Source organism: Kordiimonas sediminis (assembly GCF_014656395.1).
Classification (GTDB): domain Bacteria; phylum Pseudomonadota; class Alphaproteobacteria; order Sphingomonadales; family Kordiimonadaceae; genus Kordiimonas_A; species Kordiimonas_A sediminis.
Genome location: NZ_BNCI01000002.1, coordinates 173,015 through 230,685, shown reverse-complemented (window position 1 = coordinate 230,685; position 57,671 = coordinate 173,015). Strand labels below are relative to the sequence as shown.

Sequence of the window (57,671 nt, the reverse complement as noted above, 5' to 3'; positions counted from 1 at the left end):
TGATCAAAGAAGGGCACGCCGTTTATGCCGCCCTTTTGACGCCGCAGGGAAAGTTCTTCTACGACATGATCATTTTCAAAGACGGCGATGATCTTTTGCTGGATGTCGAGGCTGACAGCAAACAGGACTTTTATCGCCGCTTGATGCTATATAAATTGCGGGCAGACCTGACAATTACAGACATCAGCGACACACACCATGTCTTTGCCGCGACAGAGCAACCTTCCAGCGGTATTTTCGCACCAGACCCGCGCCATAGCGACCTTGGTTATCGCGGCATCACAGATCACAGGCCTGAAGGAACAGCCTTGTCTTTACCTGACTATGAAAACCTCCGCCTTAGATGTGGCGTACCTGACGGTAGCCGCGACATGGAGCGGGAGAAATACTTCTGGCTGGAAACTGATGCTGAACGATTAAACGGAGTCAGCTTTACCAAGGGATGCTACATCGGTCAGGAATTAACAGCGCGGATGAAACATAGAACTAATCTGAAAAAACGACTGGTGCCCGTGTCTTCGACGGATGAAAGCCTGGAAACTGGCGCTGATATTCTGACGGAAAGCGGCAAAAAAGCAGGCACACTGCGTACTGTCAGCGGCACACATGCCCTTGCCTATTTGCGCCTGGAATATATTGGCGACAATCTGTCACTTGAAAATGGTACCGCAATTAGCATTATAGACTAATAGTCGCGCTGCAGCGCCAATTACACCGTGGAACAAAACGATGAAATCTAAAAAAGACCGCACCCTTGCCGCCATGAGCAAACATGACAAAGTTCGCTTTGCAATTGTTGCCATCGTCTTCCTTGTGATTTTTATGGCAGTTTTTGGCTAAGATCACTTTTACTCAATCAAATGCTAACCGCTGGTGCAGATAGTCGGGCAAAATTGTCGGCCGCAAGCACAGCAAAGTATCATGCAAAAAGGGCGCGCCTGATAAGGCACGCCCCTGATTACTGATGGATTTCTGCGCTGATTACCGCAATGCAGCCTGTGCAGCAGCCAACCGGGCAATTGGCACACGGAATGGCGAACAGGACACATAATCCAGCCCAACATCATGACAGAACATGACAGATGCCGGGTCACCCCCATGCTCACCACAAATGCCAAGCTTTAGATCAGGCTTGGTGGAACGGCCTCGCTCAGTTCCTATTTTAACCAGTTCGCCCACACCTTCCTGATCAATAGAGACAAAGGGGTCTTGGGCAAAAATATCCAGTTTCACATATTCATCCAGGAACCGTGCAGCATCATCCCGGCTGATACCAATCGCTGTTTGTGTCAGGTCATTCGTTCCAAACGAGAAGAAGTCAGCAGACTGAGCAATTTTCGCGGCCTGCAATGCAGCACGCGGCAATTCAATCATGGTACCAACCATATATTCAACTGTGTGGCTTTGCTCCGTGAACACTTTTGCAGCTTCTGCCTCTACCCTTTGGCGCAGCATGGACAGTTCTTTTTCTGTCGCAACAAGCGGGATCATAACCTCTGGCACCACTGTTTCACCGGATTCTTTTTCCACTGCAACCGCAGCTTCAAAGATTGCCCGTGCCTGCATTTCATAAATTTCAGGATAGGAAATCCCCAAACGACATCCCCGGTGACCAAGCATCGGGTTGAATTCATGTAGCTCATTTGCTTGACGTTTCAGTTTCTCAACACTGATCCCCAATGCACCTGCAACCTGCTCAAACTCATCGTCTTCACGCGGCAGGAATTCATGTAGTGGTGGGTCAAGGAGGCGAATTGTAACCGGCAAACCGCGCATAATCTTGAAGATTTCAGTAAAGTCTGCGCGCTGCATCGGCAACAGCTTCGCCAGTGCCTCGCGGCGCCCTGCTTCTGTTTCAGACAGGATCATCTGACGAACAGCTACAATACGCTCGCCTTCAAAGAACATATGCTCGGTCCGGCACAGACCAATACCTTCGGCACCGAACTCCCGTGCGGTGGTTGTGTCGGCAGGCGTGTCCGCGTTTGTGCGTACCTTCAGTGTCCGGTAGGTGTCTGCCCACTCCATCAGTGTCGCAAAATCACCGGCCAGCTCTGGCTGCAGCGTTTTAACTTCACCAATCATGACTTCGCCCGACGCTCCATCAATAGTGATCAGGTCACCCTTCTTAATCTCACGCCCCATGCAGTGCATGATTTCGGCCTTGGCATCAATACGAATGGCACCAGCGCCTGATACACAGGGACGGCCCATACCACGGGCCACCACGGCTGCGTGACTAGTCATGCCGCCGCGCGCTGTCAGAATACCTTTCGCGGCATGCATACCGTGAATATCCTCTGGGCTGGTCTCGGTGCGGCACAGGATCACATCCTTGCCAGCCTTCGCCCACTCTTCTGCCTCATCAGCGGTAAACACAGCCGCACCGTGCGCAGCACCTGGGCTGGCAGGCAAGCCGCGCGTCAACACATCACGCGGGGCATCAGGGTCCAGAGTCGGATGCAGAAGCTGGTCAAGCGCCCCTGGCTCAACCCGCATGACAGCAGTTTTTTCGTCGATAAGGCCATCGGCTGCCAGTTCAACAGCAATTTTCAAGGCAGCTTTGGCAGTCCGCTTTCCACTACGGGTTTGCAGCATCCATAATTTACCGCGCTGAACAGTAAATTCGATATCCTGCATGTCTTTATAGTGCTTCTCCAGCTTCTCAAAAACGGACGCAAGCTGACCAAATACCTCTGGCATGCTTTCTTCCATGCTAAGGTCTTTGGCACCTGCCTTTTCACGAGCCGCTTTGGTCAAGTTCTGTGGTGTCCGGATACCAGCAACCACATCTTCACCCTGTGCATTAATCAGATATTCGCCATAATATTCATTCTCGCCGGTAGACGGATCACGGGTAAAGGCAACGCCTGTTGCCGACGTCTCCCCCATATTACCAAACACCATAGCCTGCACATTAACGGCTGTGCCCCATTCTTCGGGGATATTATTCAATTTACGGTACACCTTGGCACGTTCAATCCGCCAACTACCAAATACGGCACCTATAGCACCCCACAGCTGATCATGGACATCCTGTGGGAACGGTTCCCCCAAGGTTTCTTGTGTTTTCTTCTTGAAAGCAGCAACCAGGACTTTCCAGTCATCGGCAGTCAGGTCGGTATCCAGATCGACACCTTTTTCGTCCTTGTGCAGATCAATCAATTCTTCAAAGTGGTAATGGTCCACCCCCAGAACAACATCCGAATACATCTGAATGAAACGGCGGTAACTGTCCCACGCAAAACGCTCATTCTCGCTGTTTTTAGCAAGCCCTTCGACAGTTTGGTCATTCAAACCGAGGTTAAGAACCGTGTCCATCATGCCCGGCATGGATACCCGTGCACCTGAACGAACAGAAACCAGAAGCGGATTTTCCGGATCACCAAACGTGGCGCCGACACTCGTCTCAATCGCCTTGATCGCCTCTGCAACCTGATCCTTCAGCTCGGACGGATACTGTCGCTCATTATCATAATAATAGGTACAGACTTCGGTGGAAATGGTCAGGCCCGGTGGCACCGGCAGGCCAAGCGATGCCATTTCTGCAAGGTTCGCCCCCTTGCCGCCCAGAAGATTTTTCATATCTGCACGGCCTTCCGCCGCGCCGTCACCAAAACTGTAAACCCATTTGGTCATTATACTTAGTCCTGTTGCACTGCGGTTGTCCCAAACGCAGTTGGTCTAAACGGTGGGTGACCCTTATGTCTGGTATCTGGTGTTCACCCGTTTTTTGAGCTTATGCCCACAATAGTCAGCCTTCAATCTGACCAAAGTCAGCGACTGTATTCACAGCCGCACGAATTTTTGCAAGTAGCGCCAGTCGATTTGCCCGTAGCACCGCATCGTCCGCATTCACTGTTACCTTGTCGAAAAAGGCATCAATCGGAGCGCGTAGCGTTGACAAGGCCGTCATTGATGCCTCGAAATTCTCCTGCTCAAGCGCAACAAGTGCATCCGTCTCTGCGGCACCCAGCGCTTCGAACAGTGTAATTTCTTCTTCCTGAGACAGCAGAGCAGCGGAAACGTCCGCACCGTATTCAGTGCCGTCTTTCTTTTCTTCAATTTTCAGAATATTCGCCGCCCGTTTATAGCCAGCCAGCAGGTTCACACCGTCGTCGGTTCCAAGGAAAGAACCAAGTGCGTCAACCCGGCCCAGAATACGCACCAGATCATCATCGCCTTTTGCAAACACGGCATCAATCAAATCATGACGTACGCCCAGATCACGTTGCTGCACTTTCAGGCGGTCACCAAAGAATGCCAGCAGCCCGAAATCCTGACTGGTATCTTTCATGGCAACTGATTGTGCCGCAAAGGATGCAATACCCGCATTTACAGCATCCTGCAAAGATAGCCGGATGCCATTTTCCGTGATCAAACGAATAACAGCAAGGGCAGCGCGGCGCAGAGCATAAGGGTCTTTCGATCCAGTTGGTTTTTGATCAATACCGAAAAAGCCAACAAGCGTATCAAGCTTTTCAGCCAGCGCGACCGCCACGGATACAGGGGCTGTTGGGCATGTGTCTGACGGACCAGCCGGGGCATAATGATCACGAATTGCATCAGCAACGGCGTCCGTTTCGCCCTGCGCTTTTGCGTAGTAACGTCCCATCACACCCTGTACTTCCGGGAATTCATAGACCATCTGAGATACCAGATCAGCTTTCGCAAGCTCGGCCGCACGCTCTGCCTCAGTCGCATCACAGCCAGGAATAAAATCGGCCAGCTTGCGCGCCAATGATTTCATCCGCGCAACACGGTCAGATACTTTTCCAAGCTCAATGTGGAAAACAATATCGTCAAGCGCGGCAAGATTATCATCCAGCCGTCCTTTCAAATCCTGATCCCAGAAAAACTTCGCATCTGCCAGACGTGCAGACAGTACCCGTTCGTTCCCGTCACGAACCATAGCGCCACCGTCAACTGTTTCTGTATTGGCAACAGTTATGAAATACGGCGCGAGATCACCGGTTTCGGGGTTACGTGTCACAAAGTATTTCTGATCTTTCTTCATAGTCAGGATCAGAACTTCTTCCGGTACAGCCATAAATGCAGGATCAAACGACCCCATCAGCGGTACTGGCCATTCAACAAGGCCAGCTACTTCCCGAAGCAACCCCTTGTCTTCAACCCACTCAAGCCCCTTCTCCGAGGTCAGGGAACTGATGCCCGCCGCAATCGCGTCTGCACGCTTATCGGCATTTACAATGACTTTATGGTCCAGCAGCTTTTGCTCGTAGTCTGCAAAGTCTGTCACCTCAAACCATTCAGGCGCCATAAAGCGGTGACCGAATGTTTTATTATTGGCTGTGAAGCCGTCAACGGTCAGATCAACTGCGGCACCATCCAGAATGCACAAAATATTCCGCAGAGGGCGCACCCATTTCAGGCTGCTACTGCCCCAGCGCTGGGACTTTGGCCACGGAAAGTTCCTAATGGTTGCTTCCAGCACTTCTGCGACCACATCGCCCGTTGGTCGGCCGGGCTTTTCTATCTTCGCAAAAAAGAAAGTTCCCTTTTTCTCTTCGCGTTCTTCCAGTTGGTCACGGGTAACACCTGCACCGCGCATAAAGCCTTCCAGTGCTTTTTCCGGTGCATCGGTGCGTGGTCCGCGACGTTCTTCTGATATATCAGGGGTCTTGTCTGGCAAGCCGTTCACACACAAAGTTAACCGGCGCGGTGTTACAAAGGCAGGTGCCTCATCAAACGTTAAGCCAGCCTCTTTCAAACCATCGGTTACCAATTTCGAGAGATCACGGGCAGCCTGTGTTTGCATACGGGCCGGGATTTCCTCAGAAAACAGTTCAATCAGAAGATCAGCCATTATTCTTCTCCACCGATTTTCTTGAGATATGTTTCACAGCACCCTTTGGCCAAATCCCGAACACGCCCAATATAGGCCTGTCGTTCCGTAACCGAAATAACACCGCGAGCATCCAATAGATTAAATGTATGGCTTGCGCGGATACACTGCTCATACGCAGGCAGCGGCAATTCAGCGGCTAAAAGCTTGGCGCATTCTTCCTGCGCTTCCTTAAAGTCACGAAACAGCTTTTCCGTATTTGCATGTTCAAAATTGTAGGCAGACTGCTGGCGCTCGTTCTCCAGATATACGTCCCCGTACGATGCACCGGCCCCGTTAAAGTCCAGGTCATAGACATTATCAACACCCTGTACGAACATGGCCAGACGCTCCAAGCCGTAGGTTAGTTCCCCGGACACGGGCTTGCATTCAATGCCGCCTACCTGTTGGAAATAGGTATATTGGCTGACTTCCATGCCGTCACACCATACTTCCCAGCCAAGCCCCCATGCACCAAGGGTTGGGCTTTCCCAGTCGTCTTCTACAAAACGAAAATCATGGAGATTTTTATCAAGGCCAATTGCTTCAAGACTACCCAGATATAGTTCCTGCATATTCTCAGGACTTGGCTTCAAAATCACCTGAAACTGGTAATAGTGCTGCAACCGCATGGGGTTTTCACCGTACCGGCCATCCGTCGGGCGTCGGCAGGGCTGCACGTATGCTGCATTCCAGCTATCCGGCCCCAGCGCCCGCAGAGTTGTCGCAGGATGAAAAGTCCCCGCGCCCATTTCCATGTCATATGGCTGAAGAATTACACAGCCCTGATCTGCCCAGTAATCTTGCAGTGTCAGGATGATATTCTGGAACGGCATACCTTTAGTGGCAGAAACTGAAGCCATAAAATAATCTTCTCTGTCTAGACCGGGACGAATCCCCAATAAATTTATTGCGCTGCAACGTAACTGTCACACACGACTTGGTCAAGAACCAGTATGGCAGAAGCAGCACTTAAATTACCCTGAAACGATTATTGATACAGCCATCAGATAAAAAGGGCACAATCCGTGCCCTCCTCGATCAAGCTGTCAGGACGATTGGCGCCCCTTTGGTAACGATGAATGTATGCTCGAACTGTGCCCCGAAACCGCCTTTATCAAGCCTGAGCGTCCAGCCGTCTTCATCTTCGACATAGCCTTTACTTTTAGTAGCCAAAAACGGTTCAATTGTAAGGACCTGCCCTTCATGCAATTTTTCGCGGTCACTAGGATAGTAGGTGTTCGGTACCGTCGGCTCCTCGTGTATCCATTTACCAACGCCGTGACCATTCAATCCTTCGATAACAAGAAAACCATGCTTCTTCGCTTCTTTTTCCACAGCCTTTGCAATTGCATTCAAAGGCTGGCCTGCCCGTGCAGCGAACATTGCCTTACGCTGGGCATCTTTTGTTGCCTTCAATAACTTCTGCAACAAAGGATCTACTTCACCAACTGCAAAGCTGGCACCGTTATCGCCAAAATATCCATCTTTTTCTGCGCTGACGTCGATGTTAACCAGCTGGCCTTCGCGCAGCGGCTCATCAGACGGAATTCCGTGCGCAATCGCATCGCCAACAGAAATGCAGGTATATCCCGGGAAATCATACGCAAGACCAGGCGCAGACCGGGCACCCTTTTCCGTAAGCATTTTCCCAGCCAACTCATCCAGTTCCCGCGGGGTAACGCCAGGCGCGACCTTGTCGCCCATTGCCCGCAAAACATCACGGCAGATTATGCAAATCTCGCGCAGGCCATCCAGTGCTTCGGCACCATCAATTGTCATGCTTCACCTGCATCTCTGATCTGCTCATGGTGGCGGATCACTTCATCAATGATAAACTGAAGAAACTTCTCACTGAACTCGGGGTCAAGGTTTGCGCTCTGTGCCAGTTCCCGCAACCGCTTGATCTGTTCCTGCTCCCGATTGGGGTCAGCTGGCGGCAGATTATGCTCTTTCTTATAAAAGCCTACTTTTTGCGTAATTTTAAAACGCTCTGCCAACATAAAAACCAGAGACGCATCAATATTATCAATACTTTCTCGGTATTCGATCAGCTTTTTGCGGTGTTCTTCATTCATGTCACTATCCTGTTCTCACAGGTTTCCTATAGCGCAGGGGTAACGGTAAAACAACACCGCTTCTTCGGCCAGGGCCACCCCAATTAGTCAGAACTAAATTCTAGAGGCCAAATCTGTTCCAGATAAAGCGTTCTTCAACTGCGGAGAGCAATTCCTTACCCAGTCCGTCGATTGGACTTGCTGTTGACGTAAGTGACTGCGTCTTCGACAAGCCAAGTAATCCGGATAGACGCGACTTTTTCTCGCCAACGACTTTCAGCTTAACTTTCTTGCCAAACCGTTCCTGCATTTTAGAACGAATATCGCCAATACCGTCCGTTAGCCCCAGCTTGTGTGCTTCTACACCAGAGAATACATCACCAGAGAATATCTTGCCGCGCAGACCCTTCAGTCGTTTGCCGCGCCGGTCCCTGACCATGCCTTTGAAATATTCATGGATTTCACCATGAAGGGACTTAAGGCGTTCAACATCTTCCTCGTTTTCTTCCTTGAAGGGGTCCAGCATCGCCTTCTTGTCGCCAGCTGAATAAACCCGGCGCTCAACACCTATTTTCTCAATCGCATCCTTAAAGCCAAAACCAGCCGATATCACACCAATACTGCCGATTATCGAAGCTTCATGGGCGAATATCTCGTCCCCCGCCAACGCCAGCATATATCCACCCGACGCCGCAACATCTTCTGCAAAGGCAACAACAGGCACGTCCTTTTCTGCTGCCAGCGCCCGTATCCGGCTGGTAATCATTGCGCTTTGAACAGGCGACCCACCAGGGGAGTTAATCAGGAGCGCCACCGCTGATAGTCCTTTGGTTTCAAAGGCCTCATCAAGCGTCGGTGCAAGGTCTGCCATATTCAGCCCTTTTTGAAACCGGCCGCCAGAGGCAATCACACCGTACAGACGAATAACCGCTACGACTGGCTTGGGCTTTCCAAACAAGGCGGTACGCGCTGAAGATAAGAACTTTGAAACTGGGTTTGCCATAATTTTTTCCGTTACTGTGGGCTGGTATTACCGTGGTGGCCACGGCTAATGGTTACTGCATATAAATAAAGGGACGTCTTTTAGAATTACAAGTCTTCCCCCATCAAAGCTGCAAGCTTTTTCCTTTACGCAGAATTGCCTCTGCTTCTTCGGTATAGCGGTCCTGCTCGCCGTGCAAAGCCAATCCCGGTAACAGTTTTGATGCGCCGTGAATGCCCTTGCGTCCCTGAATGATGACACGCTTGGCAGGCGAACCCAACCGGGGCCATAAAGGCATAATTTTTAATTCCCCAACCCGGCGGTACAAATGTGCAATCACCTCATCCATTCTGTCCGCGCGGTAAATAATCGTAACCGTTCCGCGGTTTTTCACCTGATATATGCAAAACTTAATCCAATCCTTCAGATTGGCCGTCGAATCCATATGCGCCAGTCCCTTGGTCTCTGCTGGGGGGCGGATCGCTTTTCCAGCTGCCAGATACGGGGGGTTGATCATTACATGGTCATACGTCGCCTCAGGGCATGACAAATCCTTGATCGAGCCGTGCTCAACCGTCACTTGCTCAGACAGATTATTTTCCAGAATATTTTGCCGGGCATACGCCAGCATATGATCCTGCATATCAATGCCGTACACCTTTACGCCGGGCAAACGGTGCGCCAAACATAGTGCTGCCCCACCAGAACCAACACCGCCTTCCAGAACAGTTTCACCGGGTTTTGCCTGTACGGACGCCGCAAGCAGAACTGTATCCATGGAAATGCGGTAGCCATCCCGTGGCTGCCGTAGCCTTAAGGCACCACCAAGAAAGTCATCAATTGTAAAGGGTTCGACTTCTCCTGCCGCCGCAGTCGGAAGCTGATCACTTTTAATTTGGTTATCCACAGGCTGCTCCCGTACCGCCAATAGCTGCTGCAACTTAAGGATATACTGGGAAGCTGGATAAAGATCAATAAATAGCGAGGGCGCACGTCAATCCTTGAAATGCCGTTAATCTGCCTCTATGGTCGCGAAAATTTGTCCCGGCTGACCCCGGCATCAGATCAGAGGTACCCTATGTCAGAAAATGTTGTTCCTATCACAGGCAAACAAACTGCGTCCGTTATTGACGAATTGCAGGCTTTGGTCGCGGAAGATATGAAGCATGTCAATGCTACCATTCTTGAACGTATGCAAAGCCATGTTGCCTTGATCCCGCAACTTGCAGGCCATCTGATCGCCTCTGGCGGCAAGCGTTTACGGCCCATGCTTACACTCGCAAGTGCCCGTCTGATTGGCTATGAAGGATCACGTCAAAACAAACTGGCTGCCTGTGTGGAATTTATCCATACAGCAACACTGTTACATGACGATGTTGTTGATGAAAGCAAGATGCGCCGCGGCCAGGAAACAGCCAATGAAATCTGGGGCAATCAGGCAAGTGTTCTGGTCGGCGACTTTCTCTTCAGCCGCTCTTTCGAGCTGATGGTCGAAGATGGCTCTCTGAAAGTACTGAAAATTCTGTCCGCTGCCTCCAGCATTATTGCCGAAGGCGAAGTCCTGCAATTATCTGTAGCTGGCGACGTATCCACCAGCGAAGAAACCTACCTGAAGGTGATCGAATCCAAGACGGCGGCCTTGTTCGCTGCCGCGTGTGAGATCGCCGGTGTAGTTGCCGAGCAGGGAGAAGATGTTGAAGCTGCGCTGCGCGATTATGGTCGCTATCTGGGCATTGCATTTCAACTCGCTGACGATGCGCTTGATTATTCTGCAAAGCAGGCAACGCTTGGCAAAAAAATCGGTGATGATTTCCGTGAAGGCAAATTAACATTGCCCGTTATGCTGGCCTTTCGCCGGGGTGATGATACAGAAAAAGCTTTCTGGCGCCGGACTATGGAAGATCACGACCAGACAGAAGAAGACCTGACACAGGCACTGGCATATCTGACAAAACATGACACATTGGCTGATACGCTGAACCGGGCACGGCACTATGGCTCAATGGCCAAGGATGCACTAGCGATCTTCCCTGACAGCAAAGCCAAAACAATCATGTGCGGAATTGTGGATTTTTGCATCGACCGCGCATACTAGCGCAGCTTCCTGAAGTCTTTATTGCCACAAGGAAAACATAATCCAGACCTAAGGGAAAGTATCGCCTCGGTTACAGATCACCAGCAAGGGAACATGATGCGTATCATAGTGCAGATAGTCTCAGCATTAATTCTGTGCATGCTTTCGCTGACGGCTCCTGTATTGGCCGAGGATGAAGACCTTGCCCCTCGGGACCAATTGTCGATTTTTGCCGCAGCCAGTCTGGCCGACGTTTTACCAGACTTGATACACGCGTGGGATAGCTCCCATAAGCAAGATGCATCCCCTAAAATGATTTTCGGCCCCAGCGCAACTCTGGCTCGCCAGATCACTCTGGGCGCACCTGCTGATATTTTTCTTTCCGCAAATCCGCACTGGTCATCAGAAATTGCCAAGTCCCTTAAGACCACACAGGCCCCAGTAATGATCGCAGGCAATAGCCTTGTGCTTGTTGGCAATAAATCCATATATACAACCGCAACTGGCTCAGCCGACCTTGAAACGCTGATCGGTACTATTGCCAACGCACCCCGTCTTGCCATTGCAAACCCTGCGACGGCGCCCGCAGGTGAGTATGCACATAAGTTCCTGCATCGCACCGGACAGTGGGACGCCCTGCAAGGCAAATTGGCCCTGGGGAATAGTGTCCGACAAGCATTACTATATGCCGAACGCAGTAATATGCTGGCGATTGTGTACGCAACCGACGCGGTTGCAAGCAATCACGTTCATATCCTTGGCAATATCCCGAAAGATATGTCAGGGGTTATTACCTATAGCGCGACCAACGTTACCAACAGAATGAGCGGGCAGGATTTTATCGCCTTTCTGAAGAGTAGTGCTGCAGGTAAAATATGGGCTTCACACGGCTTTACTCTCCCGGAATAACCCTGTCCCAAATTGAAGCTGCCCCAAATTGGGACAATGGAGCTGTCTTATAATGACACATTTTTCAAAATAAAATGAAAGGGTGGAATGCACGCTCTGCGTATCATCAGAAAATCAGCCAGTTTTGCTTTCGTTCGGCTACCGGTTTTTCTGGCATATTGATTGCTACTTAAGGGGCAAGCTAGTTTATCAGGAGCCCCTGACCAGCTACCAACTTATCGGGTAGCTCCTGCTGAACAAGGCCTGCTGCGTGTGTATTGTTGCAGCAATAAGTTTTGTTTCGAGTACTGGCTGCATCCATTTTATGTTCTGAGTATCGGATGCGGCCAGATTCTCCCCACGATTAATCCACTCCCCACTTCCATTTTTCCTGAACTAAGCTATGACTTGTGGCTTGATTAGTTGTTGTCTTTACTTGATCGGGAAATTGATATGGCACTTGAATTCGTTCAGGATCTGGAACCTGTTTACGCTGAACCCGTCGCGCTTAGCCCGCTGATTGCGCGTGTTCTATGTGAAAACCCCGGCCCCTATACCTACACGGGCACAGGTACCTATATTGTTGGCCGCGATGAAGTCGCCGTTATTGATGCGGGCCCCCTCGATACCAAACATGGGGAAGCACTTTTGAAAGCCATCGGCGACCGCACAGTCACACATATCCTTGTCACCCATACCCATATTGATCATTCTCCCCTGTCCAAATGGCTGTCAGAAAAAACAGGGGCCCCCACTTACGGATTTGGCATTCATGCCGAAGGACGCAAAGGGGGCTTGGCGGGAGAGAAGGTTGAGGCAGGCGCCGACACGGAATTCACCCCCGATCATATCCTAAAAGACGGTGACAGCGTTCAGGGGACCGGCTGGACGCTTAAAGCAATCCACACACCGGGGCACACATCCAATCATCTTTGCTTTCATTTGGTAGAAGAAAATACTGTTTTCACAGGCGATCATATTATGGGATGGGCCACAACCGTGATTAGCCCACCAGACGGTGATATGCGCGATTATCTGAGAAGTGTTGAAAAACTAATTTCTATTGAAGCTGACAAACTGTTGCCCACACATGGGCCGGCTATTCATAAAGTTAAACCCTATTTGCGCGGCACCATCATCCACCGGCGCATGCGGGAAGGGCAGATTTTAGGCCTGCTTGAGGATGGTCCGATGACCATTCAGGATATGGTTGACCGCATGTATAAAGATGTTGACCCACGCCTGCACGGGGCGGCTGCGCGCTCTGTTCTTGGGCATATAATTGCCCTGAAGGATGAAGAAAGACTATCCTCGGATGGCCCAGTTTCTCTTGACGCAACATATTATCTAACCCGGACATAACGATAAGTTTATTGCCATGTCCTGGCTGGCTCGCTATGAAAGGCGCGAGCAAACGCGCATTTGCAGATATGTCTGACTATATAATGTGCATAATGCTGGCGTATGGAGACACGATATGAATATGCAGTCCACACCTTCTGTTGACCCGACACTTGATATTGTTGCAGAAATCAAGCGTCTGAAAAAAGAAAAGAATGCAGTTATTCTGGCCCATTATTATCAGGATGGCGAAATTCAGGATATAGCAGACTTTGTCGGCGACAGTCTTGACCTGTCTCGCAAGGCAGCTGCAACCGATGCTGATGTGATCGTTTTCTGTGGTGTGCGTTTCATGGCTGAGGTTGCTAAAATTCTTAGCCCTGGCAAAACCGTTGTCCTCCCTGATCTGGCAGCCGGCTGTAGCCTTGAAGACAGTTGCCCGCCTGATGAATTTGAAAAATTCACCAAAGCCCATCCCGACCATATGGTCCTGAGCTACATCAACTGTTCCGCCAAGGTAAAAGCGCTAAGCGACATTATTGTCACCAGCTCCAACGCTGAGCATATCCTCAATTCCCTGCCGGAAGATCAGAAAATTATTTTTGCCCCTGACAGACATCTTGGCGGTTTTCTGTCACGCAAGCTTGGCCGCGACATGCTGTTGTGGCCCGGCACCTGTATTGTTCACGAGCAATTCAGCGAAAAAGAACTGATCAAGTTAAAGGCAAAGCATCCGGATGCGCCTGTGCTCGCACACCCTGAATGCCCGAACCAGATTGTGCAGCATGCAGACCATGTGGGGTCTACCAGCTCTATTCTGAAGCGTGCGCTTGAAGACCCGGCAGAAACGATGATCATCGCAACGGAACCCGGCATTATCCACCAGATGGAAAAAGCAGCACCGCATAAAACATTCATTGGCGCACCTGGGGCGGACGGCAATTGCAGCTGCAACACTTGCCCCTTCATGGCCCTGAATACCATGGAAAAGCTATACACCTGTTTACGGGATCTGGGGCCGGAAATTAATCTGGACGAAGGAACCCGCGTGCAGGCAGAAATTCCTCTTCGTAAGATGCTGGATTTAAGTCCTGCGCAGGCACCTGCAAAAGATCTGGCCTGATCCATGACGCACTGCCCCCTTAGCGCGGCGGAAATCGACGCCTTTATCGACATTGCCTTTGCCGAGGATATTGGCACAGGCGACATAACCGCTGAAACTGTCATTCCGGCGGACGCAACCCTGTCTGCCGACATCAACGCCAGACAGGATATGGTCGTTGCCGGGCTGTTTCTGATGGAGCCAATCTTCAAGCGCCTTGACGCTGCTTGCCGTATTACCCTTGATATCAAGGACGGAGACTATGTGCAGGCAGGTACCCGCCTGGCCATTATAACCGGCCCTGCACGGGCGCTCCTGTCAGCAGAACGCACTGCCCTGAATATCCTGCAGCACCTAAGCGGGATAGCGACAATGACGAAAACTTATGTCGATAAAATTGAAGGCACCAAAGCCAAACTTCTAGACACCCGAAAAACCACTCCTGGCCTGCGTAAGCTTGAAAAATACGCAGTGGCCATGGGGGGCGGCACCAATCACCGCATGGGACTGTATGATGCCGTTATGATCAAGGATAATCATATCGCAGTTGCAGGATCGGTTGCCAAGGCCGTAGCAGGCTCAAAAGCAGCAGGTCGCACAGACATTCAAGTTGAATGCGACACATTGGATCAAGTGCAGGAAGCTGTGGATGCCGGCGCCAATAGTCTTCTTCTTGATAATATGCCGCCCGCAACGCTGATAGAGGCACTGCGAATCGTGCAGAATCGTCTGCCTTGCGAAGCGTCAGGCGGTGTTACCCTTGAAACAATTCGCGCGATTGCTGAAACCGGCGTCGACTATATTTCTGTTGGCCGATTGACCCAGAGTGCACCTGCCGTCGACATTGGTTTGGACTTTCACACCTAGAGTCCAAAAAACAGACTATAGGTATTCCCTGTAGTCTCGACCCTGAAGACTAACCAGTCACATCAAATCGGCCTGTCCCCATAGTTCGTCTATACCCCCCATCTGGCATCCTGAATTTTCAAAAAACGTGTCTTTCAGGCTGCAAAAACTTGCGCCAGATCACACCACTATCGCGCTGGATTTTCACAGAATCGATTCGTATATAATCGCCGTGTCTTATGGGGGACCCCATGTGGAAGATCAAAGAAACTATTCGCCCAGTCCCACGGAACGTAAAAGCGATGCTCGCCTTTCATCATCTCTGGCAGTTGCCTGTTTCTGCTTGGTCGTCGTAAAGGAAACGCCAGCAGGCAGATCAATCCCCAAGTCATCAAATATACGGCGATAGGCCACTTGCTCAGGATCAAAGGCAAAGTCTTCATAGTTAAAGACACCGTCAAATTGCTGCATACCGCTATGGGCTATTTCTTCCCAGGCAACAAGGCGCTGTAGTTCCTGTAAAATAGCAGCATTTGTAATAGCGGCCACCTTCTGATCATAATCTGCTGGCTTCCGGGTGCTGGAGCCCCACACATCGGTCGCACGCGCTTTGGCAAGCGATATGGCCTGTGCAATTTTATCCTCGCGACGCAGATAATAGATTTTGTCAAACTTGATACGCTTGAAAATATTGATCTTATTCTTCAGAAGAAACTGATGCTGGTCCACATGCAGGTTCAGGGCAAAAACGCCATTCTCTGTTGTTGTCTGCGGTATCAAGGTATCCAGATATTTTTGGAACTTGCCCTGCTGACCCGCCGTTTGTTTCCAGAACTCCCGAATATAGCGGATGTTCACCCATTCTTTTGGATCACCGGCCAAGCCTGTACTGGTCATCATATCGCAAAAAAGTTTGGATCCTGACCGAGGTGTGGACACAAGACAGTAAAATTTAGTCGGAGCATTCTCAGGCTGGCTCAGCATTGCCGACACTTTGTCAGCAATATTGCCCGCCGTTGTTTGAAGGGTCATGTAACTGCCTTATCTACGCGCTTTGCGGTACTCTGCCAGATAGACATCCATTTTAGCCTGCAGACGATCTATCCGCTTGTCATCTGACGGATGCGTTGAAAGAAATGTCGGCTGACCACCCTGGCCTTCCTTCATTTGTTTCATCTTCTGCCATACACGCACAGCAGCGCGTGGATCATATCCGGCCCGCGCCATATACAGTGTGCCAATATCATCCGCCTCCAGCTCCATACTTCTGCTATGGGGCATCTGTACGAAACCAGCTGCGGCAACACTGCCCAGAACCAGTGCCGCCTGGGCAATTTCAGGATCATCCGTTGTTGAGCCAACAATAACACCAAGCCCGGCTACCGCAATATTCTGCATCTGGCCGCGACTAACCTGCTCTGCCCCGTGGCGCAGGACTGCATGCGATACTTCGTGCCCGAGAATAGCAGCAAGCTCAGCCTCATCTTCGAACGCTTCCGCCATCTTTTTATAAACGGCAACCTTGCCGCCAGGTAGCGCCCATGCGTTCAGAACTGGCTCATCAATCAGCACAAATTCCCAATCAAGTTCAGGGCGGTCAGAGATTGCCGCAATACGGTCACCAATTCGTTTGATTTTCTCCGCTAGCGGACCCGTTTCCACAATGGGCGCGGTTTCCCGAACCTTAGTCATAGCCTCAAGCCCCAGCGCAGCATCCTGTGATGCAGGGATCATGATAAACTGATTGCGGCCTGTCACTTCATTCGTAGTCACACACGCCGCCGTGGCGAACAATAAAATACTGACCATTGAAAGTTTTAAAGCACGCATATTTTGCTCCTGCTGAAAAGGTTCCCCAAACTGGTAAATCTGTTTTGCAGCAAATCATACAATCTTGTCAAAACAAAGAAAAAGCCCGACAGATGATTCTGTCAGGCTTTAATAATTCAGCTATCAATAGTCGCAGGACTTAGTAGTCGCCTTTTGGCTCGATAACCTGCTTACCACGATACATACCTGTTTTCAGGTCAATGTGGTGGCGCAGCTTGTATTCGCCAGTGTGCGAGTCTTCTTGATAGTTAACGGCCTTCAGCGCGTCATGTGAACGACGCATTCCACGGCGGGAGCCCGTTACTTTTCTCTTAGGTACAGCCATTTTTCCAACCTTTTCACACGCCGGTCCGAGCTTGCGCAATCATCCGGCTTTTTCGTTACAGGCCTGCGCGAACGCAAACCCCTTGATTCGAGGCGCGCACCATAAGTCGGGTGGCGTCTAAAAGCAAGTGAAACAATCACTGTCTTTAAAATAAAAGACGTCTGGCCGTGGGATTAATTGATCTTGGAAGTTTTTTCAAGTAGCAATTTACCTACCAATTCAGAATCTTTAGGGGGCATACTTATATGTTTAAGTCAACGAAGCGGCTTTTTTTAGCTGCGGTCTTGACAGTAGTCACCGCCCTTGGTGTCACTGCAGACCAAAATCGCTATTGGCCAAATGCTGATTACGATCCATCCATCCCAACAGTTAAATCCGTCCTAGGATATAATAGTGGGGATAAAATCACCCTGCACGGCGACATGCAGTCCTACTTCAGCGCACTGGAAGCAGCGGCACCTAACCGGTTGAAAGTGTTTGAATATGGCACCAGCTGGGAAGGCCGGAAACTGATTTATGTTGCAATTTCCAGCCCGGAAAATCTCGCAAAACTGGACACATTTGAAGAAGGCATGCAGGCGCTTGCTGACCCGCGGAAAACGGATGCAGCTGCCGCAAAAGCACTGGTTGCGGACCTTCCTGCCTCCATCTGGCTTGCCTACAGCGTACACGGTAACGAGATTTCATCCACAGATGCCGCAATGCAGACTGCTTACCACCTACTGGCGTCACGCGGTGACAAACGGTCGGCAGAAATTTTATCCAATACCATTGTGTTTATTAACCCGCTTCAAAACCCTGATGGCCGTGACCGATTCATCACGCGCTTCCGCTCTACAATGGGGCTGGAAGCTGATAGCGACCGTATTTCAGCGGAACACAATGAGCCGTGGCCATCCGGACGGACAAACCATTATTTGTTCGACCTGAACCGTGACTGGATCACCCTGTCCCAGCCAGAGACGCAGGGACATGTAGCGGCACTTCAGAAATATTATCCACTTGTGTTTGTTGACGTGCATGAAATGGGCGGCGACAGCAGCTATTATTTTGCGCCAGAGGCCATTCCATTTAACCCGCATATTGCACAGCACCAGCGCGATAGCCTGTTCATTTTTGGTAAAAACAATGCCAAATGGTTCGATAAGTTCGGACTGGACTATTTTACCCGTGATGTTTTTGATGCTTTCTACCCTGGGTACGGCGCAAGCTGGCCTTCATATTATGGTGCGGTATCCATGACCTACGAGCAGGCTTCCTCTCGTGGCCTGAAGTATCGCCGGATGGACGGAACAGAGTTTGACTATTTCTCGACCGTCCGGAATCACTTCATTACCTCAATGGCTACGGCTGAAAGCGTGTCTCAGAACCGGGAGACATTCCTGAGCAACTTCTATGACTATCAAGTTACAGCCATCGAAGAAGGCCGCAAAGAAAAAGGCAAGCGTTCCTATATCTTCCCTGCGAAAACAGATACGGCAGATGCACGTAAACTGATGGGTATTCTGGCAGCACAGGGGGTAGAAATTACCCGTGCGAACGAAGGCTTCAAAGCGTGTGGTACAAACTATGACGCCGGCGCCTTCATTATCGACAGTGCACAGCCTCGCAAGCGCCTGCTGCGCAGCGTGCTTGACCCACAAGTTGATATGGAAGACTTCTTCCTGGAAGAAACAGAGCGTAAGCGCCGTAAAAACATCTCGCACGATATCTATGATGTTACGGCTTGGTCGCTGACCAAAATGTTCAATCTGGATGTTGCGATGTGCGGTAATAGTGTTGCCGTAAACGGAACACCTGTTTCGTCTGACCGCGTTGATCCGTTCACCGTGGAAAACACGAATGCTACAGTTGCCTATCTTGTGCCGTGGACAGACGGTGCATCAAGCCGCCTGATGGCGCAGGCCCTGCGTCGTGGTCTGACAGTGAAATCCAATGACCAGCAGTTCGTCCAGAATGGTCGCACTTTCGGTCGTGGTACGCTGATCTTTGATGTTGCGGACAATGCAGAAGATCTTGGCCAAACATTGGCTGCGCTGGCAAAGGAAACCGGTGCCGAAGTACTAGGCATCGACAGCAGCTGGATTGATAGCGGTATGGACTTTGGTAGCCGCGCAGTCTTCCCCGTTCTGGCACCCAAGGTTGCTATCGCGTGGGATGAGCCAACAAGCCAGCTAAGCGCCGGTAACACACGGTTTGTGATCGAACGCCAGATCGGCTATCCGGTTACTGCCATTCGTACACCAATGCTCGCCCGTGCTGACCTTAGCCGGTATGATGTTATCATTCTGCCATCTTCATGGGGTAACTATGCATCGGCTCTGGGCGACGCTAAAAACCTGTCTGACTGGGTTAAAAAGGGTGGCGTTCTTATCGCAAACGGCAGCGCTACGCGCTTCCTGACTGATGAGAAGGTCGGTCTACTCGCGCTAAAACGCGAAGCACAGATCAAGGAAGCAAAAGACCCTGTAAAAGCGGAAAACGGTCTGGTGCCGGGTCAGGCATTCACATCCCTTGAAGATATGAAGAAAGCAACGGAGCCAGCGAACGAACGTCCGGACAGCGTTCCGGGTGTCCTGACACATGCTGCGATTGATCAGGACCACTGGATCACGGCAGGTGTGAAAGACACGCTGAATGTTCTTTATGCTGGTCGGGATATTTATGCGCCGATCGAGCTGAACACAGGCACAAACGCCGTTTACTTCAAGGGCGCAGATGAGCTGTTTTCAAGCGGTTATCTGTGGGATGAGGTGAAAACACAGCTTGCCTACAAACCATTTACAGTGGTGCAACCTTCTGGTCGTGGTTTTGTGATCGCCTTTACAAGCGAACCCACTACCCGTGCTTACCTGGACGGTCTGAAGCTTCTTTATGCCAATGCTATCTTCCGCGGTGCAGCCCACGCGACACCAACGCGTTAACAGCTAACATAAAGAGTACCATTGAGGGCTGATAGCCCATAAAATGATTGCCGCAAAAGTCACAGCGCTTTTGCGGCATTTTCATTATTTGCTTCAAACCTGAGAGTATTCGTAGAAATCCGTCCGGAATTTCACGAACAAGACTAGGCGAAACCAACTTGTCTTGATATATGCTCCATAGGCCAATTTTACGGGACTAAGGGGGAAAGTGCCTCAACGCCTGTGAAGAAGATGATATACCATCAGGCTAAGCAAAAATGGGAACCACATTTCCGAGAAGAAGAGGGTGTAAAAATGACGCGTATTTTGTTTTTTTGTGAACGCGCAGAAGCCGCACAATGGGAAGAAGCATTCAAGAAAGCCGCACCAGAGCTTGAGTTCAGAAACTACCCTGACTGGGGCATCCCGGATGACGGAGATGCAATCGCCTTTGTTTGGCAGGCAACACCCGGCCTTCTGAAAAAATATACCAATATCCGCGCAATTTTCTCGCTTGGGGCCGGCATTGACCATCTGACAAGCGACCCTGACCTGCCAACACATCTGCCTATCATCCGCATGGGGGACGACGGCCTGAAAGAAGGCATGGCAGAATTTGCAGTATGGTCGGTTCTGACACTGCACCGCAGACTGCTGGAAGTGGTTGAAAACCAAAGAACCGCTAATTGGTTCCAGTTTTTTGCTGCGGCTGCTGCGGACAAGCGCGTGGGCATTATGGGCTATGGTGCGCTAGGTAAATCTGCTGCCAAAGCATTATTGCCATTTGGCTATCAGATTAATACCTGGTCACGGTCCCCAAAGGAAACAGAGGAAGGCATAACCCATTATACAGGTAAAGATAGTTTTGACGCGTTTCTCGCGAATACCGACTATTTTGTCTGCCTGATGCCAAACACACCCGAGACCACTGACCTCCTGAATAAAGAGACCTTTGCCAAAATGCCTAAAGGGGCTGGCATAATCAATGGAGGCCGCGGTAATCTGATCGTAGAACAGGATCTGATTGAAGCACTGGATAGCGGCCACCTGTCTGGTGCTGTTCTGGATGTCTTTAAAAAGGAACCTCTGACCGAGGACCACCCGTTCTGGGCGCACCCCAAAATCATGATTACACCGCATATTGCCGCGATAACCCGCGTGGACACAGCCGTCGAATATGTAATTCGTAATTTAAAACGTCTGAACGATGGCGAAAAGCCGGAAAACCTTTTGGATTTAAATCGCGGGTACTGACTTTCATTTCAGAACTTCACTCCCTATATAAAGCCGAAGTGCGCCTTCAGGGCGCGTAGTATATTAAACAGGAAGCAGTTTCCTATATGGCCTATATGCAGATTGTCCTCGGACTTGTTCTTTTAGTATTTGCTGGTGACTTTCTCGTGCGCGGTGCCGTTTCACTGGCGCAGCGGCTTGGTGTACCAACCCTGATTATCGGACTGACCATCATTGCTTTTGGCACGTCCGCACCAGAATTGGTCGTAGCCATAGATGCGGTTCTGTCTGATGCCCCGACCCTTGCCCTTGGTAATGTGGTGGGGTCAAACGTGGCCAACATCTTATTGGTAATCGGGTTGCCCGCGATCATTGCCCCTATCGCCTGTGACGCACCGCGTCTTGGTCGTAATCTGTTCATCATGATCGGTGTAACCCTTATCTTCATCGGCCTCGCCTACACTGGCGGTTTCGGCACCACGCAAGGGTTAATCCTGTTGGCTATTCTGGCTGCCTTTCTGTTTAGCTCGCTCTACCGGGCGAAATCACATCCGGAAGCCGTTGATCCGCTTGCTGAACTGGACGGTATTGAAGAGCACCACGACAGTATGGGGTTGTCGCTTTTGATGATACTGGGTGGTCTGATCGGCCTGGTGTTTGGTGCAGATCAACTGGTTGAGGGTTCTGTCACTGTTGCCCGCGCGCTTGGTGTATCCGAGGCAGTGATTGGCCTAACACTGGTTGCCCTTGGCACCAGCCTGCCAGAACTTGTGACCGCTGTTGTTGCCGCCATTCGTGGTCATGCTGACGTTGCGGTTGGTAGTGTGATTGGCTCCAACCTTTTTAACCTCCTGTGTATCATTGGCATTTCATCCCAATTTGGGTTTATAGACGTTCCAGCATCCTTCCTGGAATTTGACCTGTGGATCATGCTCCTGTGTTCGCTTATTCTAGTACCTTATTATTTACGCAAACGCATGATTGGACGATGGTCAGGCATGGCGATGATCATCGTTTACGGATCATACATGTATTATCTGGCAACGGCTGATAACGCGGCGGTTGCCGCAATGGGACTGTAATACTATGGCAGGTTCGGTTCAGAAACATACGGCGTTGGTTACTGGTGGTGCCCGCCGGATTGGCAAAGCAATTGCGCTGGACCTAGCCAAACATGGTCATAATGTCATTGTGCATTACCACGGCTCCAGCGCTGAGGCTGATGCGGTTGTTAAAGCCATTACATCTGAAGGCGGCAGGGCAACAAGCATTTCGGCGGACCTCGCAGACCCCAATGCCGTGGCATCGCTTATTGAAAAGGCAACATCCCTTGCCGGGCGGCCCATCACCGCGCTGATAAACAATGCGTCTCTGTTCGGGCACGACACGATTGACACATTTACCCATGAAAGCTGGACAGAACATATGACCGTGAACACATATGCACCGCTTGCGCTGTCACAGACTTTCTACAAGGCCCTGCCCCAGGATGCCAAAGGCGCGATCATCAATATGATAGATCAGCGCGTCTGGAAATTAACCCCGGACTTCATGACTTATACAGTCTCCAAAGCGGCATTGTGGACCCTGACCCAGACCTTGGCGCAGGCACTGGCCCCAGCCATCAGGGTGAATGCGATTGGTCCCGGCCCTGTATTACCAAGCATTCACCAGAAGTCTGGCGAATTTGAAGTAGAGTCAGCCAATGTCCCCCTGCAAAAAGGACCGGAACTGGCCGAAATTTGCAATACTGTGCGTTTTTTACTTGAGACTCCGTCAATGACAGGGCAAATGATTGCGCTGGATGGCGGTCAGCATCTGAACTGGCAGACCCCCGACATTTGTTAGCAGGACACCCATCATGGCAAAAGATACGACACCGGCAACTATTCTTCATACTCCTTATGCTGATGCTAGCCGGTCTGTGCGCCATGTATTTGTACGTGACTATGTAACCTTGGCACAAATCGGCGTGTGGGATCATGAAAAAGATACCACGCAACAAGTCAGAATCAGTGTTGATCTTTCCGTACAGGAAGACCGCCAGCACCACGGCGATCAACTGGATAATGTGGTGTGTTACAATCAGATTGTAGAAGGCATTGAACATATTCTGGCTGAGGGGCACATCAATCTGGTTGAAACGCTTGCAGAAAGAATCGCTGACTTTTCTTTGCAGAACAGGCAGGTCATTGCAGTACGGGTCAAAGTTGAAAAACTGGAAGCTGTAAAAGCAGCAGCAAGCGTTGGAGTTGAAATCGAACGCCACAGAATTTCTTAACCTGTTGGTAATGTTTAAGAAATTTTCCTGTCTTTTTTCCAGATAGCGCGAATAGTTGTGCACACCGACTCATTGCCTGCAATAACGCCCTTTCGATAGCAAGAAGACAAATTAAGAATCTTTAAAACTCAGTCGTTGACAGATTGAAAACTCAAATATTTCAATGGGTTACAAAATATGCCTAAAAAATAGGCAATCCGGTCAAACGCCAGTGTTACCGCCATGTTACAGTGGTTCACCCCAACTTACTCACACACTTATCCACAGGTTTCGTGGAAATCTTTTTTGGGAATCAGCCAATGCAAAACATCCGTTTGATTCTTCAACGAAAAATAGCCACCATGCACTTTCAGTGATTCAAACAGAACGTAAAGATTGTGACAGTAGACAGCCATATCCCTTCGCTTGATCACGGGATCAGCGTAATAAAAAGCTTTCTGAAAAATGCCCCTACGGCACCGGGGGTATATCGTATGCTCAATCATGTGGGCGATGTTCTGTATGTGGGCAAGGCAAAAAGCATCAAAAAAAGAATAGTGGCCTACACGCAAGAAAACAGGCTGACGAACCGCCTTTCGCGCATGGTGGCTGCCACCAAGTCTATGGTCTTTGTGACTACCCGCACAGAAGCAGAAGCCCTCTTGCTGGAAGCGTCGCTGATCAAAAAATACAAACCGCCCTTCAATGTTTTGCTGAAGGATGACAAGTCCTTTCCCTATATTCTCTTGCGCACCGATCATGCGTGGCCACAAATTACCAAGCACCGCGGCGCACGGCGCCATAAGGGGATGTATTTTGGACCGTTTGCTAGCGTCAGTTCCGTCAATAGAACGCTCAATACCCTCCAGAAAGTATTCCAGCTGCGGACCTGCACCGACGCAACACTTGAAAGTCGCTCTCGTCCCTGCCTGCTCCACCAGATAAAGCGATGCTCAGCACCGTGCATAGACAGGGTGACAGAGGATGAATATGCAGACATGGTTCAGGAAACGAAAAGCTTTCTGGAAGGCAAGACCACAAACATTCAAAAGAAGTTTGCCGATGCCATGCAAGAAGCTTCCCAAGCAATGGAGTTTGAAATTGCTGCCGTATTCAGGGACCGGTTGAAAGCGCTGACCAATATTCAAAGCCACCAAAGCATGGTCAACGCCATGGTTGACGAAGCCGATATAATTGCGGCCGCTGAAGTCGGCGGTAAAATCGGCATTCAGTTATTCTTTTTCCGGGCAGGACAAAATTGGGGGCACCGCGCCTATTTCCCCAGTCACGACAAAGAAGAAGGCATCACAGAAGTCCTGTCAGCTTTCATTGCTCAGTTCTATGATAACAAGCCAGCCCCCAAACTTATCCTGACAAGTCATACCCTAGATGACAAAGACCTTCTTGAAGAGGCTCTATCTGCGTCAAGCGAACGCAGGGTCAGCATCGCGACACCCTTACGCGGCAAAAAAGCTGATGCGGTCAAAGAAGCTGTCAGAAACGCTAAAGAGGCAGTAGAGCGCAAACTTGCCGAAACAGCCAGCCAAAGCAAAATCCTCTCTGGGATGGCAGATTTGTTCGGCCTGGACACCCCACCAGAACGTATTGAAGTTTATGATAATAGTCATATCCAGGGTAACAATGCCGTGGGCGGCATGATTGTTGCCGGACCCGAGGGGTTTATTAAAAACAGCTACCGTAAATTCAACATCAAGTCAGAAGACCTCAGCCCCGGCGATGATTTCGGCATGATGCGCGAAGTCATAAACCGCCGGTTTACCCGCTTAATGAAAGAAGATGCGGGCAGAGACCGCGGCATGTGGCCTGACCTATTGCTGATTGATGGCGGGCGTGGACAATTATCGGCAGTGATGGATACCCTCACAGAGTTAGGCGTCGAGGGTGTCTGTGTTGTTGCCATCTCCAAGGGGCCAGACAGAAATGCCGGCCGGGAGCAATTCCACATGCCTGACCGCAGCACCTTCACCCTGCCCGTCAGGGACCCTGTTTTATACTATCTGCAGCGCCTCAGGGATGAAGCACACAGGTTTGCAATTGGCAGTCACCGGGCCAGACGATCGGGGGATATCAAGAAATCTCCGCTTGATGGTGTTCCCGGTATTGGCCCCAAAAGAAAGAAGGCCCTTCTGCACCACTTTGGTTCAGCCAAGGAGGTTGCTGGCGCTGACGTGCGGGATCTTGCCAGCGTCGAAGGCATTTCAAAAGCAACTGCCCAACAAATCTACGACTATTTTCATGAGTGACACACTTGACGTGCCCTTGTAATCAGTTAAGGTCACGGCTTCAGCACACCGATGGAAATACCTATGTGGACTCTGCCAAACATTCTAACAATGTCACGTATCTTTGTGATCCCGGTTTTGATCCTGTCTTTCTACATGGATCAACCTCTTGGGAGCCATGTAGCGTTCGTGATTTTCGCAATGGCCGGATTTACAGATTTCTTCGATGGCTATCTGGCACGTAAAACGGGCAGTACGTCAAAAATTGGCGTCTTTCTTGATCCGATTGCAGACAAACTGATGGTAGCTGCGGTTATCATCATGGTCGTTTCTATCGGCTGGGTTAGCGGCTACCACGTTATTGCCGCTGTGATAATCATGTGCCGTGAATTACTCGTCTCTGGCCTACGTGAATTTCTCGCTGGGACAAATGTCAGTGTTCCAGTTACCTGGGCAGCAAAATGGAAAACAACGGTCCAGATGGTTGCGCTTGGTGCTCTCTGCTGGACCAAGGGTGCACCGGAATTTGGACTTCCGGCGCTTGAGGTTGGTCTGATTTGCCTTTGGATTGCGGCGGTACTGACAATATACACCGGGTATGATTATCTCAGATCCGGCTTGAAACATATGCTCTAGATTAGGCGAAAGGGTTCCCTAGGTGAAGATTCTATACTTTGCATGGATGCGCGAACGCATTGGAACCGGTGAAGAAACACTTACCAAACCAGAGACTGTTCACACCATACAGGACCTGATTACCTACCTTTCCACTCGCGGCGAAGGCTATGCGGCTGCCTTTGAAGTACATATGCTTATCCGTGCTGCCATAAATGAAGAACATGCGACGCTTGATAGTCCCGTTACCGATCAGGATGAAATTGCCTTCTTCCCGCCCGTAACGGGAGGATGAGCATGCTGACGGTGCGCGTTGAGATAGATGATTTTAACCAAGGGCAGGAAATAGCCGCCCTGCAAAAAAAACGTACTGACATCGGCGCCATTGTAACATTCACAGGTACCGTACGGGATATGACAGGCACGCTGACCAGCCTGACCCTGGAACATTATCCCGGCATGACAAAACGCGAACTGGAACGTATTGGCCAGGACGCAATCACTCGCTGGAACCTGCTTGGATGTACCATAATCCACCGGTATGGCACGCTGAAGCCTGGTGAAAACATTGTGCTTGTTATTACAACTGCCCCGCACCGTGGGGATGCGTTCAAAGCGGCAGAGTATATTATGGATTACCTGAAGACCTCTGCTCCGTTTTGGAAAAAAGAAACCACCAAGACTGACAGCACATGGGTTGACGCCAAAGACACTGATGATCAAGCCAAAGATCGCTGGTCATAACCTAATATAGTAACTCCACTCTTACGGACTGCACCAATGCAGTTGTCTACTATTCCAAACAACTACCCTAAAGAAAAGGGCCGCCCTAGGCGACCCAATTGAATACTCTGCACTTTTTTCTCAGCCGAAAGTGAACTGTTTATTCGATTAATTTTGCTGACGACGCAGGAAGCTTGGAATTTCCAACTGATCTTTATCCTGGCTTTGAACTGGCCGCTCACTTGCAGACACACCGCCAAGCTCCACTGTACCTGCCTTCGCATCATTAGATGCCGCATCACGCACTTCTGCTTCTGCTTCAACTTTTTCGACGGACGGACGTGCGCCACCTGTCATAAGCTGGAACAGGCTCCGCTTGATCTGCTGCGGCTTGCGTGCCAATAGCTCACGCTCCTGCCGGCCTTCGCTCTCGGCAGCCTGCTGTGCCCGTGTCTCTGCTTGTGGCTCTGGCTTCGGGTCAACCCGCGGTGTATCAGCCAATTCTGGCATCATTGCAGACTTTGGCATCACTGGTGCATCTGCAACAAACGCTGCCTGCCCCTGTGTTTGAAGTGCCAGATCCTCCAGACTTTGTTCCGGTTTCGAAACAGATTCTTGATCTTCAACCGTATCACCATACGGCAGATCAAGAAGGTCCCCGGAAATCAAAGCATCCTGAAATGCAGCTTCCGCTTCCCCTTCTGAGATTTCCTGTTGTGCTACAGCTTGTTCCTGCTTAGCAGGCTCTTCTGCAACGGGTGCAGGCGCAGCCTCTGGCTCAGCATTAACGTGCTGAACTGATTGCTCAGCTTCAACGACAGGTGCCTCAGCAACAGCAGCTTCCTGCGTAGACGTGTCTGCCACTGGCTTTTCGACAGGCGCTTCCGTACGGATAGTTGCAGGCTGGATTTCAATCTGCGTTCTGCGCTCTGGAATTGGGCGTGCATCCGCACCGCCCTCAATACCCGTTGCGACAACGGATACCCGCAACTTGCCTTCAAGGTCGTTATTGAAGGCCGAACCAAATACAATCAGAGCTTCCGGGTCAGCAAGTTCGCGCACCATGTTAACGGCTTCATCAACCTCAAACAGGGTCATGTCCATGCCGCCCGTTACGTTGATGATGACGCCTTTCGCGCCCTTCAGGCTAGCTTCTTCCAACAGCGGATTTGAGATTGCTGCAGCGGCCGCATCCTGCGCGCGCGTTTCCCCTGATGCTTCACCAGTACCCATCATTGCCTTGCCCATTTCAGACATAACAGTCCGCACATCAGCAAAATCAAGGTTAATCAAACCTGGCATCACCATCAGGTCAGTAATACCCCGTACGCCTGAATGCAGAACCTCATCCGCCATATTAAAGGCATCGGCAAAAGTGGTTTTCTCATTTGCGACGAGGAACAGGTTCTGGTTCGGAATAATGATCAGCGTGTCAACGTTGGCAGCCAGTTCCTGAATGCCAGCTTCTGCGATCTTCATCCGGCGTGCGCCCTCAAACTGGAACGGACGCGTAACAACACCAACTGTCAGAATACCTTTTTCACGAGCACGTCGCGCAATAACCGGCGCAGCACCTGTACCCGTTCCACCACCCATCCCAGCGGTGACAAACGCCATGTGTGCACCTTCAAGCGATTCATCGATCACTTCCAGCGCTTCTTCAGCAGCTGCCTGCCCCACTTTTGGCTGCGCGCCAGCGCCAAGACCCTGTGTGATTTGAACACCAAGTTGCAGACGATTATCCGCAAGGCTGTTTGCCAGCGCCTGCGCATCTGTGTTTGCTACAACAAAATCCACGCCCTGCAACTGTGCAGAGATCATGTTGTTCACCGCATTACACCCGGCACCGCCTACACCTACAACAGCGATCTTGGGAGTAAGCTCCGTTAGTTCAGTATTTTCGAAATCAATAGACATGCCCGTTTCCTCCGTTCTTTTCACTCTAACCTGTCTACGAGTCGCTGCCAAGAGCGAATCGAACGATTCGGTTAAAAATTGTCTTTTAGCCAGCCAATTACACGCAGAATCGGATTCGATGAGTCGGATCCAGAGTCCCTGCCCGGACTTTTCTTCTCTCGTGCGCTGTCTGATGGTGTTTTGGCGCCGTACAGCAATAATCCTATAGCACCGGCGAACGCAGGCGAATGCCCCGCCTGCGGCAACCCCACTAATATCTGTGGACGCCCCAGTCGCACCTGTCGGCCAAGCACCTCTGCCGCCAGGTCACGAATACCTTCTGTTTGTGCGACACCACCGGTCAAGACAACACGCTTACCGCTAACACCGGAGAAGCCAGAAGCATCCAGATGCTTTGCAATGGTCGCAAACAATATCTCTAATTCATTTTGGATAACACCGGTCAGGGCACTACGGGGTTTCCTGACCAGGCTTTCCTCACCACTGATTTCGCCTACCTGCGGCACTTCGATATCTGATCGGTCATCAGCTGCCACACGGATAGCCGCACCACTGAATGTTTTTAAGCGTTCTGCCTGCTCAAACGGCGTTAACAGCTCGCGGGCAATCTGATCTGTTACCTGACTACCGCCGATGGGGATCACATCTGCATGCACTAACGCCCCTTGGGCCATAATAGCAATATTCGTTGTCCCGGCACCAATATCAATACAGGCAGCGCCCATCTTTGCCTCATCTTCCACAAGGCTGGACAGCGCAGACGCATACGGCAGACTAACAACATGACTGACATCGAGGTGCGCCCTGCGAACACACGCTTCAAGGTTCATCCTTGGGCTGCTGTTAATGGTTATCACATGCTGGGCCAGACCCAGTTTTTTACCATACATACCCAGAGGTGCGATACTGCTGTAAGCCCCGTCAATCGAATAAGCAGCAGTGAAGGAATGCAGCACCTCTCTGTCGCCCGTATCCATCTGCTCTTCCACTTTGGCGATGGCGCGGTCAATATCAGACTGGGCCACAGAGTGCCCATCCACATCCACTTCAACTTCTATGATCGTGCTTTGCTGTTCCCCGCCTGCAAAGCCCAAAATAACCGTTGATATCGTCTCCCCGGCCATTTTCTCTGCCTGCTCCACCGAGGCACGAATAGCCTTTTCAGTCTCCAGCATATCCGTCACAACACCACCCGAGACACCGCGGCATGCACGATTGCCTACACCGCGAATATTCAGGTCGCCCGACGGCCCCAAATCCGCGATCACACAGGCGACTTTACTGCCACCTACATCAAGTGCTGCTATTACGCCCTGGTTTGCTGTACTCATTTCAACCCTGTCAATACTCTGCCCTTACGGGCTTAAAGCTTATGTCTTCGTCTCAAAACTGCGTTCCGTCCGACTAACTCCTGGCGGCAAACGCAGATACACCCGGTCCTTGACCCGCATATCAATAATGCTCACTTCTCGGGACAGAAGCGAATGCTCCTGCTCCAAACTTGCGAACAAAGACCAGGCATCATCAGCGCGGTAGCCGTTTTTGTCTTCCGGTAACTTCACACGCACACCATTTTCAAACACAACGTCCCACCGACGTTCTCCGACCCTGACAGCCGATTTAACACGCTGTGACAGGTCTGGCTGGGTATCCAATAGTGCCTGAAGGCTGGTTGCATGCAGATGCGCATTCGGCCCTACGAGTATCATCAAATCTGTGAAGTCCCCAAGGCCGCGACTGGTAATAGCAACACCATCAGGGTCTATCAACTGGACTTTTCCGTTATTCTGCCACAGCGCATACGGAACTCTTTCCGTGATGGTGATGTGAAGTCCACTTGGCAAATTACGCTTCAATTCTACTGACTTGATCCAGTTCAGTTTTTCCAGCTGTTCCTTAATACGTATCAAATCAATCGACAACAAAGGCACGCCGTCATCAATATCCAGTGCAGCCAAAATTTCTGAGCGACTGGTATGATTTGCGCCATCAATTTTCAAATCAGTCAAAACGAATCCGGCGTCCCGCGACCCTTCGACAACTGACTGCCAAGGGTCAAGCTGGGACTGTGCGATAAATACCGCCGCACTGGCACAGGCCAACAGACCACCGGCGAATAAGACCATACGGGACCGACTATTATCCAAATCTATCACTGTGCCGTTCCTTCCTGATTTAATGGTTCATCAGTATCGCCAACAATCCGAATTTCCCATTCAAGCTCAATCCCAGACGTTGCCTTGACTTTGTCGCGCACCATCTCACCCAGCGTTTCAATATCTTTCGCACTGGCAGCGCCGTGATTGATCAGGAAATTGCAATGCTTCTCCGACATCTCGGCATCTCCAACACGAAGCCCCCGACACCCGGCTGCATCAATCAATTCCCAGGCTTTCCTGCCATCAGGGTTTTTGAACGTGCTACCGCCGGTACGCGTTCCAATAGGTTGACTTTCTGCCCGTTCAGACATGATTGCATCCATTCTGGCCTGAATTTCTTCTGGGTCGCCCATACGGCCAGAAAAAGATGCATCAAGGAAAATCAAATCCGCCGGCAAGGTTGACTTTCGGTAACTAAAACCGAAATCGTCTTTATCTAGTTCATGAACATGACCAAAGAAATCAACCGCCCGCGCATGCATCAGAACATCCGCAATGTCTGAACCATACGCACCAGCATTCATTCTCAGTGCGCCGCCGATACTGCCTGGCACACCAACCATAAATTCCAGTCCAGCCACACCGGCCGTTGCAGCCTTACGTGCGACATGCACATCCATCGCGCCTGCACCTGCTTTGACCACAGTGCCCCGAATGCGAATATCAGAAAAAGTTCTGCCAAGCCGAATAACAACACCGCGTATACCACCATCCCGAACAAGCAGGTTGGACCCCACCCCGATCACGGTTATGGGCGTTCCAGACGGCAACTTTCTAAGGAACCGTATCAAATCAGCTTCATCTGCTGGTTCAAACAATACATCGGCTGTGCCGCCCGTCCGAAACCAGCTTAAGCGAGACAGATTTGCATCAAATGCAAGTCGCCCATGCACCTCCGGCAAATCAATTTTAATAGCTGTGCCTGATCCTACCGTCGTCATTTCAGCCCCCTGTTTCCACGTGCGCATTTACCTGCTCTGGGGCAGCCACAGCCCATTTAGTGATAGACCCAGCCCCAAGAAATACAACCACATCCCCCGCCTGCATGCGGGAAGCAATCAATTGTGGGATATCTTCTTCCGATGCAAAGGCAACAGCATCACGGTGCCCATGATCGCGAAGCCCTTCCGCAAGTGTATCACTATTGAAACCCTCTAGCGGCTCTTCTCCCGCTGCAAATACCGGAGAAACAAGAACGGTATCAGCGTCATTGAAGCAGGTGCAAAATTCTTCAAACAAGCTTTGTAGCCGGCTATAACGATGTGGCTGCACAACCGCGATTACCCTGCCTTCAAACGAAGAGCGTGCCGCTTTCAGGACCGATTCAATCTCAACTGGATGGTGACCGTAATCATCAATAAAGGTCACGCCATTTACGACACCCGTCTTGGTGAAACGACGCTTAACCCCGCCAAAGGCAGAAAATGCAGCGCGCAACACATCGTCGGATGCCCCCATTTCCAAACCGGCTGCAATCGCTGCGAGGGCGTTTTGGATATTGTGGTTTCCTGGCATTGGCAACTGTATGTCCGAGATTGTCCGACGGTCACCTGACTGGCGGTCCAGCAGGCGCACATCAAACGTTACTGACCCCCCACCAGAGCGCACATTAGTCGCCTGAATATCTGCCTGCGCTGACAGTCCGTACGAAACCACCTTACGGTCTTTCACTTCCGGAATCAGGGCTTGCACCTCGGGATGGTCGATACACATGATCGCGGCACCATAAAACGGAACACGCTCCAGAAACTGTTTGAAGGCTGCTTTCTCATTCTCAAAGGTGCCGTAAAAATCCAGATGTTCCGGGTCCATATTGGTAACAATGGCAATGGTGGCAGGCAGCTTGACAAAAGTTCCGTCACTTTCATCTGCTTCTACGACCATCCAGTTACCTTCACCCAAACGCGCATTTGTGCCGTAACTGTTGATAATGCCGCCATTGATCACAGTCGGGTCAATACCAGCATGTTCAAGGACCGTTGCCACCATAGATGTTGTCGTTGTTTTGCCGTGTGTGCCGGCAACAGAAACACACCATTTAAGGCGCATCAACTCAGCCAGCATCTCCGCCCGGCGAACAACAGGCAGCCCAAGTCTGCGTGCTTCAATCAGTTCCGGGTTATCAGCTTTGATCGCAGACGAGACAACGATCACTTTGCTGTCACCAATATTCTCTGGGCCCTGGCCTACCATTACAGGAATACCCAGCCCCATCAGGCGTTCAACATTTGCGCTTTTTGCAAGGTCCGATCCTTGCACCTTATACCCCAGATTATGCATAACCTCGGCAATGCCAGACATACCAATGCCGCCAATACCTATGAAATGCACAATACCGATATCAAAGGGAATATTCTTCACGCTGCTTTCTTCCTTATCTGCTTTAAAACACAATCAGCCAGTTTTTCTGCGGCCTTTGGGCGCGCGCAGCTATGCGCTGCCCGTGCTGCGTTTTTCAGGTACATTTCATCGCCTGTCACGTCTTCTAAAAGACCTGCAAGCACATCGACAGTAAACTGTGCCTCGGGTAACACCCACGCAGCCCCAACCTCCTTTAGCTGACGTGCGTTCGCCGACTGGTGATCATCTGCGGCAATTGCAAGCGGCACTAATATTGACGGCCTTCCCAGAACGGTTAGTTCTGACAGGGTTGACGCGCCCGACCGTGCAATCACAAGGTCCGCCGACATTAATTTGTCAGGGATGTCGGTAAAAAAGGGCTGTACAACTGCATCTATGCCCGCCTTTTCATAGACTTCCTGAACACGGTCAACGTCTTCTGCGCGTGCCTGATGCACAATCGAAACTGCCTTAGCGCCAGCGGCATATACCGCCACCGCATCCGGCACGATATCAGACAAAATCCGCGCCCCCTGAGACCCGCCAAGTATAAGAAGATTTAAGACACCTCCTTTTGCGTAACTATAGGGCGTGTCTTTCATACTTAGAATTTCTGACCGAACAGGATTACCAGTGAAAAGGGTTTTAACGCCCGCGGGAACCCGTGCTGTTGGGTCATAACTGAGCGCAACCACTAGTGCTTCCCGCGCCATCCAGCGGTTCACACGCCCCAGTACTGCATTTTGCTCATGCAGCACCACTGGAATTTTATGGGCACTGGCAGCCAAAATACCCGGCATGGACGGATACCCGCCAAATCCGACAACACAGTCAGGCTGCCATGTCCAAAATAGCCCTTTCACCTCTCTGGTGCTTTTCCAAATACTCCAGAGCGATTTGATCTTCCCCATCAATCCACCCGCCATATGGCTTTGTGTATGGAGCACATGTTTCGGCATATCAGCAAACGTATCAGTAAAACGATTACCCCGTTCATCGGTCACCAGACTGACACGGTGCCCCCGCGCCAGCAAGGCATCAGCCAGTGCACCGGCCGGGACCATATGCCCTCCGGTTCCGCCGGCTGCGACAACGATGTGAAACGTCTCGGTCATTCAGCAGCCTTCCAGCCAAGCGGGTCTTTCCCCGGATTGATAAACCTGTTTCTGCGGGTAAGTGCCAGTATCATGCCCACATTTATCGCAAGCGCCAACATGGATGATCCGCCATAAGATACAAACGGCAAGGTCATCCCCTTGGAGGGGAGAAGAGCAAGATTAACCCCGACATTGATCAGCGTCTGCAAACCAAACTGCATAATCAGCGCCGATGCCGCCAGCATTTTAAATGGATCTTCTTCTTTCAAAAGGTGCGCCAAACCACGCACGACAATACCCGCAAACAGTATCAGCAACATAACACAGGCAATGGCGCCAAACTCTTCGCCAATAACCGCGTAGATATAATCGGTGTGAGCATCAGGCAAATTCAGCTTAACAGTACCGCTACCCGGCCCCTGCCCCAGCAGGCCACCATTTTCCATAGCCTGCAGCGCTTTGTCTGTTTGGTAGGTATCGCCGGATTCAGGATTGATAAACCGGTCAATACGGTTCGTTACGTGCGGCAGAAACGCATAGCCAAGGCCAACACCAAACAACCCGACGGTACCTGCGAAGATTAACCACATCATCGGCAAGCCAGCCAGCGCCATTTGCGCCATCCAGACCGCGCTGATCAGGACCGTTTGACCAAAGTCAGGCTGCCGCACCAGCATAAAAGCACACAAAGCAAAAAGCCCAAATGCCACCTTTTTACCCGGGAAGGATTTGTCTGAAAATTCTACAGACAATAGCCACGCCACCGTCACAAAAAAGAAGGGCTTCAGGAACTCTGATGGTTGCAGCGTAAATGTGCCAATCTGCAACCAGCGCGTAGCGCCCTTAATTTCAGGACCAATAGTAAGCGTGGCCACCATCAGCACCAAAGACCCGACAAATCCAATCACCGCCAAACGCCTAACCAGCAACACGGGCATAACAGAGATAGATACAATCACCATCATCCCAAGTGTCAGGAACATGGCTTGACGCTTTGCGAAATGCATAAGGTCCAGATCAAGGCGGTCAGCCACAGCGGGACTTGCAGTCATAGTCAACCACATCCCGGCCACAATCAGAATAAACACAAAGCTGAGCATCCAGCGATCTACTGTCCACCACCAACGTGTCAGAAGCGAATTGTCCGTACGCCCAAAGCCAAATGCTGTCATAACTGTCCCCCTAAGCATTCGTGCACGAGCGAACGAAATCTGTCGCCGCGTACTTCAAAATTATCAAACTGGTCAAATGCAGCACAGGCTGGTGACAGAAGAACACAGTCCCCTTCAACCGCCGCTTGTCGCGCTGACGTCAGCGCACCTTCAAGTGTGCCAGCACTGACAACATTCACTTTGCCTACCAGTTCCTGTGCAAACTGCATCTGTGCTTCACCAATCAGGTACGCCGTTTTAACATTGCCGATATAGGACATCAGACCCTGCAAGCTTTTCTCCTTGGCGCGACCACCTGCAATCCAGTGAATATTCTTATACGTCGCAAGCGCCCGTGCAGCTGCATCCACATTGGTTGCCTTAGAATCGTTCACATAAGAAACACCGTCTTTGACGGCGATTAATTCCTGTCTATGCACAAGCCCGGGGAAACTACACAGTCCCTGGTATATTGCATCAGAGTGAAGCCCCACCAGTTTGCAGGCTGCATAGGCCGCAGCCGCATTCTGCGCGTTATGCACCCCTTGCAGGGCTGGTGCATTTACCAGATCACCGATGGGTACGCCATCCCCCTCAGAGGCATCAAACAAAACACCGCCATCAACATACACGCCGTCTTCAAGTGTATGATCCGCGGAAATCCGTATTACCGGCACAGAAATGGTTTCGGACAATGTTTTGCCGTAGGCATCGTCAACACCGATAACAGCACGTCCGTGCATGGACTGTTGCAGACCAAATAATCGGGCCTTGGCCTTGACGTACCCTTCCATGTCGCCGTGACGGTCCAGGTGGTCTGGCGAAATATTCAGCAATACACCCACATCTGCAGAAAAGCCTTGTATCAGATCAAGTTGATAGGAAGACATCTCAAAAACATACACTCCACCCGCAGCCAGCGGTTCAACCGACAAGACGCCCGTACCGATATTTCCGGCCATAACAGAAGGTACACCAGCAGTTTGAAGAATATGCGTAATCAGTGCCGTTGTAGTTGACTTGCCATTAGTTCCTGTAATGGCAATACACTGATGTGCAGGCAAGTCGGGACGTGCTGCCTCAAAAATATCGAAATCCGCGATGCAGGGAACGCCCGCTTCTTTTGCCTTGATAACAAGCGCATGAGGGTTGGGATGCGTCAACGGCACACCGGGCGCAAGCAAAAGCGCATCAAGTCCCTTAAAGTCTGCCTGATACAAATCAACGGCACAGGTGCCTACGCTGGCAACACGGTCTTGTGCATCATCCCACGCCCAAACGGTGGCACCAGCCGCACGCAGGCTTTCCACCGCAGCAATACCGGTCCGGGCAAGCCCAAAGACAGCGACCTTTTTATCACGATATGTATCCGCAACAATCACCCAACTACCTTAATTTTAGTGTTGCCAAACCAATCAGGGCCAAAATCACAGCAACAATCCAAAAACGGATGACAACTGTGGATTCTGCCCACCCTTTTTCTTCAAAATGGTGGTGAAGTGGCGCCATACGAAACACCCTTTTGCCCGTCAGCTTGAAGGATGCGACCTGTACGATCACCGAAACCGTTTCAAGCACAAAAAGCCCGCCAATGATGCCAAGGACAATCTCATGCTTGGTAACGACAGCCATTGACCCGATCATCCCGCCAAGTGCAAGTGAACCGGTATCGCCCATAAACACCATCGCAGGAGGTGCGTTAAACCAGAGAAATCCTAAACCAGCACCCAGAAGTGCGCCTGCCAAAACAGCCAGCTCCCCAGCTCCGCTTACATGTAAAATACCCAAATATTCACTGTAGACAGTATTACCGACCATATAGGCAATGAACCCAAATGCACCGGCGGCGATCATCACCGGCACGATCGCCAGTCCGTCCAGTCCGTCTGTTAAGTTGACCGAATTTGAAGCCCCCGCAATAATGAATATCACAAATGGAATGTAGAAAAGACCAAGATCGTAAGAGCCATTTTTAATCAGCGGCAAGCCAATCGACGTGCCGTTTAAGGTGGTCATCCAGTATGCGACTGCACCTGCAACAAGCAGTTCCGCAACGAGTTTTAGTTTCCCCGGAACCCCTTTTGGTGAAACTTTTGAGACTTTAAGATAATCATCCAGAAAACCAATGGTACCGTAGGATAAAGTCACCGCAATCACAGCCCAAACATACGGATTTGTTAAATCTGCCCATAGAAAAGTAGCCACCCCGAGTGAAAGCAAAATCATGAAGCCGCCCATCGTCGGCGTGCCTGCCTTGGCAATAATATGGCTTTCAGGTCCATCTTCCCGAATTGGCTGTCCCTTTTTCTGTTTGGTCCGTAGCCAGCGAATAATACCGGGTCCAATGACAAAACAAATGATCATAGCCGTCATAACCGCACCACCGGTACGGAATGTTAAATACCTGAAAAGGTTAAATATTCCTCCCTCGGCCGCCAAAGGTGTTAACAGGTAATACAGCATGATCGTTCCTTTTCTCTACTCAGCTGCTGCGGACAGTGCCATGCCGCTATGGCCAAACTCTGTTGAGACTGTGGCGGTTTCCAGAAGTGTCCGCACAACCCCTTCAAGACCTGCCTTATTTGCACCTTTGACAAGCAGCACATCATCCTGCCGAACATCGCTAAGAAGCTGTCTGGCAAGATCGGTCGTGTCATCAAACTCTTCAACGGCTAACCCTGCAGCGCGGGCTGCACCTGCCATACCCTGACCAATTGCAAACACTTTGGTCAGGCCGGCAGCACGCATCTTACCTGCCAATGCCTCATGTGCATCAGCGGTCAGATCACCCAGTTCCGCCATATCCGCAAATACGCCAACACGGCGGGCAGTGTGCCCAACCGGCAGGGCACCAATACGATCAAGTGCAGCTTCCATGCTAACGGGATTGGCATTGTAACTATCATCAATCAGCATGAAGCCCTGATCATCCCAGGTCAGATGATGCGTACGACCACGACCCCGTTCAGCAACAAGTGTCGCAAGACTAAGTGCTGCCCCGCCAAGGTCCGCGCCGGTTTCTTTCACGGCGGCAAGAACCATCAGACTATTCAGCAACCACGCCTTCCCCGGCTCCCCAATTCGGTATGTCACGATAGTACCGCCAACATCGGCAGTCAGACAGCTACAATCAAAACGCTCTGACGCATGAAGGGGGTAAACATCTGCCTCTTTGTTTTCGCATTCGGCGGATACTTTAATGACAGTGAGGCCTCGTGCCTCAGCAGCATGGATCATACGCTCGGCATACGGACCATCTGAGGCGATAATGGCTGTGCCCCCTGGGCGCATGCCATCAAAAATTCTCGCCTTTTCTTCAATAATCGCATCAATCGAGGCAAAGTTCCCAACATGCGCCGGTCCTAGCGTGGAGACTAAAACAACATCAGGCTGAATGACCCGTGCACGGTCAGACATTTCACCAGGTTCACTGATACCTACTTCAAAAATACCGTATCGTGCGCCACGCGGCATACGAGCCATGGAAACCGGTAGCCCGATATGATTATTATAACTACGCACACTAGTGTGGGTATCCCCACTATTAGCCAGCGCCTTTTTCAAAGCATGAACAATGCTTGTTTTCCCGACACTTCCCGTTACTGCTAGCGTGCAAACAGGGGCGCGCATAACTGCATAGGCCGCCATTTTCTCAAGGGCAGGCAATACATCCCCAACACGCACCAGGCGCGGCTCATCGTCCGCGATACCCTCAGGAACATCTGACACCAATACAGCTGCTGCCCCTTTACCCAGAGCTTCTTTTACGAAAGCATGGCCGTCGTAATTGTCCCCCTTCAAGGCAACGAACAAATCACCGGGCAGTACAAGCCGACTGTCCGTTTGCAGGCCATCGGCAAACCATGGCCGGGCGCTGTCTGCATTACAGGCGGTCGCCAGTTCGCTCGATGTCCAAAGCGGCTCATCAATATTCACAGTTATTTCTCCCCCGAGTGGGTACGCTGACCCAAAAGTAGTTTGACGACCTCAATGTCTGAGAAAGGCAGGACTGTATCGCCAACAGTCTGCCCCTCTTCGTGCCCCTTGCCGGCAACAATCAACATGTCGTTTTCTTCAAGCGCCTCAATTGCAGCTGCAATTGCCTGCGCCCTGTCCCCAATCTCAATTGCATCAGGGCAGGCTGCCAAAATTTCGCTACGGATAACCGAGGCTTCCTCTGACCTTGGATTATCGTCCGTGACATATACCCTGTCTGCCAAATCCGCAGCCAGCTTTCCCATTTGCGGACGTTTTCCTGCATCCCGGTCGCCGCCACATCCGAAAACAACGCTCAGCCCTGCTGGATTGTGCGCACGCGCAGATTCAAGAACATTTTTCAAACCGTCTGGAGTGTGGGCATAGTCCACATATACGGCGCCCCCCTTGGTCGTGCGCCCGATCAGCTCCATACGGCCTGGCACCCCGGTCAGATGAGACAACGTGGCCAGCACCTTATCAACATCGGCACCTGTCCCAATCGCAAGCCCTACCGCCAGCACAATATTTTCTGCCTGAAAAGCGCCAAACAAACGCACATCGACAGGGTAAACATGCCCCTGATACCCTATAGAAAAAGCCTGCCCATCAGGACGCCCTTCCTGATCCATCAAACGGAGAGCGGCATTTTCATCCCGCCCGACTGTCAGGGTATGAAGCCCCCGCCCCCAGGCCAGATCCTCGATCAGTTTACCGGCACGGCTATCAATATTGACGACTGCTGTGGATCCTGGTGCCAGCAATTCACCGAACAGGCGCGCCTTGGCAAAAAGATACCCCTGCTCCGTCTTGTGGTAATCCATGTGGTCCCGCGTCAGATTGGTGAACCCGGCAGCCTTCAGAGAAACACCGTCCAGCCGGTATTGATCCAAACCGTGGCTGGAGGCTTCCAGTGCACAGTGTGTTACCCCTACATCCGACAAAGCAGACAGGTTTTTATGCAGTGCCATAGGGTCCGGCGTTGTCAGCCCCCCCGGAGCATTATGATGCTGCGACCGCACACCCAGCGTTCCGACACTGGCAGCGTCATACCCAAGCCCACTCCATATCTGGCGCAGGAAGTCTGCCACCGACGTTTTGCCGTTGGTGCCCGTGATTGCAACCTGCACATCAGGATGGGAAGCATAAAAGCGTGCCGCCATATCGGCATAGCGACGACGTGGGTTATTATCCGCGATCAAAGGAACAGAAGGATCAGGCACAGGCGTACCAGGCAATGAAAGGATAGCACTTGCCCCAGCCTCAATCGCTGCTGGAATAAAATCGCGACCATCAACTTTGGTGCCCGGAATTGCCACAAACAAAGAGCCGGGCTGAACACGGCGACTGTCAGCCGTAATGCCAGTTATCAGAATAGTATCTGAACCGGCCGATGCCCCTAATAATTGTGACAAGGATACTGTCATCCTCTGTTTGCCCTTCGTTTGCCCTAGCCCGTGTTGCCAGCCATTCATCCCTTTCCTGAACTGGCGCCTTCTTTATCTCTTTTTGTCGTCATGAATCTTCATCGCGATTTGACGATACAAGCCTTCATCTTCTTCTTTCGGCGCGATGCCCAATATAGGAGAAGCGCGCAGAATAACATTCTTCACGACCGGCGCAGCGGTCCAGCCACCACCCCGGAACCCGTGCGTTTCCTTAATACCCTTTGGCTCATCCAACAGGGCAAAGACCACATACTGCGGATCGTCCATCGGAAATGCCCCAACAAAGGACGAAATCAACAGCTTCTCGTTATACCCGCCAGCCGCAGCTTTCTCGGCAGTACCCGTTTTCCCGCCAACACGGTATCCAATGGCTGATGCCTTTGAACCAGTCCCCTTCTTTACAACCATCCGAAGAAGCTGCCTGATCTGCCGGCTGGTGGAAGGCTTGATGACCTGCTTGCCTTCACGCACACCGTCTGTTTGGTGGATAAGTGTGGCCGGAATCAGACGACCGCCATTGACCATCGCAGAAATGCCGGTCGCAAGCTGCAGCGGGCTTACGGCAATGCCGTGTCCATAAGAAATGGTCATGGTAGAAACCTTACGCCAGTTCGTTGGATACATCGGTGCACCCACCTCAGTAATCTCAATCGGCGCAGGCTGCAGTAGCCCAATATTATTCAAAAACTCCTGCTGGCGCTCTGTCCCCAGGTCAAGCGCCATCTGCGCTGTCCCAATATTGGACGAATAGGTAAATATCTCAGGCACACTTAAATACCGCGCCTTTGGATGGTCATCCTGAATAAGGAAGCGCGAAATCCGCAACGGCTTGGTCGCGTCATAGCCATCATTCAGGGTGACTACACCTTCATCCAGTGCCGCCGCGAAAGTAAATGTTTTAAACGTGGAACCAAGCTCATAAACACCCTTGGTGGCACGGTTAAAAAGTGCCTCCTTGGAAATACCGCGTATGTCGTTCGGGTCGTAATCCGGCAGAGACACCATCGCGATGACTTCGCCTGACTTCACATCCATAACAAGACCAGCACCACCAACAGCACTGTGCGCCCGCATTGCCGCACTTAATTCATCAGCCAAAGCGAACTGAACGCGAATATCAAGAGATGTGCGAAGAGTACGGTCCCCAATGTCCACCTGTGACGAACCAGCCTTCATTTCGTCATCGAAATAATGCTCAAGCCCCGCAAGACCGTTTCCGTCCACATCAACATAACCTAGAACATGTGCTGCCAAACGGCCATGGGGGTAGATACGCTCTTCTTCGCGCTCAAACTTCAGCCCCACCTCACCAAGTGCGTTCACTTTCCATTTTTGAGCGGGGGATAGCTTGCGCTTCAACCAGACAAATTTCTTGCCTGAAGACAGCCGCTTCTCAAACGTGGCAAGCGGAACATCCGGAATAATTTCTGCAAGCTTGCGTGCTAACCCTTTTGGGTCCTTGATCATGGTCGCATCGACCGCAAGCGACGAAGTTTCCAGATTAGTCGCTAATATTTCACCATTGCGGTCAACAATGTCAGCACGAGCCATCTGAACAGGCGCAATAACAGTACGACCACTTTTAGTCGCAACTGTTTTACGAACTGCCCCCACAGGGTCAGCCAATCCAAGTTCAAGCGTACGGCCAATCAAGACCATAAATCCAAGCGAAAAGAGCGCAATTGCCCAAATCAGGCGCAACCGTGCGACATCCATCTTGGACACATTTTTGTCTACGGACTGAAACTGAAAAGACGTAATGTCGGTCATAACGCCTTCCCTTCCCTACTGGATTTATGTCTGCTTTTGCCTTTGGTCGCCTCTTCAATCTTTTTGCGAATACGCTCAGGCAGCAGAACATCAACATTACTGTCGACCTCTTCACCAGTTGGGCGAAGTGGCACCACAGCTGGCGTCAGAATAATCTGGTCCGGCTTCGGCGGCATCAGTGCTAGAAAACGCAACGACTTGTCCTGTAATTTAGAGGGCGACGTCTTATACGCCCATTCTGCTTCCAGAACCCGAATGGCTTCCTGATCCCTTTTGATCTGCACATGCAGCGCTTTCAGCTCCTGCTCTTTTTCGTGCACAGCCAACTTCAAAAGTAAAACAGCAACCCCGGCCGCTACGGCAATAAAGCTCGCCAGTATCACAAGACCTTTACGCATGCTGCCCCCCTTCTGCACCATCCCACGGCGCATCGGTTCTGACCGCCAGCCGCAGCCTGCTGGACCGGGCACGCGGATTACGCGCCTCTTCTTCCTTGGACGGCTTGACCGCACCCTTTTTCGGAAGATGAAACGCATATTCTTTCTGAACAACAGCCTGATGCGGCATGTGCCGACTACCTGTTGGCTCATTGCCGCTTTCACGCACCATGAAGGTTTTCACAATACGGTCTTCGAGCGAATGAAAACTAACAACAACCAGTCGCCCCCCAGGCCGCAAAATCTTTGCAGCACCAGCAAGTCCGCGCCGCAGCTCCCCAAGCTCGTCATTGACGAAAATTCTGAGCGCCTGAAAAGTCTTCGTCGCCGGATGGGTTTGCTTTTTGCCCTTTTTTATCCGCGGACGCCCGAGGACACTTTCAACCAATCGCGCAAGCTGCAGCGTTGTTGTAAATGGTTTTTCATCACGTGCAGAAACAATGGCATTGGCAATGCGTCTGCTGCGCGTTTCTTCACCCAACTCATAAAGAATATTGGCGATATTTTCCTCGGCGTATGTATTGACAACATCAGCCGCACTTTCCCCGGCCTTCGACATTCGCATATCAAGTGGCCCGTCAGACTGGAAAGAAAAACCGCGATCAGCTTCATCCAACTGGAACGACGACACACCGATATCAAGCACAACACCGTCAACCTGGGCTTCGCCTGCAGCAGGGATCAATTCAGCCATATCGCCGAAGCACCCGGAGACCATGGTAAAGCGGTCACCGTATGCCGTCATGGCAGACGAGCGCGTGATTGCGTCAGGGTCACGATCAATACCGAAAACCCGGCAATCTGCTGCATCCAATATAGCTCGGGAATAGCCACCATTACCAAAGGTGCCATCAACAAACACTTCACCCGGCGCTGGTTTCAGCGCCTGTAGTACTTCATCCAAAAGGACGGGGATATGTTTGCCGGTTTCATTTGCTGAAGTCATATGCGTGGTCATACCTGACCTCCGCCACCAAAAGGCTGCATGCCCGGTGCTTTTTCACTGGCGATTTTGAACTGCTCCTCCCGGTGCATTTCAAACTTATCAGGATCCCAAATCTGGAATTTGCGACCAATACCAACAAATGTTGCCTTGTCTTTAATCCCTGCAAATTCGCAAAGATCCTGCGGAATAACGACGCGCCCCTCTGGGTCAAATCCTAGCTGCTTGGCACCACCCAGGATCGTTGTGGCAATGGACATCTGGTCGGGGCTGAAAGGACCAAAATCCCCATAAAGTTTGTCAGAAAGTTGTACGAGGAACGCTTCATCTGCGCCTTCAAGGCACTCAAGATTCATTGGTTTGTAAAGGACAATACCGGCAGATCCACTTGCTGCAACGGTCGTACGAAAAGTCGAAGGAACAGACACCCGCCCCTTTTTGTCGATCTTATTCGTAAATGTGGACAGAAAAAATGCCACAGACCATCACCCCATAAATGCCATATCGACCCTTGTTGCCACGCAAAAGCAGATACTTCAGGAAATCCTGAACCCTATTGGGATATCATGGGCTGAATTGGGCGTCAATGGTATCAAATGGGAAAACATAGGTTAATTCTGGGAGGTCAATTTCCTTTCCATATTCAGTATTCCTATATTAATTCAGCACGTTATGCGATTTGTTCATTTTATGTTCACGCCCCTTAAGCCCATTCCCGATACTGAAATATATTGATATCGGTCAGCACCAAATGGGAATTTATGGGTACATGTGGGGAAAGCCATCATCACAGCCAGCGCGATCCAATGTACCGAGTCGCCTCTGGCATGTGCCTTGACCAGTAAACAAAAGAAAACCGCCCAACGCGATGTCGGGCGGCTTAAACTGGCAGCCAGGAGCTGCGGAAAATTTACGAAGGACCTGGTTTAATCCTCCAGACTTGTATCACAGTGCCAACAAGTCTCTGCAGCGCCTGCCGCCATTGCTGGCATGCCAATTGGACTACCTGGCGGGATCGTTGGATCTGACGGCAATTTCACCGCTGGCGTTTTTGCGCGGTCAAAGGCATCTTCAATCATCTCTGCCAACACCAAAGCCTGTGTGGCGGTAGGTCCAGAACGCTGCTTGCTTGCAGCCTGTGCAACTGCCTTCAGTGCCGTCTTCGCCTCTGCCCTTACAGAAATCTGTGTTGCCTCATCCTGCATCAAGCCTATCAAATGCATTGCATACCGCATCTGCACCTCACGGCGCAGATTCTGATCCCCAACACTTTCACCCCGCGGCATGTCCATGATTGCGTCTGTCATGGTATCCAATACGCCAGAGAGCCCCGTGTGACCTGGCACAGTCGCCCCCTGATCAACCAATCTGGCAACACGGGCCGGGTGTAAAAGTGCTGACAAAGTCAAATCAGCTGCCACACGGGCAGCACCTAAGCGGTCAAAGCCTGGACGTGTATTTTGCGAGAAGGATTCACGGCCAAACTGCGGATCCCCTGAAGACAGACCAAGTGGCGACAGGGCTGCGAACACGTCATCACTGATACGCAGTGCACCAGGACTGATAGTGGCCAGCAAGGCTTCCAGGGCCTGTTGTTGTTTTGACCAGGATGCCGCTACAGGCTTGGCGCGGCCATCCCCCTGATGGCGATATGCAAAGTCATAGCCTCCAACATACTTGGCCGCTGCCTGCAATTGATACCGGTGGTATAAGTATAGCGGCACAAATTTCGTTTGCAGCGCTTTGGCGTTTTCGCCGGGACGTAAGTTTTCGTCACCAAAGGTATCCAGAGCAATACGGCGCACTTCCATCAGCTCTGTGAGAGTATCGACTGCATCTGTGCCATTGTCCCACAAACTGCCGTAAATATTGCCAGAACCAAGAGGACGCGAATCCGGATCAGACACAAATCTTAGACCAGCCTCATCCGCAGCCTTAATCATAGCCGCCTGCGCAGTGCGGTCATCCTGATCGCCATAATCACCATATAGGAACTTAACCGTCCACATATCCCATGCGCCCATGCCAGTACCGTATGTGTTACTAAAGTCCAGACCGCCGTTCCCATCAGGCCGTACGTCAGGCGCAGGGTAATCCATTACGCTTTCACGGTCGCCGTAACTGCTGCCTGCCATGTTGTGTGCAAAACCAAGCGCGTGCCCAATTTCATGCGCCGATAGCTGACGAATTCTGTGTAGAGCCAATTGAACAGGGTCATCAGCTGCACCAGTCCCGGTTTTATCCGCGCCGGCGAGCGCTTCAAAAATCTTGATGTCCTGACGCACACGCAAACTCCCAAGCAACACCACACCGCGCAAAACTTCTCCTGTGCGCGGATCATGCAGCGCAGCACCATACGACCAACCACGTGTTGCCCGGTGTACCCAGTTCACGACATTATACCGTGCATCAAGTGGATGTACCCCTTCTGGCAACACTTCTACGCGGTAACCACCGGGGAAACCCGCGGCTTCAAAAGCCTCGGCCCACCAGTTACCCCCTTCAACGAGCGCGCTGCGAATGGGCTCAGGTGCGCCATTATCCACATAAAAGATGATAGGATTTATAACCTTGCCGTTTTCATCTTTCTGCAAGCGGAAACGACGGGCCAGCTTTACAACTGTGTCACCTTCAAGCGCTGATGACATATCCACATAGGTGTTTTCAATTATTGCTGCACGTTCGTCCGACAGACGCACCTCATAACCATCATCCGGAAGGCGCAGGAAACTATTGTGTGCAATCAGTGTAACCGAACCAGGAACAGGTGTTGTTGCCCGAACTTCTTTACCTGGCTCAGTACTTTCGAACGTGACGTACGAGTCAAATTCAAGATTTTCTGGAAAGACAAATGCCGCATCCGTTTTCACGAAAGACTTATCTGCAGCCAGTCTGAAGTTGCCTTGACCAGTTTGTTTCAGCCGGGCAGCCACCCCAACCGGGTCACGCTTCAGAAACCCTGATAGGTCGATCAAGATACGACCCGTGCCTTCTTCCACCTCCAGTATGCTCGTTGACCAGATAATAGACTGGGCAAAGCTGGTCTCCACTGCTTTTTGCTCTGCCTTATTATTTGCCGTTGCCCGAAAGTCTGTATTTTCGACCATTACAGCAACTTTGTCCCCCATTTTACGGAAGGACAGAATTTGACTGCCACCCGGTACACTGCGGTCAAGCCCCACAGGATTTGATCCCAGGCCCGCTGTTAAATATCCGGCATGAATATACCGACCAAGCACCCCGTCTTCATTCGGTGCATCCAGTGCGACCAACACCTGCCCTGTACCTGACTGCACATACGTCTCTATCAGACCTTCATGTCTGGTAGCGCCGTCCACCGCCTCTCCAAAATCAGCCATTGCCACTGCGGATAGTGCAAACACGGATGCTGTTAAGCCCAAAATCTTTTTCATAAAATCCCCCTGATATTTTTAACTTATACAAATTCACGGGGATGATAATCAGTCCCCCATAACGTTCAAAGAACTATTTTTGAAAAGTTATTCGCAAAATTTTAATAATTTTCTTTTGTTTTTTTATTTCTAGAACGATCGGTCTATGATATGGGAGTGCACCGACAGAAATTGCCTTTGATGAGGCACCTGTCACATCGGGCGGATGGTAAAGTGTATTGCAGGATCAGCTTAGGCCCCTGATCAGGTAATTGGGGAGTATTCCATGACCGAAGAAGATGCCGAAAAAAAGGACCTAACTGTAGACAGCACCCTGCTGGAACTTACAGAGAAAAAGCTAGAGAAAGCTCAGGCGGAAGAAGAAAGCTATGCTAATCTTATGCATAACAATGCAGAGATGGGCGAACTTGCTGCCCGCTTCTGCTATGCTGCGGCGGGCCTACCAACGCCAATCATTGAAGAGATTTTAGAGCTGTTTGAGACGATCAGTGACAACCATCGCTCGGGAAAATATCAAGACAGGCGCCCCTGCTAGAAGACAGTAGCCCTTAGCCCCAAACGTAGAAACTGCCGATTATCCGATACAGAAAAGTAATTGGCAGATGGCCTGTAAGCCGGGTTCTGTCCTGCCCGAAGGCATGGATGACCATTCATCTAGACAGCCTGTTGCCAGACTGTTCATGCAACCACCCGGATACGACGCGGAAATTCGCCAGTTCAACTGAATGAACTCTCATCCCTATTGGTTTTGCTCCCGGTGGGGTTTACCATGCCGCTGCTGTTACCAGCCGCGCGGTGCGCTCTTACCGCACCCTTTCACCCTTACCAGCCCAAAGACTGGCGGTCTGCTCTCTGTGGCACTTTCCCTAAGGTCGCCCTCGCCGGTCGTTAACCGGCACCGTATTTCCGTGGAGCCCGGACTTTCCTCCTCCCGCTCAGCGGGCGGCGGCCATCCAGCCATCTGCCAGCATTCTCATTGCACTCCAATCCCTTTTCGTCAAGCCAGATTTCTGCCAAAATCCACCATTAGGATTGCATTGGATGGCCATTTAAGGCAAAGTCGCGAAAATTTTTCGAAAAGGACCTGTAACAGATGAATAAAATCCTTGCGCTTTCCCTGCTTCTTGGTTTGGCAGCATGCGGTGATAAAGCGGACGAAATTATCTTTGACACCCGTCTTGGTCCAGAAACAAAATCTCAGATTGCCCCTCTGCCATCCGGGCTAGTTGGTGACAAAGACAACGCCCGTCATATGTCCCAGGAAAAGAAGGGCAAAAACCTGGAATCCACGGACGGAACGGGTACAGCCTGATTATACGGCAACTATAAACTTCTGGAAATTCAAAAGGCTGGAGAGCTACCTCTCCAGCCTTTCTTTTATCTGCGTATAGTATCCAGCTGACACCTAGTAAGGATCAATCTTTTTTATAGATACGCCCGTCTTTCATCACAAAAGATACCTTGCGAATATCCTTGATGTCAGCCAGTGGATCACCATCAATAGCGATAATATCAGCCAGCTTACCAGCTTCAACTGTACCAAGCTCGTCTGACTTACCCAGAAGGTCTGCACCATTGACGGTAGCCATCTTCAAGACATCGGACGTTGTCACACCAAGATCAACAAGCCATTCCAGCTCCCGGTAGTTTTCGCCGTGCGGCGCAACGCCAGCATCACTACCCGTCGCCAAGGGAACGCCAAGACTATAAGCTTCTTTAACTGTCTCCGGGGCAGCTTTGATAAAGTGGTCGTTATGCAGACGGACCTTCTCTGTGGTGCTGTCTTTTTTCTGCATGTCCGCCAGGAAGTCCTGAACCGCCAAAGTAGGGATATAATAAACACCCTTTTTCTTCATCAGCTTGAGCGCTTTTGTATCCATGAAAGTACCATGCTCAATCGACTTCACGTCATTTTCAAGCACATAGAGGGCGCTATCACGAGGATGAGAGTGCGCTGCTACCGGAATACGGTATTTTTCAGCTACTGCAAAAATCGCCTTGATTTCATCATCAAAGAATACCGTTGGGAAATCTTCCTCTGAACACATCTGGAAACCAGAACATGAAGAATAGATTTTAAGCCATTCCGCACCTGCACGAATATTATCACGGGCAAATTTGCGGCAGCTTTCTACACCGTTACAGTTATTATCACCGGACCGGCCACCCACGCCAATAGTCTGCCCAGAGGAGAAAATGCGCGGCCCCGGAATATCACCTTTATCCATACGCTTGCGGAGTTTGAAGATAGTTCCGTCACGCGCCCCTAGATCGCGTACGGTCGTAAACCCAGCCATCAGGGTTTTCGAAGAATTGACCACGCCTGCAATTGCATAATCACCGGCATTCGGGTTGGAGACACCTCGCTCCCCCATCAGATGGACATGCATGTCCATCATACCGGGCATAACAAACTTCGTAGTCATGTCAGCGACTGTAGCATCCGCGTGCCCCGCATCTTCAGCCGAGACATAGCCGTCCACCACCTTAGTAATCTTGTTACCCTCTACGATGATGGATTTTTCCGTCAGCACATCTTCACCAGGTGCAGCCAACAGCCGCCCCGCATGAATAACGGTGACAGATTTTTTCTTTTCTTTTTTCTCCGCCTTGTCAGTACTTTCAGTTTTCTCAACCGCAGCTTCATCCTTGGCTGCCTTATCTTTTTCGGCATCCTGCGCATGCAGACCAAAAAGCCCAGCGCTTAGCATGCTGATAAACACAAAAAATTTCAGGAATATGGATCGCATAAAAGTCCCCCTTGTAAGCAACAAACATCTATAGACAAATATTTATACCGCGCTTTCCTACCCTACAGACAGCGCCTGTGAACCCTGCTAACTACCTTTGCATGAAGCTAGTTACCCAGTACAGAAACATACTATGCTGGTTGTTTGCGATATACCATCAAAAAGCCAATGGCACATTCTTCAGCGTGTGCGCGAACGGCGGCTTCATCGACCGTATCAACAAGGCCGATTGCCAGTTGAAAATGCAATTCCCCCTTCAGAAGAGCCAGCAAATGCTTGGCCGCGGCTTCCAGATCATCAATTTCAAGCTCACCCGCTTCAACCCATCGTGCCAGAAAATGCACCAGCTTTTCTACCATCAACCGAGGGCCCGCTTCCCAGAAAATTTTTGCAAGTTCTGACCCTTTTGGCGCTTCTGCGACCAATACGCGGTACACGCTCATGGCATCATCGCTGACAAGAAGCTGCGCAAACTGATTACAAATCTCGACTGTGTCGGCTTCCAGTGAGTGATCAGCGTCATCATCCTCAGTCTCGTCCGGAAAATGTTCGCCGATCCTGCGGCGCACACTTTCACTGAATAACTGCTCCTTTGAAGAAAAATGGCTATACACAGTTTGCTTGGAAACGCCTGCATGCTTTGCCACGGCATCCATGCTGGTCCCAGCGAAGCCATTCTCCAGAAAAAGCTCGCTTGCCGTTTCAATGATTGCAGAATTTTTTTCACGGTCACGAGGCCTGCCCCTACCCTGTCGTTCTGTTCCTTCAGGCATTAGGTTTCTTACGGCATTTGATGTCACTGTTAACCTCTATGTTGTTTTTCTGTCATACTTACACAAAGTTATTCATAATTGAAACGGCAGGTATGCAATTACTTAACAGACTATTCAGTCTAGTTTATTGTATAAAGCTTAATAGCAGGATAATTAACCTAGCCCGAAAACGACAGCAGCGGAACAAATTAATGCAAATATCACGGAAACATCTAATCGGTGGCGCGATAACCCTGTGCCTCGGCATACTGATTACAGTACGTTTGGGTGCCAGCCCACAGACCGAGGAGACAGCCCCCAAGCCCCTTCCTGTGAAGACCGTTACTGCACATTTGCAGGACACGTATCAGGTGCGGCGCTCTTTTACCGGACGTGCGATCGCACGCCGCGAAAGCCATCTATCCTTTGAGCTTGGCGGCACCCTGAAGTCTGTTGCAGTTGATTTTGGCAGTACAGTACAAAAAGGGGATGTACTGGCATCGCTCGACACATCACGTCTGGAAGCACAGCTAAATCAAATGCTGGCGGAACAGGAAGAAATTGCTGCAACGCTTCGTTTGGCCGAAAGAACATTAAGCCGCACACAAGAAACTTTTAAACGCGGCCACACATCGGCGCAGCGGCTGGACGAAGCAGAAGCCAATATGATTTCTCTTCAGGCGCAGGAGCGCAGACTGGCCGCCGCAGTCAATGCTGTGCGCATTGATCTTGGAAAACATACACTGACAGCCCCCTATGACGGCGTGATAACTTCCCGCACCGCAGATGAAGGGTCTGTATTGGCCGCTGGCACACCCTTGCTGCAGATCGTTGAAGCAAGCGTGATCGAAGCCCACATCGGCATGCCAGCTGATTTTGCATCTGCCAGTGCACTTGCTGATCAGGTAAAGCTCTATACTGCCAGCAGACAGCAAATAACGGACTTCAAGATTAAATCCGTGGTGCCGACGCTTAGTGGCCAAACACGTACCATGTTGGTAACTTTCGAGTTGCCTGCAGGCGCTGCTAAACACGGGGAGCTTATTCACGCAGTTATTGACGATACCCTGCAATCAACGGGGGCATGGCTTCCACTGCGTGCGGTTTCCTCTGATGTGCGCGGACTTTGGCGTGTCTATAAGGTGTTCGAAGATGAGAAAGGCCATTATGTCCGCTTTGAAAACATCCAGATCATCTACACGGACAAAGAGCGTGTCTTTGTAACGGGTACTATCTCTGACGGGGATATAATCATCTCCAACGGGATGGACCGGCTGGCCCCTCGTCAACGGGTGAGAATTGTTTCCTCAGACCCGTCACCACAGGACTAAGGGGAGAATACCGTCATGAAGGGGTCCCTTTATAATCATCCACGTGTTGTCTGGCTGTTGCTGTTGCTTATTCTTTTTGCCGGACTGAATGCCTTTAACACCATGCCGCGTCTTGAAGACCCGCACATGGAAAGCCGGATTGTACAGGTTTCAACGCTCTACCCCGGCGCTGATGCCGAGCGGGTAGAAGCAGAAATTACAGAGAAGCTGGAACGCAAACTGCGCGAGGTTCCGGAAGTAAAAGAAGTTACAAGCGTTTCGCGTCCGAATATCAGTTTCATCACTGTGCAACTGAAAGATATGGTCACAGACGCAAAGCCCATCACAGCACGTCTGCGGGATAAAGTTGCTGAGGTAACAGACCTGCCAGAAGGGGCGACGGACCCCGAATTTCGCGACACGGCAATGTATGCGCACTCTGCGATCATTGCGCTGACATGGGAAGCTGATAGCCCGATTAATTATACAATATTGGGCCGACATGCGCGCGAGTTTGAAAATAAACTCCGCAACCTTTCCGGTACAGACTTTGTGGATGTTCTCGGGCTTCCAAAGGAAGAAATCCGCATTGAGGTCGACGACGCCAAACTGGCGGCACACGGCCTGACTGTTGCAGATGTTGCCCGTAAAATTCAGGGTTCCGATGCCCGGGGCACAGCGGGCGTTGTCTCCAGCCCAAAAAATGAAATGGTTGTGCAGGTTGCTGGCGCACTTGACAGTCTAAACCGCATTCGCATGATCCCTCTTGCCTTTGATGAGAAAGGGGCAAGCCTGCGTATTTCAGACATCGCGACGGTAACGCGTTCTTTTGAAGATCCGCCAAAACGTTTGGCATACCTGAATGGATCATACGGGGTGGTGATCGCTGCTCGTATGTATCAGGATAACCGGATTGATTACTGGTCTGACAATATTGCCGCCATCCTGGAAGAAGAAGCTGCGACCTTGCCCGCATCCATCAAAATGGAGCGTATCTTTGACGAAAGGGATTATGCGGACGAACGCCTGAGCGGACTGATGGGCAATCTGGAAATCGGGGCGATTGTCGTACTGACAGTTTTGTTTGTATCCCTTGGGTGGCGCGCGTCGCTAATTGCTGCATCTATATTGCCGCTGACGCTATTGGCGTCCCTTGCTATCCTTGATCTTCTTGGCATGCGTATTCAGCAAGTTGTTGTAACGGGCCTGATCGTCGCCTTGGGCATAATGGTGGATAATGCCATTGTCATCACCGATGAAATTCAACAGCGCCGGCTGAAGGGGGAGCGCCGATCAGTCGCTGTTGCAAAAACTGTCCGCAAACTCTGGCAACCACTGGCGGGGTCCACGCTCACAACAATCATTGCCTTTATGCCCCTGATACTGCTGCCGGGTAATGCCGGTGAATTTATGCTTGGCGTGCCTGCAGCCGTTATCGCCTCCCTGATTGCAAGCTACATCATTGCTTTCACCATTATTTCCGCCGTTGCGGGACGCATTGTGGAAGGCAAATCAAATGACAGTGCGGAACATCACCGTGTTTGGTGGCGAGACGGTATCAAAGGCGGCATAATTGCTGACCTGTTTGAACGTAGCCTGCGCTGGTCGGTACACAAACCCCTGCGGTCTATCGCAGTTTCCATGGCAGTGCCCCTTATCGGGTTTGTCCTAGCAGGCCAGCTAACCGAGCAATTCTTCCCGATCAGTGATCGCAACCAGTTCACAGTGCAGCTTAAAATGCCTGCACAGGCTTCAATCGAGGAAACCCGTGCAACAGCCGAGAAAATGCAGAAGCTGATTGCAGCAAAAGACGGTGTCCTAAATAATCATTGGTTCATTGGCTCCAAACCTGCCAAATTCTACTATGCCATGATTACATCGAATGACGGTGTGGCAAGCATCGCCGAGGGCCTTGTCACCGTGGATGGTTTTGAGCGCGTGACCACGCTGGTCCCCGAGCTACAGGCAGAACTGACAGAAATGGCCCCTGAGGCCGCGGTCATTGTACGGGAATTCAGCTCAGGCCCCCCACTTATGGCGCCGGTCGAAGTCCGTATTCTGGGACCAGACCTGGCTGAGCTTGAGCGTATTGGCGATGAAGTCCGTGCAATCATTGCCGAATTGCCGCATATCACCAACACACAAACATCCCTGAAAGCCGGTCGTCCGATGGTAGAGGTCGCCGCACGGGAAGAAGATGCGTCTGTCACCGGATTATCGCTGTCGGATATTGAAACACAGCTTCAGACGCTTACAAATGGACTGACAGCGACCTATCTGATCGAAGAAACGGAACAGGTGCCTGTTCGATTGATTGTTGATAAGGGCAACCGCGAAGACCTGAATTCGATTGCAAACATGAATCTGATCGCACCCCGGAGTGGGCTGGAACAGGACAATAGTTATGCTGATATTCCCGTTGCCGCAATCGCTGATATTCGGCTGACAACAAAGGTCGGCACAATCAACCACTTCAACGGCGAACGTATGAACAAGGTGACTGCCTATCTGGAGTTTGGTGTCTTACCGCAAACAATTCTGGACAAGCTTCAGGCACGTCTGGCCGAAAGCCCAATAACAATACCGTCCGGTTACAAATTGGAGTTTGGCGGTGAAAGCGAGGAACGAGACGAAGTTGTTGGCAAGCTGTTTGGAACCGTTGGTATTCTTGTTGTCATGATGCTTCTAACTATTGTTCTGACCTTCAACAGTTTTCGTATGGCCTATATCACCTTTGCGGCGGCTGTACAGGCTGGTGGGCTTGGGATGCTGTCGATGTGGGTATTTGATTACCCGCTGAATTTCGTCGTAATTATTGGCGTTATGGGGCTGATTGGGCTCGCGATCAACGCAGCCATTGTCATCCTGTCTGAACTGCGCGGCATCCCTGACGCACGCGCCGGCAATGAAGATGCCGTTGTCCACGGCGTGATGAAAACCGGGCGTCATATTATCTCGACCACCCTGACAACAGTTGGTGGCTTCATGCCGCTGATCATGGCAGGTGGGCTGTTCTGGCCACCCTTTGCCGTAGCAATTGCAGGCGGCGCGCTGCTGTCCATGATTGTCAGCTTCTACTTTGCGCCGGCAGCATTTCTCTATCTGACCCGCATGCGGCCAGTCACCGGCCCCGGCGGCGATTTTGAAGCGGCCGTTATTCGGCGTCCCGACACCTGTTCAGAGTAACTCCCATAGGCCCGTACCCAAACGGTCTATACGTTAACTCTCCAAACAAAAGGGCGGCCTGATCATTATGACAGGCCGCCCCTGATGAATGCGTTAGATCGCAATTAAAACCGTAATGTATATCCAACTTTTAGTGACACTTCCCTGTCCGTTGAGACAAAATTATCGGTTTCCTCATCCACCTCAAACCCCTGATTGACAACAAAATACAGATCCCTGCCAGGCTGTGGGTTATAGCGCAATCTTGAGTTTACCCCGCCTTCATCGCTGACATTGTCATACTGTACCTTTGTGATCCAGGACCATTCGCTATTGAAGGCAACATCAGTGCGCAGTGACATAATTCTGGTTATGAAGTCACCTTCAATCAGCGTGATGTCATTTTGTGCATAGCGGCCAGAAATTTTAAAATATTTGATTGGCTGGTAATTAACCGTCATCGCCATCCGTGTTTTTTCACCGCTGTAGAAATCACCTTTGGAAAGCTGGGCTTCAACCGAAACCGGACGGAACTCTGCCGTTTCCAGATTCAGGGACCAATAATTATATTTATAGTCACCGATTGGGATAATGACCCCGTCTACAATCTCAAATTCTTCATCCAGATTGTCTTTCTCACTGCTAACGTCGAACCAGATCTCATCCCCCGCACGGGTCACAAGCTTCAAAGGACGAAATTCTACTTTTTGCTTACTGGTGCCGCCGTCTATCCGTGAATCCAGATCAAATACAAATTCGGTATTTATCCGTTCGAACATGCCGCCATCAGGCCGGTAATTATAGCCAAGCTTGGTGAAAAAGATATTCAGACCGGGATCACGGACCCACCCAAGCGCAGGATCAAAATTTTCTTCAATCCGCTTGGCGATTGCCATACCAAAGGCGCCGTCTCTGCTAGGCAGGTCCAGCTTAATGCCCAGCGCCTTGTTTTTACCAGTAATTCCTGGACGGTGTGTTTTCTGTCCCCATCCAGATACCTGCACCGTACGGCCTGAAAGCAAATCATTGTTCCGGTACATAAAGTCCGCACCGACAGTATAGGCCCCCTGGCCGGTAAGAGGGTCACCGTAGGTAACGATACCGCCTACCGATGTCCGGTCAGAATAGTCATAGGTAAATCGACCCACTGCCAGATTGGCATTTCCTTCTTCCCCAATGCCGCCTTTTTCCTGAATGATATCCAGAAAACCGATATTCCACTTCCCAATTCTGCCGGTGATTTTACCGCCGACCAGAATATCAATAGGCATATTATCGTCATCCAGGCCAATTCGGCGGGAGAAAAACGGGGTGCCGTTATTATAGATATCCCCAAACTGGAAAATATCATTATCCTGCAGGAAGAAGTCGCGTTTTTCCGGTAAAAACAGGGAAAAACGGCTCAGGTTAACAACCTGATCATCCACCTCGGTCGCAGAAAAGTCTGTATTCGCAGTGATTACCGCCGTCATAGAGGGCGAGATTTTATAAAATACATCAAGGCTTGGTTCAATTTTGAACGAGCTTTTGCCCGTATCGTGATCTTTAACGTTTTTGAACGTCAACCCAGGCACCAGATCTAGCCCCATGCCCTGATCAACGCCTGAAACACCGGTCCATTCACCAAAGCTTTCCGGATCAGTCCGGCGGTCAAAGCTGGTCCATGCGATGCGTTCGTTATTGCGTTTGATATCGCGTCCAAAGGAGACACCCCAATTAGGGTTTGACGGATCAAAGTTCAGTGACTTGAACGGTATAGCAATTTCGACAACCCAAC

At 50.9% G+C, this 57,671-nt stretch carries 48 protein-coding genes and 1 other RNA gene (2 of these 49 running past the window's edge); 19 read left to right on the top strand and 30 right to left on the bottom strand.

What is annotated here, in order from left to right; genetic code table 11:
* Positions 1 to 689, top strand: partial view of a CAF17-like 4Fe-4S cluster assembly/insertion protein YgfZ gene (gene ygfZ, locus IE181_RS08620; RefSeq protein WP_191252012.1) — the 3' portion only. The gene continues 97 nt to the left of window position 1, outside the view; 689 of the gene's 786 nt are visible here — the last part of the coding sequence; the start codon falls outside the window, past its left edge; it ends in the stop codon at positions 687 to 689.
* Positions 690 to 981: 292 nt separating this feature from the next.
* Here ygfZ and ppdK read toward each other — a convergent pair whose 3' ends face one another.
* From ppdK to IE181_RS08585, 7 genes are all read right to left on the bottom strand, one after another.
* Entirely contained in the window at positions 982 to 3,639 is a 2,658-nt protein-coding gene (ppdK, locus tag IE181_RS08615; RefSeq protein WP_191252010.1) for a pyruvate, phosphate dikinase, read from the bottom strand.
* 115 nt (positions 3,640 to 3,754) lie between these two features.
* Positions 3,755 to 5,827, bottom strand: a complete 2,073-nt coding sequence (glyS, locus tag IE181_RS08610; protein ID WP_191252008.1) for a glycine--tRNA ligase subunit beta — start codon at positions 5,825 to 5,827, stop codon at positions 3,755 to 3,757.
* Positions 5,827 to 6,708, bottom strand: a complete 882-nt coding sequence (locus IE181_RS08605) for a glycine--tRNA ligase subunit alpha (RefSeq protein ID WP_191252006.1) — start codon at positions 6,706 to 6,708, stop codon at positions 5,827 to 5,829. Before IE181_RS08605 ends, glyS begins: the two co-directional genes overlap by 1 nt.
* 178 nt (positions 6,709 to 6,886) lie before the next feature.
* A complete protein-coding gene (gene map, locus IE181_RS08600) occupies positions 6,887 to 7,627 on the bottom strand; it encodes a type I methionyl aminopeptidase (protein WP_191252004.1) in 741 nt (246 codons plus the stop codon).
* Positions 7,624 to 7,923: a chorismate mutase gene (locus IE181_RS08595; RefSeq protein WP_191252001.1), complete on the bottom strand. Its 300-nt coding sequence runs from the start codon at positions 7,921 to 7,923 to the stop codon at positions 7,624 to 7,626. Before IE181_RS08595 ends, map begins: the two co-directional genes overlap by 4 nt.
* A gap of 100 nt (positions 7,924 to 8,023) precedes the next feature.
* Positions 8,024 to 8,905 (bottom strand): S49 family peptidase, encoded by an 882-nt coding sequence (locus IE181_RS08590; protein WP_191251999.1) that lies wholly within the window; start codon positions 8,903 to 8,905, stop codon positions 8,024 to 8,026.
* A gap of 103 nt (positions 8,906 to 9,008) precedes the next feature.
* Complete coding sequence (locus tag IE181_RS08585; protein WP_191251997.1) at positions 9,009 to 9,791, bottom strand: tRNA1(Val) (adenine(37)-N6)-methyltransferase; 783 nt, start codon at positions 9,789 to 9,791, stop codon at positions 9,009 to 9,011.
* 171 nt (positions 9,792 to 9,962) lie between these two features.
* Between IE181_RS08585 and IE181_RS08580 the strand changes: the two genes are divergently transcribed.
* The 5 genes from IE181_RS08580 to nadC all read left to right on the top strand — a co-directional run bounded on the left by IE181_RS08580 (position 9,963) and on the right by nadC (position 15,156).
* On the top strand, positions 9,963 to 10,979 hold the full coding sequence (locus IE181_RS08580; protein WP_191251995.1) for a polyprenyl synthetase family protein: 1,017 nt from the start codon (positions 9,963 to 9,965) through the stop codon (positions 10,977 to 10,979).
* 93 nt (positions 10,980 to 11,072) lie between these two features.
* Positions 11,073 to 11,867 (top strand): molybdate ABC transporter substrate-binding protein, encoded by a 795-nt coding sequence (gene modA / locus IE181_RS08575; protein ID WP_191251993.1) that lies wholly within the window; start codon positions 11,073 to 11,075, stop codon positions 11,865 to 11,867.
* Positions 11,868 to 12,299: 432 nt separating this feature from the next.
* The gene (locus IE181_RS08570; RefSeq protein WP_191251991.1) at positions 12,300 to 13,208 is read left to right on the top strand and encodes an MBL fold metallo-hydrolase; all 909 of its coding nucleotides are present in this window, start codon (positions 12,300 to 12,302) and stop codon (positions 13,206 to 13,208) included.
* Positions 13,209 to 13,329: 121 nt separating this feature from the next.
* The gene (gene nadA / locus IE181_RS08565; RefSeq protein ID WP_373308373.1) at positions 13,330 to 14,310 is read left to right on the top strand and encodes a quinolinate synthase NadA; all 981 of its coding nucleotides are present in this window, start codon (positions 13,330 to 13,332) and stop codon (positions 14,308 to 14,310) included.
* Between the two features lie 3 nt (positions 14,311 to 14,313).
* Positions 14,314 to 15,156: a carboxylating nicotinate-nucleotide diphosphorylase gene (nadC, locus tag IE181_RS08560; protein WP_191251987.1), complete on the top strand. Its 843-nt coding sequence runs from the start codon at positions 14,314 to 14,316 to the stop codon at positions 15,154 to 15,156.
* Positions 15,157 to 15,405: 249 nt separating this feature from the next.
* Here the strand turns inward: nadC and IE181_RS08555 are convergent, their stop codons facing one another.
* The 3 genes from IE181_RS08555 to rpmF all read right to left on the bottom strand — a co-directional run bounded on the left by IE181_RS08555 (position 15,406) and on the right by rpmF (position 17,290).
* The gene (locus IE181_RS08555) at positions 15,406 to 16,167 is read right to left on the bottom strand and encodes a Stf0 family sulfotransferase (RefSeq protein WP_191251985.1); all 762 of its coding nucleotides are present in this window, start codon (positions 16,165 to 16,167) and stop codon (positions 15,406 to 15,408) included.
* A gap of 9 nt (positions 16,168 to 16,176) precedes the next feature.
* Entirely contained in the window at positions 16,177 to 16,965 is a 789-nt protein-coding gene (locus IE181_RS08550) for a M48 family metallopeptidase (protein ID WP_191251983.1), read from the bottom strand.
* A 139-nt stretch (positions 16,966 to 17,104) separates the two neighbouring features.
* On the bottom strand, positions 17,105 to 17,290 hold the full coding sequence (gene rpmF / locus IE181_RS08545) for a 50S ribosomal protein L32 (protein WP_191251981.1): 186 nt from the start codon (positions 17,288 to 17,290) through the stop codon (positions 17,105 to 17,107).
* Positions 17,291 to 17,535: 245 nt separating this feature from the next.
* On the opposite strand from rpmF, the gene IE181_RS08540 reads away from it, so the two are divergent.
* The 9 genes from IE181_RS08540 to IE181_RS08500 all read left to right on the top strand — a co-directional run bounded on the left by IE181_RS08540 (position 17,536) and on the right by IE181_RS08500 (position 27,288).
* Positions 17,536 to 20,214: a M14 family metallopeptidase gene (locus IE181_RS08540; RefSeq protein WP_191251979.1), complete on the top strand. Its 2,679-nt coding sequence runs from the start codon at positions 17,536 to 17,538 to the stop codon at positions 20,212 to 20,214.
* Between the two features lie 294 nt (positions 20,215 to 20,508).
* A complete protein-coding gene (locus tag IE181_RS08535; protein WP_191251976.1) occupies positions 20,509 to 21,447 on the top strand; it encodes a 2-hydroxyacid dehydrogenase in 939 nt (312 codons plus the stop codon).
* 86 nt (positions 21,448 to 21,533) lie between these two features.
* Complete coding sequence (locus IE181_RS08530) at positions 21,534 to 22,508, top strand: calcium/sodium antiporter (RefSeq protein ID WP_191251974.1); 975 nt, start codon at positions 21,534 to 21,536, stop codon at positions 22,506 to 22,508.
* 4 nt (positions 22,509 to 22,512) lie between these two features.
* A complete protein-coding gene (locus IE181_RS08525; RefSeq protein WP_191251972.1) occupies positions 22,513 to 23,274 on the top strand; it encodes an SDR family oxidoreductase in 762 nt (253 codons plus the stop codon).
* Positions 23,275 to 23,287: 13 nt separating this feature from the next.
* The gene (gene folB, locus IE181_RS08520; protein ID WP_191251970.1) at positions 23,288 to 23,707 is read left to right on the top strand and encodes a dihydroneopterin aldolase; all 420 of its coding nucleotides are present in this window, start codon (positions 23,288 to 23,290) and stop codon (positions 23,705 to 23,707) included.
* Between the two features lie 377 nt (positions 23,708 to 24,084).
* Positions 24,085 to 25,950, top strand: coding sequence for an excinuclease ABC subunit UvrC (gene uvrC, locus IE181_RS08515; protein WP_268245735.1), 1,866 nt, complete (start codon positions 24,085 to 24,087; stop codon positions 25,948 to 25,950).
* A 63-nt stretch (positions 25,951 to 26,013) separates the two neighbouring features.
* The gene (pgsA, locus tag IE181_RS08510) at positions 26,014 to 26,565 is read left to right on the top strand and encodes a CDP-diacylglycerol--glycerol-3-phosphate 3-phosphatidyltransferase (RefSeq protein ID WP_191251968.1); all 552 of its coding nucleotides are present in this window, start codon (positions 26,014 to 26,016) and stop codon (positions 26,563 to 26,565) included.
* Positions 26,566 to 26,587: 22 nt separating this feature from the next.
* Positions 26,588 to 26,839 (top strand): molybdopterin converting factor subunit 1, encoded by a 252-nt coding sequence (gene moaD, locus IE181_RS08505; RefSeq protein ID WP_191251966.1) that lies wholly within the window; start codon positions 26,588 to 26,590, stop codon positions 26,837 to 26,839.
* Between the two features lie 2 nt (positions 26,840 to 26,841).
* The gene (locus IE181_RS08500) at positions 26,842 to 27,288 is read left to right on the top strand and encodes a molybdenum cofactor biosynthesis protein MoaE (RefSeq protein ID WP_191251964.1); all 447 of its coding nucleotides are present in this window, start codon (positions 26,842 to 26,844) and stop codon (positions 27,286 to 27,288) included.
* A 147-nt stretch (positions 27,289 to 27,435) separates the two neighbouring features.
* On the opposite strand, the gene ftsZ is transcribed toward IE181_RS08500, so the two are convergent.
* The 16 genes from ftsZ to IE181_RS08420 all read right to left on the bottom strand — a co-directional run bounded on the left by ftsZ (position 27,436) and on the right by IE181_RS08420 (position 47,917).
* Complete coding sequence (ftsZ, locus tag IE181_RS08495) at positions 27,436 to 29,184, bottom strand: cell division protein FtsZ (RefSeq protein ID WP_191251962.1); 1,749 nt, start codon at positions 29,182 to 29,184, stop codon at positions 27,436 to 27,438.
* A 71-nt stretch (positions 29,185 to 29,255) separates the two neighbouring features.
* A complete protein-coding gene (gene ftsA, locus IE181_RS08490; RefSeq protein ID WP_191251960.1) occupies positions 29,256 to 30,515 on the bottom strand; it encodes a cell division protein FtsA in 1,260 nt (419 codons plus the stop codon).
* Between the two features lie 39 nt (positions 30,516 to 30,554).
* On the bottom strand, positions 30,555 to 31,340 hold the full coding sequence (locus IE181_RS08485) for a cell division protein FtsQ/DivIB (protein WP_191251958.1): 786 nt from the start codon (positions 31,338 to 31,340) through the stop codon (positions 30,555 to 30,557).
* Positions 31,337 to 32,284, bottom strand: a complete 948-nt coding sequence (gene murB / locus IE181_RS08480) for a UDP-N-acetylmuramate dehydrogenase (protein ID WP_191251956.1) — start codon at positions 32,282 to 32,284, stop codon at positions 31,337 to 31,339. Before murB ends, IE181_RS08485 begins: the two co-directional genes overlap by 4 nt.
* Position 32,285: 1 nt before the next feature.
* Positions 32,286 to 33,704, bottom strand: a complete 1,419-nt coding sequence (gene murC, locus IE181_RS08475) for a UDP-N-acetylmuramate--L-alanine ligase (RefSeq protein WP_191251954.1) — start codon at positions 33,702 to 33,704, stop codon at positions 32,286 to 32,288.
* A complete protein-coding gene (gene murG, locus IE181_RS08470; protein ID WP_191251951.1) occupies positions 33,701 to 34,798 on the bottom strand; it encodes an undecaprenyldiphospho-muramoylpentapeptide beta-N-acetylglucosaminyltransferase in 1,098 nt (365 codons plus the stop codon). The genes murC and murG overlap by 4 nt, the downstream gene beginning before the upstream one ends.
* On the bottom strand, positions 34,795 to 35,952 hold the full coding sequence (gene ftsW, locus IE181_RS08465; RefSeq protein WP_191251949.1) for a putative lipid II flippase FtsW: 1,158 nt from the start codon (positions 35,950 to 35,952) through the stop codon (positions 34,795 to 34,797). The genes murG and ftsW overlap by 4 nt, the downstream gene beginning before the upstream one ends.
* On the bottom strand, positions 35,949 to 37,313 hold the full coding sequence (gene murD / locus IE181_RS08460) for a UDP-N-acetylmuramoyl-L-alanine--D-glutamate ligase (RefSeq protein WP_191251947.1): 1,365 nt from the start codon (positions 37,311 to 37,313) through the stop codon (positions 35,949 to 35,951). Before murD ends, ftsW begins: the two co-directional genes overlap by 4 nt.
* A gap of 4 nt (positions 37,314 to 37,317) precedes the next feature.
* A complete protein-coding gene (mraY, locus tag IE181_RS08455; protein ID WP_191251945.1) occupies positions 37,318 to 38,394 on the bottom strand; it encodes a phospho-N-acetylmuramoyl-pentapeptide-transferase in 1,077 nt (358 codons plus the stop codon).
* A 15-nt stretch (positions 38,395 to 38,409) separates the two neighbouring features.
* Complete coding sequence (locus IE181_RS08450) at positions 38,410 to 39,867, bottom strand: UDP-N-acetylmuramoyl-tripeptide--D-alanyl-D-alanine ligase (RefSeq protein WP_191251943.1); 1,458 nt, start codon at positions 39,865 to 39,867, stop codon at positions 38,410 to 38,412.
* A gap of 2 nt (positions 39,868 to 39,869) precedes the next feature.
* On the bottom strand, positions 39,870 to 41,333 hold the full coding sequence (locus IE181_RS08445) for a UDP-N-acetylmuramoyl-L-alanyl-D-glutamate--2,6-diaminopimelate ligase (protein ID WP_191251941.1): 1,464 nt from the start codon (positions 41,331 to 41,333) through the stop codon (positions 39,870 to 39,872).
* A gap of 72 nt (positions 41,334 to 41,405) precedes the next feature.
* Entirely contained in the window at positions 41,406 to 43,124 is a 1,719-nt protein-coding gene (locus tag IE181_RS08440) for a peptidoglycan D,D-transpeptidase FtsI family protein (RefSeq protein ID WP_191251939.1), read from the bottom strand.
* Complete coding sequence (gene ftsL, locus IE181_RS08435; RefSeq protein WP_191251937.1) at positions 43,121 to 43,522, bottom strand: cell division protein FtsL; 402 nt, start codon at positions 43,520 to 43,522, stop codon at positions 43,121 to 43,123. The genes IE181_RS08440 and ftsL overlap by 4 nt, the downstream gene beginning before the upstream one ends.
* Positions 43,515 to 44,519 carry a 16S rRNA (cytosine(1402)-N(4))-methyltransferase RsmH gene (gene rsmH, locus IE181_RS08430; protein WP_191251935.1) on the bottom strand — a complete coding sequence of 335 codons (1,005 nt, stop codon included), beginning with the start codon at positions 44,517 to 44,519 and terminating at the stop codon, positions 43,515 to 43,517. The genes ftsL and rsmH overlap by 8 nt, the downstream gene beginning before the upstream one ends.
* Complete coding sequence (locus tag IE181_RS08425; RefSeq protein WP_191251933.1) at positions 44,516 to 44,983, bottom strand: division/cell wall cluster transcriptional repressor MraZ; 468 nt, start codon at positions 44,981 to 44,983, stop codon at positions 44,516 to 44,518. Before IE181_RS08425 ends, rsmH begins: the two co-directional genes overlap by 4 nt.
* Positions 44,984 to 45,430: 447 nt before the next feature.
* Positions 45,431 to 47,917: a zinc-dependent metalloprotease gene (locus IE181_RS08420; RefSeq protein WP_191251930.1), complete on the bottom strand. Its 2,487-nt coding sequence runs from the start codon at positions 47,915 to 47,917 to the stop codon at positions 45,431 to 45,433.
* 265 nt (positions 47,918 to 48,182) lie between these two features.
* Here IE181_RS08420 and IE181_RS08415 point away from each other — a divergent pair, with 265 nt between their 5' ends.
* The gene (locus IE181_RS08415) at positions 48,183 to 48,452 is read left to right on the top strand and encodes a hypothetical protein (protein WP_191251928.1); all 270 of its coding nucleotides are present in this window, start codon (positions 48,183 to 48,185) and stop codon (positions 48,450 to 48,452) included.
* Between the two features lie 59 nt (positions 48,453 to 48,511).
* Here the strand turns inward: IE181_RS08415 and rnpB are convergent.
* An RNA gene (gene rnpB / locus IE181_RS08410) (RNase P RNA component class A) lies at positions 48,512 to 48,882 on the bottom strand.
* A gap of 128 nt (positions 48,883 to 49,010) precedes the next feature.
* Between rnpB and IE181_RS08405 the strand changes: the two genes are divergently transcribed.
* On the top strand, positions 49,011 to 49,229 hold the full coding sequence (locus IE181_RS08405) for a hypothetical protein (RefSeq protein WP_191251926.1): 219 nt from the start codon (positions 49,011 to 49,013) through the stop codon (positions 49,227 to 49,229).
* Positions 49,230 to 49,332: 103 nt separating this feature from the next.
* On the opposite strand, the gene IE181_RS08400 is transcribed toward IE181_RS08405, so the two are convergent.
* Together IE181_RS08400 and IE181_RS08395 are read right to left on the bottom strand one after the other, a co-directional pair.
* Positions 49,333 to 50,667, bottom strand: a complete 1,335-nt coding sequence (locus IE181_RS08400; protein ID WP_191251924.1) for an amidohydrolase family protein — start codon at positions 50,665 to 50,667, stop codon at positions 49,333 to 49,335.
* A 131-nt stretch (positions 50,668 to 50,798) separates the two neighbouring features.
* Positions 50,799 to 51,440, bottom strand: a complete 642-nt coding sequence (locus tag IE181_RS08395; RefSeq protein WP_191251922.1) for a TetR/AcrR family transcriptional regulator — start codon at positions 51,438 to 51,440, stop codon at positions 50,799 to 50,801.
* Positions 51,441 to 51,631: 191 nt separating this feature from the next.
* Between IE181_RS08395 and IE181_RS08390 the strand changes: the two genes are divergently transcribed.
* Together IE181_RS08390 and IE181_RS08385 are read left to right on the top strand one after the other, a co-directional pair.
* Positions 51,632 to 52,750 (top strand): efflux RND transporter periplasmic adaptor subunit, encoded by a 1,119-nt coding sequence (locus IE181_RS08390; protein WP_191251920.1) that lies wholly within the window; start codon positions 51,632 to 51,634, stop codon positions 52,748 to 52,750.
* 15 nt (positions 52,751 to 52,765) lie between these two features.
* A complete protein-coding gene (locus tag IE181_RS08385; RefSeq protein WP_191251918.1) occupies positions 52,766 to 55,915 on the top strand; it encodes an efflux RND transporter permease subunit in 3,150 nt (1,049 codons plus the stop codon).
* A gap of 104 nt (positions 55,916 to 56,019) precedes the next feature.
* Here IE181_RS08385 and IE181_RS08380 read toward each other — a convergent pair whose 3' ends face one another.
* Positions 56,020 to 57,671 carry the 3' portion of a carbohydrate binding family 9 domain-containing protein gene (locus tag IE181_RS08380; protein WP_191251916.1) on the bottom strand. It continues 646 nt past the right edge of the window, so 1,652 of the gene's 2,298 nt are visible here — the last part of the coding sequence; the start codon falls outside the window, past its right edge — the gene reads right to left on this strand; it ends in the stop codon at positions 56,020 to 56,022.

Bases quoted from the DNA above. Each gene is read 5' to 3' on its own strand.
- ppdK (WP_191252010.1), bottom strand. From the start codon at position 3,639: ATGACCAAATGGGTTTACAGTTTTGGTGACGGCGCGGCGGAAGGCCGT.
- glyS (WP_191252008.1), bottom strand. From the start codon at position 5,827: ATGGCTGATCTTCTGATTGAACTGTTTTCTGAGGAAATCCCGGCCCGT.
- IE181_RS08605 (WP_191252006.1), bottom strand. From the start codon at position 6,708: ATGGCTTCAGTTTCTGCCACTAAAGGTATGCCGTTCCAGAATATCATC.
- map (WP_191252004.1), bottom strand. From the start codon at position 7,627: ATGACAATTGATGGTGCCGAAGCACTGGATGGCCTGCGCGAGATTTGC.
- IE181_RS08595 (WP_191252001.1), bottom strand. From the start codon at position 7,923: ATGAATGAAGAACACCGCAAAAAGCTGATCGAATACCGAGAAAGTATT.
- IE181_RS08590 (WP_191251999.1), bottom strand. From the start codon at position 8,905: ATGGCAAACCCAGTTTCAAAGTTCTTATCTTCAGCGCGTACCGCCTTG.
- IE181_RS08580 (WP_191251995.1), top strand. From the start codon at position 9,963: ATGTCAGAAAATGTTGTTCCTATCACAGGCAAACAAACTGCGTCCGTT.
- modA (WP_191251993.1), top strand. From the start codon at position 11,073: ATGATGCGTATCATAGTGCAGATAGTCTCAGCATTAATTCTGTGCATG.
- IE181_RS08570 (WP_191251991.1), top strand. From the start codon at position 12,300: ATGGCACTTGAATTCGTTCAGGATCTGGAACCTGTTTACGCTGAACCC.
- nadA (WP_373308373.1), top strand. From the start codon at position 13,330: ATGCAGTCCACACCTTCTGTTGACCCGACACTTGATATTGTTGCAGAA.
- nadC (WP_191251987.1), top strand. From the start codon at position 14,314: ATGACGCACTGCCCCCTTAGCGCGGCGGAAATCGACGCCTTTATCGAC.
- IE181_RS08555 (WP_191251985.1), bottom strand. From the start codon at position 16,167: ATGACCCTTCAAACAACGGCGGGCAATATTGCTGACAAAGTGTCGGCA.
- IE181_RS08550 (WP_191251983.1), bottom strand. From the start codon at position 16,965: ATGCGTGCTTTAAAACTTTCAATGGTCAGTATTTTATTGTTCGCCACG.
- rpmF (WP_191251981.1), bottom strand. From the start codon at position 17,290: ATGGCTGTACCTAAGAGAAAAGTAACGGGCTCCCGCCGTGGAATGCGT.
- IE181_RS08540 (WP_191251979.1), top strand. From the start codon at position 17,536: ATGTTTAAGTCAACGAAGCGGCTTTTTTTAGCTGCGGTCTTGACAGTA.
- IE181_RS08535 (WP_191251976.1), top strand. From the start codon at position 20,509: ATGACGCGTATTTTGTTTTTTTGTGAACGCGCAGAAGCCGCACAATGG.
- IE181_RS08530 (WP_191251974.1), top strand. From the start codon at position 21,534: ATGGCCTATATGCAGATTGTCCTCGGACTTGTTCTTTTAGTATTTGCT.
- IE181_RS08525 (WP_191251972.1), top strand. From the start codon at position 22,513: ATGGCAGGTTCGGTTCAGAAACATACGGCGTTGGTTACTGGTGGTGCC.
- folB (WP_191251970.1), top strand. From the start codon at position 23,288: ATGGCAAAAGATACGACACCGGCAACTATTCTTCATACTCCTTATGCT.
- pgsA (WP_191251968.1), top strand. From the start codon at position 26,014: ATGTGGACTCTGCCAAACATTCTAACAATGTCACGTATCTTTGTGATC.
- IE181_RS08500 (WP_191251964.1), top strand. From the start codon at position 26,842: ATGCTGACGGTGCGCGTTGAGATAGATGATTTTAACCAAGGGCAGGAA.
- ftsZ (WP_191251962.1), bottom strand. From the start codon at position 29,184: ATGTCTATTGATTTCGAAAATACTGAACTAACGGAGCTTACTCCCAAG.
- ftsA (WP_191251960.1), bottom strand. From the start codon at position 30,515: ATGAGTACAGCAAACCAGGGCGTAATAGCAGCACTTGATGTAGGTGGC.
- murB (WP_191251956.1), bottom strand. From the start codon at position 32,284: ATGACGACGGTAGGATCAGGCACAGCTATTAAAATTGATTTGCCGGAG.
- murG (WP_191251951.1), bottom strand. From the start codon at position 34,798: ATGACCGAGACGTTTCACATCGTTGTCGCAGCCGGCGGAACCGGAGGG.
- ftsW (WP_191251949.1), bottom strand. From the start codon at position 35,952: ATGACAGCATTTGGCTTTGGGCGTACGGACAATTCGCTTCTGACACGT.
- mraY (WP_191251945.1), bottom strand. From the start codon at position 38,394: ATGCTGTATTACCTGTTAACACCTTTGGCGGCCGAGGGAGGAATATTT.
- IE181_RS08445 (WP_191251941.1), bottom strand. From the start codon at position 41,333: ATGACAGTATCCTTGTCACAATTATTAGGGGCATCGGCCGGTTCAGAT.
- IE181_RS08440 (WP_191251939.1), bottom strand. From the start codon at position 43,124: ATGACCGACATTACGTCTTTTCAGTTTCAGTCCGTAGACAAAAATGTG.
- ftsL (WP_191251937.1), bottom strand. From the start codon at position 43,522: ATGCGTAAAGGTCTTGTGATACTGGCGAGCTTTATTGCCGTAGCGGCC.
- rsmH (WP_191251935.1), bottom strand. From the start codon at position 44,519: ATGACCACGCATATGACTTCAGCAAATGAAACCGGCAAACATATCCCC.
- IE181_RS08420 (WP_191251930.1), bottom strand. From the start codon at position 47,917: ATGAAAAAGATTTTGGGCTTAACAGCATCCGTGTTTGCACTATCCGCA.
- IE181_RS08415 (WP_191251928.1), top strand. From the start codon at position 48,183: ATGACCGAAGAAGATGCCGAAAAAAAGGACCTAACTGTAGACAGCACC.
- IE181_RS08405 (WP_191251926.1), top strand. From the start codon at position 49,011: ATGAATAAAATCCTTGCGCTTTCCCTGCTTCTTGGTTTGGCAGCATGC.
- IE181_RS08400 (WP_191251924.1), bottom strand. From the start codon at position 50,667: ATGCGATCCATATTCCTGAAATTTTTTGTGTTTATCAGCATGCTAAGC.
- IE181_RS08395 (WP_191251922.1), bottom strand. From the start codon at position 51,440: ATGCCTGAAGGAACAGAACGACAGGGTAGGGGCAGGCCTCGTGACCGT.
- IE181_RS08390 (WP_191251920.1), top strand. From the start codon at position 51,632: ATGCAAATATCACGGAAACATCTAATCGGTGGCGCGATAACCCTGTGC.
- IE181_RS08385 (WP_191251918.1), top strand. From the start codon at position 52,766: ATGAAGGGGTCCCTTTATAATCATCCACGTGTTGTCTGGCTGTTGCTG.